Genomic DNA, 54733 nt, shown 5'->3' with positions numbered 1-54733 from the left:
CGCCATTGTCGCCGATATGGGAGCTGAGGCCGTCATCCCCTGCAACCCGACCCGAAAGATCCTGATACCCTACGACTTCGAAGCCTATAAGGCGCGCAACCTGATCGAACGCTGCTTCAACAAGCTCAAGCACTTCAGACGCATAGCCACTCGATACGACCGGCGTGCCCTATGCTTCCTCAGTTTCGTCCAACTCGCTTGCGCAATGCTATGGATGCGGTGAATGTCGATTCAGCCTAGTGCGCTCGTAGAGCAGCCAGTGCGCGATCAGATCGAGAAGCTCGCACCGTCAGTCGAGCACGACCACGGCTTCCACCTCGAACAGCATCGGGTCGATTGCAAGCTTGGGAACGGGAACCAGAGTCTGCGCCGGCAGCGCCTCACCGAACATTTCCTTGACGCTCTTGGTCAGCACCTCAAGCTTGGACATGTCGTGATCGACAACGAAGACCGTGAGCTTGGCGACCTGATTGGGTTTCGCGCCGATACCCTCGAGCGCGGCGCTCAGGTTCGCATAGGCCTGTTTCACCTGGACAGCGAAGTCGGGCGACAGGCCTCCCGTGGCGTCCTGGCCGCCCTGCCCGGAAATGTAGGCCACCCTGGCGCCGGGCGGCGTAATCACCGCCGTGCTGTAGCCATTCGGCGATGGGTCGTAGAGGGTCTTCGGATTGACGATGGTCAGCTTGTTCTCAGTCGCCGTCGCTGCTGTGGGGATTGATATGTTCATGATGATTAGCCCTCCGATAAGCAGATGCTTGCGTGACATGATTTTCTCTTGGCCTCCGGGCTGCGAGCGACCCTCGCGACCGGAATGATTGCACTTTAACCATATCAGCCATAGGGTGACTCATACGATGTACGAGTCATCGTATGGTACAACGTACTAGTCAAGTGGTCAGCATCGACATTCCTGACGGTGACTGCCAAAATCGAAGTTCGGCGAGAGAGGAAAATGATGGCAGCCAAACGCAGCGACGCCGGGAGCAAGCGGCCAAGGGCGGCGCCCCAACCCGCGCAGGAGGTGCCTGCTGAATCGCCTCTCTCCCGGGACCGTATCGTAGCGACCGCGCTGGAACTTCTGGACGCCGAAGGCCTCGACGGATTGACGATGCGCCGGCTGGCCGATCGCCTCGGCTCGGGCGCGATGAGCCTGTATTGGCACGTCGACAACAAGGAGGAGGTCTTTGATCTGGCGCTCGACTCGGTGCTCGAATATCGCGGACCACCGCAAATGGTTGAGTCTCAAGACTGGCGCGCAGATGTCGTTCATATGCTCGAAGACTGGCGCACCAGCATGCTGCGCCACCCTTGGTCGGCATCGCTGTTGCCGCGCCGGGCCCTCGGCCCGAACATCCTCGGTCGCCTGGAATTGCTGAGCAAGACCTTGTCGACAGCCGGTGTAGCGGACGCAGATCTGAACGTCGCGATATGGTCGCTCTGGAACTATGTGATGGGCGCCACCATCACTCGGGGGAGCTTCGACCTCTCGGACGACGACAGGGCCGCCGCGCAGCAGCGCCTTACCAGCGAACGCTACCCGACGATCGAACGCTCCCGCCTGCTGTTGGATGACGATTGGGACGGCGCTTTCCGGAAAGGTCTCGACTTCCTGCTCGATGGCCTCGCTCCAAGATAAGAACTTGGTTGCAACATCAGATAAGCCCTCTCCCGCAAACGACCCTATCCTGCGCCCTCAACACCGAAATTTCAGCTGAACCATCATCAAGGCCATCCAGAAATGACCGCCTCGCCTCCCTTTCTCGGCTTCCCCGATCGCCTCGCCGATGGTCGCACGCCCCGTGCGGTGATCTTTGGAGCCGGTCATGGTAGCACCTATCCCGGCAAGGACAGCAGCGGCCATGCCTTGGCCGCCGACGCCATCCGCGCTGCGAGCCAGGACGATGCCGCGCTCGTCGAGCACTGGGATTTCGATCTCGGCGGCCCGCTGTTCGAGGGCCAGCCGGTCTGTTGCGTCGACGCCGGCGACATCGCGACCACCATGCATGACAATGCCGGCAACCGGGCCCGGATCGAGGCGAACACGCGCGATATCCTGGCATTGCCGGCCGTGCCGATCCTGCTCGGCGGCGATGATTCCGTGGTCATTCCCTTCCTTGCCGGCTTTGCGGATCACGGGCCGGTCTGGATCCTGCAGGTCGACGCCCATATCGACTGGCGCGACGAGGTGCATGGCGAACGTTATGGCTATTCGAGCCCGATGCGCCGGGCGAGTGAGATGGCGCATGTCGCCGGGATCGTCCAGGTGGGCCTGCGTAGCGTCGGCAGCGCGCGCCTCGCCGAAATCGAAGCGGCGCGGCGCTATGGCAGCCGTTTCGTGACCGCCCGCGAGGTTCACGCCCAGGGCGTCGAAGCCACTCTCAAGCATATTCCGGAAGGAGCGCGGGTCGTCGTCACCCTCGACTGCGACGGCCTCGATCCCGGCATCATGCCGGGCGTGGCGGCGCGAACACCTGGCGGCCTCACCTACACGCAGGTGATCGACCTGATCGCGGGCCTCGGCAAACGGGCCAGGATCGCAGGATTCGACCTTGTCGAGCTTTATCCGCCCGCCGACATTGACGGCCTGTCGGCCCTGACCGCCGCGCGGCTTCTCGTCAATGCGATCGGCACCATCGTCCGGCAGGTTTGAAACCCGGCTTACCTCGCCTCTATGCCGCTTTGAAGCCTGCTCGAGCGTCCATGTATGCTGACGGACTGGGCTCGCTTTTCATCATCGTTTCTCGCCAGGTCTCCTGCTCGGCGTTTATCAGAGCCAATTCCCAAACACAGGCCACAACAGGTCTCGTTACCGTATCCATCGGTTCGGTGGCGGAATACAGCTTCCGATAGATATGCTGACAAAGCACCGAACCTTGTATCCACCAGTGAGCCGAGATGGAAACGCCCAGCTCGCCAGGATGAATGATCACAAAGCCCATGCCATTGTCATCGCCCTCGTCCGCCACACGCGGCAGAACGTCCTGTCGCACGAATGACTGCGCCAGGGTCGCCATGGGCCCGTCGACTTCCTTGTTGTCTGCGACGAGGCCATAGACTTTGAGCTTGAGGCCGCCAATGTCCCATTGGCCCAAATTTGAAACACCACGTGGACGGTAGATCTCGATCGTTTTGGAATTCATTGGGCTCACTCCGACCAGCCGTTGTGCGCGACGCTACAGCAGACGTACCTGGTAGCTCAGAACACGCTTCGCGGCAGGCTCGATCAGCATCACGCCGGGTTTGTCGGTGAATTCACCATCGAAATCCACCGGGCTCGCAAGGCCATGCCAGGGTTCGATGCAAAGGAACGGCGCGCCGCCGGGTTTGGACCAGATACCTAATTCCCGAAACCCTTGCCACGACATCTCGATCGCCGGCCCGCGGTCGGCGGCGTAGCGCACGCTGGTGCTGGCAGGCCGATCCAGGATGACGGCGTCGTCTTCAAACAGCCGTTCCGACAGGGCGAGGCTCTTGCCTTCGATGGGCGTGGGCTGCGGCTTTGGCAGCAGAAGGCCATCCTTCAGCCGGCGGATCGGCGCCGGCTCATTGTCGGCAAAGGCCAACTGGTAGGCTTCCTTCGACAGACCCGGCAGCAACGGCCAATTGAATGCCGGGTGCGCCCCGATCGATGCTGGCAGCGTCTCGTCGCCGGTGTTGGTGATCTCAAACGCAACGCCGACTTGCCGCTGGCCCAGGCTGTAGCTGACCGCGAGGCGAAAGGCGAACGGGTAGTGGGCACGGGTATCGGCATCGTCGGTCAAAACCAGCGTGCATGACCGAGGCCCCTGCTCCGCCCACGTGAAGCGTCTGTCGCGGGCGAATCCATGCTGTGTCATCGGATATTTGCGCCCCTGATGGCACAACCGGTCGTCCTTCAGTCGGCCGACGATCGGAAACAGAACCGGTGAATGACGCCGCCAGGCAGAACCGGCCTGCCAAAGAAGCTCGGTTCCCTCCGCATCGCGCAAGGAGACCAGTTCGGCCCCCTGCCCGACGATGGTCGCCGAGATGCCGTCACCGTGAAGCGTCACCTGTTCCATACGTCCTCGCGGGTGGCTGGTGTGGCCCGCAGGCTAGCAAAAGGCCCAGCGTGAACTCAAGAGCGGCGGGCTGCGCCGCAACTCATACATACAGCCGCGACGAGCGCTTTCACGCTACGGGCGAGATCGCGCCCGCTTCAAATGAAAAACCGTGGCCGGAGATTTCCCTCCGGCCACGGCAAGATACGCAGCGTTGCCTGCTACGGTTCCGGACTATTCGCGCTCGCCGGTGAAGTTCAGCAACAGCTGGAAGATGTTGATAAAGTTCAGATAAAGCGAGAAGGCGCCGAACACGGCGAGCTTTTGCCGCGATTCCGCGTCGAAGTTTTCCGCATACTGCTCCTTGATCGTCTGCGTGTCCCAGGCGGTCAGGCCGATGAACACGGCGATGCCGATCACCGAAATCGCGAACTGCAGCGCCGTCGAGCCGAGGAAGAGGTTCACCACGCTGGCGATCACCACGCCGATCAGGCCCATGATCAGGAAGGACGAGAACTGGGTCAGGTCGCGTTTGGTCGTGTAGCCGTAGAGGCTGGTGGCGCCGAACATGGTGGCGGCGATGAAGAAGGTGCGCGCGATGCTGGTCCCGGTGAAGACCAGGAACACGGAAGCCAGCGACAGGCCCATGACGGCGCAGAAGGCCCAGAACATGGCCTGGGCGCTTGCTGCCGACATCGTCTGCATCTTGAACGAGAACAACAGCACGAAGGCGAGCGGCGCCAGCATCACCACCCATTTCAGCGGGGTGGAGAAGATCGGCACGTAGAGAGCGGGCGTCGAGGCCACGGCGAAGGCGATGAGGCCAGTGACGACCAGGCCAAGGCCCATATAGTTGTAGACGCGCAGCATATGCTGGCGCAGGCCCTCGTCGTACACGGCGCCGGCTCGGGCGCCGGCGCCTACGCGATATCCAAGATCGGGGGTATTCATGCTGGTTCTCCTTGGCTGGATCGGATCAGTAAAGCGTCTTGGCGAGTGTCTCGGCGGCGCGGTCGAGGTCGCGGACATCGCTTCGGGCGACGATTGCGTAGGCGACATCGCCGATCTGGAAATAGGCTGACGAGATATCGCCCGAGGGTGCGACGGCAGGCCTGACCACGTCGAACGTTCCCGGCCTGATGGCAAAGAGCGAGATCAGCCCAAGCTCCCCGGCTTCGACGATCATTTCGACGCTCGGGCCGAACTGTGACGGATAGACCTGTACGTCGCGGACCTTCCATTCCTTCGGCAGCGACGGCATGACGATCGCCGTGGCGGCGCGGATCTCGTCGCTGTCGTAATTCGGCGCCTCGGTCTGGGATGCCATGGCTTCGCGCATCAGCGTCGTCCGATGCGCCCGGATCGCCTCCTCGAGATAGGCTGGCGGCTGGGTCGAGGCGACGACCTTGGTCACCGGCCCGAGCATGCCGTTCGCCAGCCAGCCCGCGGCGACGAAGACGGCGACCGCCGCCGCCCGCTGCAGCACGCCGAGCACACGGCCCCGTGCGAGTCCCCTCTCCAGCCGCCGGGCGGCATCGGCCGTTGCCGGCCGCGCCATGCCTTTTGAACCGGCAAGCGCCACCCGCAGTTCGTCGCGTGTCCTGAGGTCGGACATCACCCGCGCCGCCGTTTCGGGACGCGCGGACAGAAACGCCTCGACCTCGATGCGACGGGCAACGTCCAGCTGGTCGTCGACATAAGCGTCAAGCTCGGCGTCGGTCACGGGATCCAGCACTGTGGTCATGGCTCGCCTCTCACGATCCGGAGATGATTTTTGGCGCGCGCCGGCGCATTGTCTTCCATCTCGCGCAGCGTCGCGCGTGCCCGGCCGATGCGTGACATCAGCGTTCCCAGCGGCACGCCGCTGGCCTTGGCCGCCTGCTCGTAGGTAAGCCCCTCGATGGCGACGAGATGCAGCGCCGAGCGCTGCTCGTCCGGCAGCGTGAAAAAGGCTTCACGTATCTGCGCCAGGCGAACGGAATGCTCCTGCGGAGCCTGTGTGCTTCTGTCGGCAAGCTGCCCCGCCTGCCCGAGCCTCGCCGCTTCGGACCGGCGCGACCGCAAGCGGTCGATGAAGGCATTGTGGACGATCGACAGCAGCCACGCGCGCAAATTGCCGCCGGCGCGGAAAGTGCCGCGCCGCTCATAGGCCCGCACCAGCGCGTCATGCACCAGATCCTCGGCCTCAGTGCTGTCGCGGCTCAGCGAGTGCGCGTAGCGACGCAGGGAACCCAGCTGCCCTACGATATCGAAGCGTGGCATCGACCGTTTCATGCCCTGTTTACGGAGCACGGTAAGGTTTTAATCCCGCCTGTGTCGAATTTTTTTGCCGTCGCCTTTCGGACGGGACTACCGATGAAGCCTGCTGAAAGCGCTCAGGCTTCGCTCAAGGCCTTTCGCCGCGCCGCAGCCTGCCCTCGATCATGGCGATGACCGGCAAGAGGTCGGCGACGCCATTGACGACATAGTGCGCGCCGGCGGCGCTGAGTCTGGCGATTGCCTCGACACGTTTTTTCCTGAACACGTCCGGCGCCAGCGCCTGCGTCTCCGCCAGCGTGTGGCCGAAGACATTGCCGGTCACGGCGACGCCGACCGTCCAGGCACCGGCGTTGGTCCCTTCGGCGATGCCGACTTCGGTGTCGTCGACCTTGACACTCAGCCATGGCGGATAGACGCCAAGCTCGGTCAGCGCCTTCCACAGCATGAACGGCGTCGGCCTGCCGTCGGGCGTATCGCCGGTGCAGACCAGGCAATCGGGCGAGAACCCCTGCCCGGCCGCCACCGGCAGGATCTCGGCCATGATGTCGCGCGTATAGCCGGTGGTCGAGCCGATCTTGAGACCGCGCGCCCGCAACGCCGACACGACATCGGCAACGCCGGGGATGACATCCGAAAACCGCGCCGCGACCGCCCGGCTCTTCGGCACGAACACATCATAGACCGCATCGATGTCGGCGTCCGTCGGCGCATGGCCGCGCTGTTTCGCCCAGGCCGCCGCGACTCTGGGCAGCGCCATCAGCGCCGCGATATGCGGGCGCTTGGCCACGCCCATCGGCCCGCGTGCCTCATCGACGCTGATCGCCACGCCGAACTCTGCAAAAGCCTCGACGAACACGCCCATCGGCGCCAGCGACCCGTGGTCGACGACGGTGCCGGCCCAGTCGAACACCACGGCGCGGAGCAGGCCCTCAGTGGCCATCATACGATCTTCCCATCATGCGATCTTCATTGTCTGGGACGTGGTTGCGCCGAACAGCTCGTCGATCACCTCTTCGGCAATGGCAAAAGAGGTGCTGGCGCCTGTGCCGCTGGTGATCATCACCAGCCGCACATCCTCATGCGGCGCGTCGGCGAACATGGTACGGTCGGACGCCGAGGAATAGATGCCGGTCCAGCGCTCGAGCACGCACGGAACCGGTCCGCCGAACACGGCTCTGAACTCCTCGAGGATGATCTCGTCGACCCGCTCCGAAGCGAACGGATCGGGCGTTGTCGCATAGTGATGGGAATCGCCGACCACCAGCGTGCCGTCGGCGCCCTGCACCACGATCAGATGCACGCCATTGTCGAGCGCATCGCGCTGGTCGGCTTCCAACCGGCGCCGCAAGGCGACCGCCTCCGGCAAGGCGGCATAGCCGGCATAGCGCGCAAGCCCGAGGTCGGACATCACCGATACCGGCAGCCTGAAACCGGGATCGGCAAGCCGCATCATCTGCAGCTTGCAGCGCGTGACGGCATAGTGTGCGATGCGGTCGGGATAGAGCGTCGCCAGGTCGTCGCCCGGACAAACGATCACCTTGCCGGCCTGCACGATGCCGCGGCTGGTTTCGATATAAGGCGGCTCGACCCGGCGAACCGCCGTTTCGCGGCGGAACTCGACGCCGTGCCGTTCGGCGAGAAAGGCCGCGAGAAGCGGGATCGCCTGGCGCGATTCGACACGCACCTCGTGCGGGCTCCACAGGGCGCCGGCAAATTCCTGTCCGGCTAAACCGGGATAGTCGCGGTTGAGCGCATCGGCTTCGAGCAGCTTGCAGCCTTCGCCCATCTCTGTTTGCAGGAAGGACTCGACCACCGCTCGCGCTTCCGGACGGCGGGCAACGACGACGGCGCCGCGCTGGATGATGTCGATGCCGGCAGGTCCTGCCACCTCCAGCCAGATATCGCGGGACCGCATCGCCCGCCGCCAGACCTGGCCGCGCTCCTGGCCGCTGACGGTGATAAAACCTAAATTGCGCACCGAGGCGCCATTGGCCCGCGCGTCGCGATCGATGACGACGACCGAAAGGCCACGGCGAACGGCGGCGAGCGCATGCGCCAGGCCGACAATGCCGGCGCCGACAATGGCGAGGTCGAATTTTTGTTGCCGGCTCATCATCGTCTCACGCCGTCATTCTCGCGCTTGTCCCGGAAATGGCTATTCAAACTACGTCGATGTGACAGGAACGTGTAGGGCACGTTTCGCATCTTGGCGCCGAGGCTTTTCAGCCTGCCGCATAGGAAACCGCTGGCGAAGCCCGGCCGATTTGCGTATCACTCCGCCGCCATTGGAGCCATGTCGATGTTCGAAACCCTGCAGCCCGCCCCTGCCGACAAGATACTTGCCCTGATCGGCCTCTATCGCGCCGACCCGCGCCCGGACAAGGTCGACCTCGGCGTTGGTGTCTACAAGGACCGCGACGGCAAGACGCCGGTCATGCGCGCCGTGCGCGAGGCCGAAAAGCGGCTGCTCAACAGCCAGGACACCAAGACCTATCTCGGCCTTGCCGGCGACACCGGGTTCAACACGGCGATGGCCAGGCTGGCCTTTGGCGAGGCAGTCGACTTCTCGCGCATTCGCGCCGCGCAAGCGCCCGGCGGGTCCGGCGCGCTGCGGCTTGTGGCCGAACTTTTGAAGCGCACCCGCGCCGACGCCACCATCTGGCTGTCGGACCCGACCTGGCCGAACCACATGCCGGTGATGCGTGCCGCCGGCCTGCAGATCCGCGAATACCCCTATTTCGACGCCGCCTCGGGCGCGGTTCGCTTCGATGACATGCTGGCGGCATTGCGGACCGCCAAGAGCGGCGACGTGGTGCTGCTGCATGGCTGCTGCCACAATCCTACCGGTGCCAATCTCGATGCGGCGCAATGGGCCGGAGTGACCGAACTTGTCGTCAAGCGCGGCCTGTTGCCCTTTGTCGACATTGCCTATCAGGGCTTTGGCGAAGGGCTCGACGCCGACGCCGGCGGTCTGCGCCTGCTCGCCGCAAAAGTCCCTGAAATGGTCGTCGCCTCGAGCTGTTCGAAAAACTTTGCCGTCTACCGCGACCGCGTCGGCGCGGCGATGATCCTGGCCAAGGATGGCGCCCAGGCCGATGTGGCGATGAGCCAGATGCTGTCGGCGGCGCGCGCCATCTATTCGATGCCGCCGGACCATGGCGCCGCGGCGGTGCGGATGGTTCTGGAAGATGCCGCGCTGCGCGCCGACTGGGAAGCGGAGCTCGAGGAGATGCGCCTGCGCATGCTGAGGCTGCGCGTCGCGTTCGCCGAGGCGCTGCACCGGCAGTCCAATTCCGACCGCTTCGATTTCGTCGCCAGCCATCGCGGCATGTTTTCGCGGCTTGGCCTGACCGAGGCGCAGGTCGAGCGCCTGCGCGCCGAGTATGGCGTCTACATGGTCGGCGACAGCCGCATCAATGTCGCCGGCCTGCCGGAAGACGGCATGGACAAGCTCGCCAAGGCGATCGTCTCGGTGCTCGACTAGCCCAGTCGACCTCTCGGGATCGGCTGGTTCCGCACCGGCACCTGTGGACAATGCCCCCTTGCCGACCGACGGCATTGGCCGGCCGGCCGCATGCACGATAGCATCCGGCTGATGAAACCCTCGCAAGACATTTCCCGGCTGATCGAGATCATGGCGGCGCTCAGGGCGCCGAAAACCGGCTGCCCGTGGGATATCGAGCAGGACTTTTCGACCATTGCACCCTACACGATCGAGGAAGCCTACGAGGTGGCGGACGCCATTGCGCGCGGCGACCTGGACGATCTGCGCGAAGAGCTCGGCGATCTCCTGCTGCAGGTCGTCTATCATGCGCAAATGGCGGAAGAATCAGGCGAATTCGCCTTCGGCGACGTCGTCCAGGCCATCACCACGAAAATGATCCGCCGCCATCCGCATGTCTTCGGCGACGAAGAAGCGCGCAGCGCCGGCATGGCCAAGGGCATGTGGGAGAAGATCAAATCGCAGGAGAAAGCCGAGAAGCGAGCTGCCCTCATCGCGCGCGGCCACGATCCGGAAGACCACGGCAAGGGGTTTCTGGACAGTGTGCCGGTCGCCCTGCCCGGCTTGACGCGCGCCTTGAAGCTTCAGGAGAAAGCGGCCCGTGTCGGCTTCGACTGGAGCGAAGCGGCGCCTATCCTCGACAAGATCGAGGAGGAGATCGCCGAGCTGCGCGAGGCTCTCGCCAAGGGCGACGCGGCACCCATCAAGGACGAGTTCGGCGACATGCTGTTTGCCATCGTCAATCTGGGCCGCCACCTCAAGCTTGACGCCGAAGCGGCACTCAGCGGCACCAACGAGAAATTCCGCTCGCGCTTCCACTATGTCGAGCGGGCGCTGGAAGCCTCCGGCAACACACTGGAAAAAGCGACGCTGGAGGAAATGGAAGCGCTCTGGCAACAGGCCAAGAGCACGAAATAATCAGACTTATCCGTTGTTTTTACGGTGCAATCGGCTGTCGATCTCTTGCCGGGCGAAGTGCGTGGCTTTGAGCGAGATGGTCGCGCTGCCATCCTCATTGTCGGTCCGCGAGACGATGTCGCCATTGCGGTAGAGCCAGTCGACGAGGCCGAACTGCGCCGGCTCGATCGTCACCGTGAGCTCCTCCAGTTCGCCCGCCATCCTGGTCTCGATCAGCGCCTTCAGCGCGTCGAGGCCTTCGCCGGTGATGGCGGAAATTGCAATCGGCGGCGCCTTGCTGCCGTCATTACCATCGGCCAGCAGCCTGGCGCGGTTGCCTTCGTCGAGCAGATCGATCTTGTTCCAGACTTCGATGACGCGCTTGGCATCGCCGGCGTCGACGCCGAGGTCGGCCAGGATGCGCTCGACATCCTCGGCCTGCGCGGCCGTGTCGGGGTCGGAGATATCGCGCAGATGGATGACCAGATCGGCCTCGACCACCTCTTCCAACGTTGCCCGGAAGGCCGCGACCAGATGCGTCGGCAGGTCTGAGATGAAGCCGACCGTATCCGAAAGAATGATCGGCGTGCCGTGCGGCAGGCGCACGCGGCGCAGCGTCGGATCGAGCGTGGCGAACAGCATGTCCTCGGCCAGCACCCCTGCCCCGGTCAGCTTGTTGAATAGTGTCGATTTGCCGGCATTGGTGTAGCCGACGATCGCTACCACCGGGAACGGCACCTTCTTGCGCTTGGCGCGGTGCAGGTCGCGAGTGCGGCGCACCGTTTCCAGTTCGTGCTTCAGCTTGATGATCTTGTCCTGCAGGATGCGCCGGTCGGATTCGATCTGCGTTTCGCCGGGACCACCGAGGAAGCCGGCACCACCGCGCTGCCGTTCGAGGTGGGTCCAGCTGCGCACCAGGCGGCCCTTCTGGTAATTGAGATGGGCGAGTTCGACCTGCAGCGTGCCTTCCTTGGTCCGCGCACGCTCGCCAAAGATCTCCAGGATCAACCCGGTGCGATCCAGCACCTTGGCGTTCAGTTCCTTCTCGAGATTGCGCTGCTGCACCGGCGTCAACGGGTGGTCGACGATGACCACTTCAGCGTGACCCTCTTTGACGATCTCGGCGAACTCCTCGACCTTTCCGCTGCCCAGCAAGGTTGCCGGGCGTGGATCGTTGACGGTGGCCACCGCCGTGTGGATCAGATCGAGGTTGATGGCGCGGGCAAGCCCGACCGCTTCGTCGTGGCGGGCCTCGGCCGAACGCGTCAGCCGCGGACGGTTCGACTCATCGTCGCTGCGCTGATGGCGGGTAAGCACAGGCACGATGACAACAGCCCGGGTCGGGCCTTTGGCTTCCGTCCCCGGCTGATGTGCCAATTTTCCGCGGACGCTGCGGTCCGCGTCTTTCTCACGAGCCAATCAGGCGCCCTGGCTTTCCTCGCCATCGAACATCTGAACCGGCTGGCTCGGCATGATCGTGGAAATGGCGTGCTTGTAGACAAGCTGGGAATGGCCGTCTCGACGTAGCAACACACAAAAATTGTCGAACGAAGTGACGACGCCGGTCAGCTTCACGCCGTTGATGAGGAAGATGGTGAGTGGATTTTTGCTCTTGCGAACTGAATTCAGGAACAGGTCCTGAAGGTTTTGCGATCGTTCCGCCATTGTTCTTGTCTTTCGCCGATCCCCTTCGGTTTGCAGCCAATGCGCCAAATTACCGGGCGCATGTCAAGCGCGCAAACACCCTCTTGCCGTCAGTAACGACAAGCAGAACGAGATAAATTGATGTTCATTCCACCTGTGCGGTTATCAGGCTGGACTTTTTTCCGCAATGTCAAAAAAGGCTTGGCGCAACGAAAGTGTTATTGAGCCGGGGTGGCCGTTGGCGATGGGAGCACCGTCAATCGCCACGACCGGCATGGCGATCGTGGTGGCCGAACTAATGAAAGCCTCCCGCGCCGCCTTGGCTTCAGCCACCGAAAAGCCCCGCTCCTCGACCTTCAGGTCGAGCTTGGCGGCGACCTCGAACAGCGTCGTGCGGGTAATGCCGCGCAGGATGCCGTGCTCGGCCGGCCGCGTCACCAGCACCCCATCTCTGGTGACGATCCAGGCGTTGGACGAGCCGCCTTCCTTGACCGTGCCGTCGGTGTCGATGAACCAGGCTTCTTGGGCACCGGCCTCCTTGGCCTTCTGCTTGGCCAGCACGTTGGGCAGCAGGCCGACGGTCTTGATGTCGACCCGGTCCCAACGGTTCTCCGGCACGGTGATCACCTTGATGCCGGTCTCCGCCCTTTTTGCCGCAGCGGCCGGATCGGCTTTCCTGGCGGTCACCACCAGGGACCGCTTGGTACCCGCCGCCGGAAACAGAAAGTCGCGGCTGGCGACGCCGCGCGTCACCTGGACATAGACCAGGCCGTTGACGACTTGGTTGCGGCGCACCACCTCGCGCAGGATGAGCGGCAGCACACCGCGCGTGACGGGCCACTCGATCGACAGCTCGTTCAACGAACGGTCCAGCCGTGCCAGATGGCGCGGCATGTCGACGATGAAGCCGCGCGCCACCTCGCAAACCTCGTAGACGCCGTCGGCGAATTGATATCCGCGATCCTCGATATGCACGACAGCATCGGCATGGGCGACATAGCGCCCGTTCACATAGGCAATACGCGGCATGAGAAACCCTCGAGAAACGTCCCGGCCTTCTTAGGCGATTCCGCTGTGGCCGTAACCGGCAATTGCGTGGTCCAGACCGGCCGGTCTCACGCGTGCCCCGCGGTCAGACGCCGAGCGACTTCAACTTGCGGTGAAGTGCCGAGCGCTCCATGCCGATGAATTCGGCCGTCTTCGAGATGTTGCCGCCGAAGCGGTTGATCTGGGCGATCAGATAGTCCTTCTCGAACTGTTCGCGCGCCTCGCGCAGCGGCAGCGCCATGATGTGCTGGTCGGACTGGTTCGGCGTGCGCGGCATGACGTCGCCGATCTCGGACGGCAACAGGTCGGCGGTGATCGGCGCATCGACATTGTCGCCGCGCGCCAGGATCATCAGCCGCTCGACATTGTTGCGCAGCTGGCGCACGTTCCCCGGCCAGTTGTGCGCCTGCAGCACCGCCAGCGCGTCGTCGCCGATGCGGCGCGGCTTGATGCCGGCCTGGCGCGCGATCTGCTTCATGAAATTGTCGACCAGATAGGGAATGTCCTCGCGCCGCTCGGCCAGCCCCGGCACCATGACCGGAACCACCGCCAGGCGATGGTAAAGGTCCTCGCGGAAGCGGCCGTCGGCAATCATCGCTTCCAGATTCTGCGAGGTCGACGAGATGATGCGGACGTCGACCTTGACCCGTTTGGTGCCCCCTACCCGTTCGAACTGCTGCTCGACCAGCACGCGCAGGATCTTGTTTTGCGTCTCGCGCGGCATGTCGGCCACTTCGTCGATATAGAGGATGCCGCGATGCGCTTCCTCCAGCGCACCGACCTTGCGCTCAGTGCCGTTCGATTCGGTGCCGAACAGCTCGATCTCCATGCGCTCGGGCGTGATGTTGGCGGCGCTCAGCGTCACGAACGGCGCACCCTTGCGCGTCGACAGCGCATGAATGGCACGCGCCGCCAGTTCCTTGCCCGAACCGGAAGGGCCGATGATCATGACACGGCTGTTGGTCGGCGCGACCCGTTCGATCGTTTGGCGCAACTGACTCATCGCCGACGACATGCCGATCAGGTCGAAGGTCTCGCCGCTGCGCTGCTTGAGGTCCGAGACTTCGCGCCGCAGCTTCGAGGTTTCCAGCGCCCGTTCGGCGATGAGAATGAGCCGGTCTGCCTTGAACGGCTTCTCGATGAAATCATAGGCGCCGCGACGGATGGCCGACACCGCTGTTTCGATGTTGCCATGGCCGGAGATCATCACCACCGGGAGTGTTGGGTGCATCGTCTTGATCTCGTCCAGCAATGCGAGACCATCCAGACGCGAGCCCTGCAGCCAGATGTCGAGGAAAATCAGCCGCGGCGCTCGATCGGCGATCGCCGCCAGCGCACTGTCGGCATCGAATGCCGTGCGGGTTTCGTGACCTTCGTCGCTCAGGATACCGGCGACGAGTTCGCGGATATCTTCCTCGTCATCGACGATGAGAATGTCAGACGCCATTACCGACCTTTTCAGTTTCTCTTTCGTTTTCCGCCTTGCTCTCGCCGCGCGACGGCGCGGCAGCAGCAGAAGGCGGCAGGATGATGCTGATCATTGCACCCCGCCCGCCGTGGAAATCCGCCGGCGCGTCGTGCAGTTCAAGCCGGCCGCCATGGTCCTCCACGATCTTCTTGACGATAGCGAGGCCGAGACCGGTCCCCTTCTCGCGTGTCGTCATATAGGGCTCGAGCAGCCTTTGGCGATTCTCGCGCGGCAAACCTTTGCCATTGTCGATGACGTCGATTCTGATGGCGCCATTCTGCCGTCCGGCTTGAATCCGAATTGTGCCGTCCGAACGATCTTTTGCATCAAGTCCGTCAATGGCCTCGGCAGCGTTCTTGATGACGTTCCCGAACGCCTGCGCCATCAGGCGGCTGTCGAAGGTGCCCTTGAGCGGGTCGTTGCCGAAAATCCGCTCGAAGGTGATGTCTGAACGGCTGACCTCGACCAGGAACGAGGCCTCGCGCAGCGATTCGCGCAGATCGATGGCCTTCATCTCGGGTTTCGGCATGCGCGCGAAGGCCGAGAACTCATCGACCATGCGGCCGATATCCTCGACCTGGCGGATGATGGTGTCGGTGCATTGATCGAAGACCTCGCGATCTTCGGTGATGACCTTGCCATAGCGGCGCTTGATGCGCTCGGCCGACAGCTGGATCGGCGTCAGCGGGTTCTTGATCTCGTGCGCAATGCGCCGCGCCACGTCGGCCCAGGCCGACGAACGCTGCGCCTGGACGAGGTCGGTGATGTCGTCGACGGTCACGACATAGGATTTCTCCTCCGCCCCATCGTCGCCCGCCTCAATGGTGATCTGCACGTTGAAGGTCCGCTCCGTGCCGGCGCGGTAGAACGTCACCTGCTCGCGATAGACCGGTTTGCCCGACTTGCGGCCGATCTCGAAGACACGGCCGACATGAGGCAACACCGCCGAAAGGTTCTGCCCGAGTGCTGCGGTGGCCGAAATGGCCAGCATCGTCTCGGCCGAGCGGTTGACGATGGTGACGATGCCATAGGGGTCGACGCCGATGACGCCGGCGGTGACGCCCGCCAGCACCGCTTCCGAAAAGCGCCGCCGCTCGTCGATCAAGTCCTTGGCGGACAAGATCTCGTTGCGCTGCGATTTCAGCTCCAGCAGCATCTTGTTGAACGTGTCGCCCAGCGAGGCGACGTCGCCGTCGGAAGGCCTGACTGGCACCGCAACGTCGAGATTGCCGGTGGCGACCTCGTCGGCAGCACCGATAAGCTGGCGGATCGGCCGCACCAGCCGGTCGGCGACGGCGATGCCGGTCCAGATCGCCGACAGGATGATGATCAGTGTCAGCGACAGATAGGGCAGCGCGAAGGCCACTTGCGAGGTGCGGCGGTTGTCTTCCAGCCCGCGATATTCGTCGGTGTTGGATCGGACAATCTGACGTGCCTTGATCACTTCGGGATCGACCAGGCGGATCGTGTAGAGGTAGAGCCCTTCGATTTGGCGCAGCTTGACGATGGCGCCCATGATGTTGCGCGTCTTCGGCTCGATCAGCACCGGCTTGCCGTCGGCGGCGCTGGTCACGGCACCTTCCGGCGGCTCCGGCATGGCGAAATCCGCATCGGTCTTGGCGCTCATGACGAAGGAGCCGTCGGGCTTGATCAGCGCCGCATGCGCCAGCGACCGGCCAACCGCTTCCTTGTTCATCAGGTCGAGAAAACCGGTCCGGTCGAGGCCGTAGAGCGTACGCGACGCGTCGAGATCGTAAGCCATCGACAGCGTCGTTCCCTGAAGATTGCGGGCGTTTTCCTGGACATAGGCGTCCGCTATCGACAGCGACGAATTGACGATCGTCTTGGTGCGGATCTCGAACCAGCGGTCGAGGCCGATATCGAGCGTGATCGAGGCGATGATCGCCACCATGATGGCCGGGATGGCGGCGACCAGCGCAAACATCGCCACGATGCGCACATGCAGCCGCGACGCCGCCTTGCCGTGCCGGCGCGCCATCACGATGCGGTGAACTTCACGGCTGACCAGCGCGATCAGGAACAGGACGAAGACGGCATTGAGCGCGATCAGCGCCAGAGTCGTCCTCTCGTTCGGCACGATCGGCGTGGCGCCGACCAGGATGGCGAAGGAAATCGCCGCCGTGACCAGCGCACCGGCAATTGCCACCACCCCAGGCAGCGCCAGCAGCCGGCGCCTGTCTTCGACACCGTGCCTGCTGAAAATCGGTTCGTTCAGTGTAGGGGCCTGAGTCGCCATGTCGCCGTCGAGAGCCAGTGATTGCGTCGGATCTATGCAACGCATTGTGGCGATTATGCAACAAGTGTGGCCGGGACGGAAATCTTTCCCCGGCTCATTCGCCTAAACGCCGTCTCCAGGACCTTTTTGTCCACAGGCGCTAGAGATGATCCCGAACCGAACGTCGGGTTTGACCCGAAGGGCGGCAGACAGCGCCGGCCGTAGGCCGTCGGGAAGCCGAGTTGGGGGTCGTTCCCATGACTTCGATTCTCGCCGCCGCTCCCGAGGTCATGCTTGTCGGTCAGTTTCCGGCAGAACTCCAAAGTTACGTTGACTTCGCCATTGGCATCAGCGCCGATTCAACGGACGCGGAAGCGGCCAGGCAGTTGTCGGAATTTCTGATGTCGACAGCCGTTGATGACATCTTGGCGGCAAGGGCGTCGAGCGCCCCTAAAAGCGTTCGGGAATCCCCTTCTCAAACACGCTCTAAGCCGGCCTCGAGGACTTGTAGACGTTGACGCCGAGCTCGCGGATTTTCTTGCGCAGCGTGTTGCGGTTGAGCCCCAAAAGTTCGGCAGCCTTGATCTGATTGCCGCGCGTCGCCGTCATCGAGGCCAGAACCAGCGGATATTCGACTTCGGACAGAATGCGCTGGTAAAGACCTGCCGGCGGCAGGTCGCCGGCAAAGGATGCGAAATAGCGCTGCAGGAAATGCTCCACCGCCTGGCCGATCGAGAGGTCGTCCGGAATGAGATTGCCGCCGCCTGGGACGACGGGCCTCTCGCCAGTCTTAAGCTCGGCCTCGATGATCTCGGCGGAGATCTCGTCCTGCGAATAGAGCGCGGCCAGCCTGCGCACCAGGTTTTCCAGTTCGCGCACGTTGCCCGGCCATGGATAGCGCTTCATCAATTCGATGCCGCCGGTCGAGATACGCTTGGTCTGCAGGCCTTCGCTGGCGCCGAGCTTGAAGAAATGCCGCACCAGGTCCGGAACGTCCTCGGAGCGCTCGCGCAGTGCCGGCAGCCTCAGCGGCACGACATTCAGGCGATAGAACAGATCCTCGCGGAACAGCCCCTGGTTGATCAGCGTGCGCAGATCCTTGTTGGTGGCGGCGACGATGCGCACGTCGGTCTTGATCGGCGTGCGCCCGCCGACCGTGGTGTATTCGCCCTGTTGCAGCACGCGCAGCAGGCGCGTCTGCGCCTCCATCGGCATGTCGCCGATCTCGTCAAGGAACAGCGTGCCGCCTTCCGCCTGCTCGAAGCGGCCGGTCGAGCGGTTCTGCGCGCCGGTGAAGGCCCCCTTCTCGTGGCCGAAAAGTTCCGATTCGATCAGGTCGCGGGGGATCGCCGCCATGTTGATGGCCACGAACGGCCCGCCGCGGCGACGGCCATATTCGTGCAGCGCCCGCGCCACCAGTTCCTTGCCGGTGCCCGACTCGCCTGAAATCATCACCGTCAGGTCAGTCTGCATCATGCGCGCCAGCATGCGGTAGATGTCCTGCATGGCCGCCGAGCGGCCGACCAGCGGCATCGTCTCCGGTTGCTCGTCGGCGCGCGCGTCGATTTTCGGACGCCTGGGCTCTGCCAGCGCCCGGTTGACGATGCTGAGCAGCTCGGTCAGGTCGAACGGCTTCGGCAGATATTCATAGGCGCCGGTTTCGGAGGCCCGGATCGCGGTCATGAAGGTGTTTTGCGCACTCATGACGATGACCGGCAGCTCCGGCCGCGCTTTTTTGATGCGCGGCAGCATGTCGAAGGCGTTCTCGTCGGGCATCACCACATCGGTGATCACCAGATCGCCCTCGCCCGCCGCCACCCAGCGCCACAGTGTCGAGGCGTTGGAGGTCACCCGCACCTCATGGCCGACGCGCGACAGCGCCTGGTTGAGGACCGTGCGGATGGCCGCGTCGTCGTCGGCGACCAGAATATTGCCGCGAACGGTCATTTGCGGTCTCCTTCATTGTCATCGTCGGTGCCGAACGAGGTTTGCTTCCAGGCCGGCATCAGTATGCGGAATGTGGTTGCGCGCGGCGTTGAATCGCATTCGATGATGCCGCCATGCTCGCCGACCAACTTCGCCACCAGCGCCAGGCCGAGGCCCGAGCCGTTCGGCTTGGTGGTGATGAAGGGATCGAACAAGATCGGCAGGATATCTTCCGAGACACCGGGCCCATTGTCGCGCACGCAGAACTCCAGCGGCAACGAGACACGGTCCTGCGTTCCCGGAACAGAAACGCGGATGCCCGGCCGGAAGGCGGTGGACAGCACGATCTCGCCCTGCGGGTCGCTGCCGATCGCCTCGGCGGCGTTCTTGACCAGGTTGAGGAATATTTGGATCAGCTGGTCGCGATTGGCGAAAACCGGAGGCAACGATGGATCGTATTCCTCCAAAATCTTGATCCGCTTTGCAAAACCGTTCTTGGCAATTGCCTTCACATGGTCGAGCACGACATGGATGTTGACCGGATAGCGGTCGATCGGCCGCTCGTCGGAAAACACCTCCATGCGATCGACCAGCGATACGATGCGGTCGGTCTCGTCGGTGATCAGGCGGGTCAGCGCCCGATCCTCGTCGGAGGCGGAGAGTTCGAGCAATTGGGCAGCACCCCGAATACCCGACAGCGGGTTCTTGATCTCATGGGCAAGCATGGCGGCGAGGCCGGTGACCGAGCGCGCCGCGCCGCGATGCGTCATCTGCCGGTCGATCTTGTCGGCCATCGAGCGTTCCTGGAACATCACCACGACCGAGCCTGGAAACTCCGGCACCGGCGCGACATAGAGGTCGACGACCTTCTCGATGCCGAGACGTGGCGACGAGACATCGACGCGGTATTCGTTGACGGGCGCCAGGCGTTCGCGCACCTGGTCGACCAGCGTCAGCAGCGGACTGCCGAAAGGCACCAGCTTGGACAGCGTGTTGCGGGCCAGCATGGTGGCGCTGGAGCGAAAGAAATCCTCGGCATCGGCATTGGCGTAGGTGATGAAGCCTTCGCCATCGACCATGATCACCGGGCGGCGGATGGTGTTCAGCACGATCTGGGCGGCATCCACCATGTCCAGTCCTTGAGCGGCTGTGGCCTTCATGCCGCGCTCCGCAAGGTCACTGGCGCGCCGATGGTCGAGAACGCGTCGCGCAGTTCGGCAATGACCCTGGCTGGCTCGAAGGACGTCAGAATGGTCTTGCGCTGGTCGGCACCGACGCCGGCGGCGTGGCGGTCGAGATACCAGCCAAAATGCTTGCGCGCCTGGCGCAGCCCGCTTTCGCTGCCATGGAGCGTCAGCATGTCCTCATAATGGGCGATGATGTAGTCGGCGAGAGCCCGCGGGCTCTCCGGAATGCCTGCCGCCGCCCCGCCTGCCGCCGCGATGCTGCCGGCAATCCACGGCGCACCATAATGCGCGCGGCCGACCATGACCGCGTCGGCGCCGGACTGTTCCAGAACATCGGCCGCCTCGGCGGCCGAACCGACATCGCCATTGGCAACGACCGGGATCGACACCGCTTCCTTGACGCGGGCGATGGCGCGCCAGTCGGCCTTGCCCTGATAGAACTGGCAGCGCGTGCGACCGTGCACGGTCACCATGCGCACGCCCGCCTGCTCGGCGCGGCGCGCCAGCATCGGCGCATTCAGCGCGCCCTCGTCCCAGCCGAGCCGCATCTTGACCGTGACCGGCACTTCGACGGCGCCGATCACCGCCTCGATCAGCGACAGCGCGTGGTCGAGGTCGCGCATCAGCGCCGAACCGGCATAGCCGCCGGTCACCTTCTTGGCCGGGCAGCCCATGTTGATGTCGATGATGTCGGCGCCCTCGCCCTCGGCTATGCGCGCGCCCTCTGCCATGTGCACGGCCTCGCGGCCGGCGAGCTGAACCATATGCACAGGCAATCCGGAATGGCGGATGCGCAGATCGCACCCCGCCCTGCCCTTGGCCAGTTCACCGCTCGCCACCATTTCCGAAACGACCAGCCCGGCGCCATGCGCATGGGCGCGCTGCCGAAACGGCTCGTCGGTTATCCCGGACATCGGCGCGAGGAAGACGCGATTGCGGATCGTCACGCCGCCGACGTCGAGCGGCACAGTCAATTTGGTGAATTCAGGCATGCACAAAAACCAAGCATGTTCGATTGCTGCACATTCTCTAGCCAGAACGGCGACAATGTGCAACGCGGAATGACGCCACATTAAGGCGCATTTGGGAAAATGCTGGCCTTCGGCTTTGGCCGCGACCAAAGCGCCGCGCGTCCTTGGACGCGCAAAGGACGCTTTGGAACTTCATAATTGGCGCACGATCTTTTCCGAAAACCGATTACACTTTTCGGGATCGTGCGCTAGGACCAATCGGCATGACGAACGCAAGTGAAAATCAAGTTTCGGACAGAGTCGCGGTGGTGATCGTCGCCGCCGGCCGCGGCGCGCGGGCCGGACAGGTCGACGGTCCGAAGCAGTATCAGAGCATCGGCGGCCGCGCCGTCATAACGCGCACGCTGGACACGTTCCTGGCGCATCCGAGGATTGGCCAAATCGTCGTCGCCATCCATGCCGACGACCGCGATCTCTTCCGTAAGGCGGCCGGCGCCAATGCCGACCGGGTCATCACTATTACGGGCGGCGATTCGCGCCAGGCCTCGGTACGGCTTGGGCTTCTCGCCTTGCGGGACCACGCGCCGGGCCGGGTCCTCATCCATGATGCGGTGCGTCCCTTCGTCGACGGTGGCTTGATCGAACGCACCATCGAGGCCATCGGCGAACGCCAGGGGGCACTGCCAACGCTGCCCCTCGCCGATACGCTCAAACGCGAGTCGGCCGCCGGCATGATCGAAGAGACCGTGTCGAGGAACGGGCTTCACGCCGCCCAGACACCGCAAGGGTTTCCGTTCTGGCCAATCCTGGCAGCGCATGAAAAGGCGCATCAGCTGGGCAAGGCGGATTTCACCGACGATGCCGCGATCGCCGAATGGGCGCATATTCCGGTGAAAATCGTCCCGGGCTCGCCGGACAATGTGAAACTCACCTGGGCAAGGGATATTGCTATGGCCGATCAGCGGCTCTCCGGCGAACGGCCGCGCTTTCCGGACATCCGCACCGGCAATGGCTATGACGTCCACGCCTTCGAGCCTGGCGACCATGTCACCCTGTGCGGCGTTGCCATTCCGCACGACAAAAAACTGTCCGGCCATTCGGATGCCGATGTCGGCCTTCATGCCCTGACCGATGCGCTGCTCGCCACCTGCGGCGCCGGCGACATCGGCACGCATTTCCCGCCTTCCGATCCGCAATGGAAGGGTGCTGCCTCGCGCATCTTCGTCGAGCATGCGGCTAAGCTGGTGCGCGAACGCGGCGGACGCATCGCCAACGCAGACATCACGCTGATCTGCGAGGCGCCGCGCGTCGGCCCGCACCGCGAAGCGATGACGGCAGCCCTTGCTTCGATGCTGGGCATTGCGTCGGAACGAATCTCGATCAAGGCGACGACCAACGAAAAACTTGGCTTTGTCGGCCGCGAGGAAGGCATTGCCGCGATCGCCACCGCCAGCGTCGTGTTTCCGGGCGACGTTCCCGCATGAGCAACGGCGATCTCGCAAACGCCTTGCTCCAGGCCTGCCAGCGCCGCGGCATCATGCTGGCGACGGCCGAGAGCTGCACCGGTGGGATGATCATCGCCGCGCTGACGGACATCGCCGGCTCTTCCGCCGTGGTCGACCGCGGCTTCATCACCTACTCCAATGAGGCCAAGATGGAGATGCTCGGCGTTTCGGCTGCCACGCTCAAGGCGCATGGTGCCGTGTCACGAGAAACGGCGCTGGAGATGGCCGAAGGTGCGCTGGCCCATTCGCGTGCCGGGCTGACGCTCGCCGTCACCGGCGTTGCCGGCCCGGGCGGCGGCTCGGCGGAAAAGCCTGTCGGCCTGGTTTGGTTCGGCGTTGCCCTGGCCGGCCGCCCTGTTGTCGCCGAGCACCGGCTGTTTGCCGACAACGGCCGTGCCTTCATCCGCAGCGAGACAGTCAGGCACGCGCTGGAACTCGGCTTGCGCGCGCTTGGAGAGGATCAGGCTCTGGCGCCGTAAATCACGTTGGCACGCTTCTCGAACGCCTCGGAAAACATGCGGAAGCCACGGTCGAACATCGTGCCCATCAGCGCGCCGAGAATGCGGCTCTTGAACTCGTAGTCGATGAAGAAGTGGACCTCGCAGCCGCCGCCATCGGCCGGGTCGAAACGCCAGATATTGCTTAAGTATTTGAACGGGCCGTCGATGTATTTGACGTCGATGGTGTTCTCGTCCGGCTTCAGCAGCACCTGCGTGGTGAAGGTCTCGCGGATCGCCTTGTAGCCGATGCTCATGTCGGCGACGAGAATGGTGCGGCCATCGCGCTCCTTGCGTGAGCGCACGGTCAGCGCCTCGCAGAGCGGCAGGAACTGCGGATAAGCCTCGACATCGGCGACCAGCCTGAACATCTCTTCCGGCGTATGGGCGACGCGGCGGGTGGCTTCGAATTTCGGCATGAAGACAGGATATCAGGCGGTTTTTCTGAGCTGCGTTTCGCGCGCCGCGCGCAGCCTGGCGAAATCGTCGCCGGCATGGTGCGAGGAGCGCGTCAGCGGGCTCGACGCCATCAGCAGGAAACCCTTGGTCCGGCCGATCGTCTCGAAGGATTTGAACTCCTCCGGCGTGACGAAGCGGATCACCGGATGGTGCTTCTTCGACGGCTGCAGATACTGGCCGATGGTCATGAAGTCGACATTGGCAGAACGCAGATCGTCCATCAGCTGCAAGATTTCGTTCCGCTCTTCGCCCAGGCCCACCATGATGCCGGACTTGGTGAAGATCGACGGGTCGAGCTCCTTGACCCGCTGCAGCAGCCGGATTGAGTGGAAATAGCGCGCACCCGGACGCACCGTCAGGTAGTTCGACGGCACCGTCTCGAGGTTGTGGTTGAACACGTCGGGCTTGGCCGCCACCACGATCTCCAGCGCCCCATCCTTGCGCAGGAAGTCCGGCGTCAGGATCTCGATCGTCGTCGATGGCGTCGCCGCCCGGATCGCACGGATGACCTCGGCGAAATGCTGCGCACCGCCATCGGCGAGATCGTCGCGGTCGACCGAGGTGATGACGACGTGGCTGAGGCCCATCTGCTTGACGGCATGGGCGACGCGCGCCGGCTCGTCGGGATCGAGCGCGGTCGGTATGCCGGTGGCGACATTGCAGAAGGCGCAGGCGCGCGTGCAGATCTCGCCCATGATCATGAAGGTGGCGTGCTTCTTCTCCCAGCACTCGCCGATATTCGGGCAGCCGGCCTCTTCGCAAACCGTCACCAGCTTGTGCGACTTCACGATCTCGCGCGTCTCGGCATAGCCCTTCGAGACCGGCGCCTTGACGCGGATCCAGTCGGGCTTGCGCAGCACTTCCTGGTCCGGCTTGTGCGCCTTTTCGGGGTGCCGCAGCCGCGGCGCATTGGCGATCGTGTCGAGAACAGTGACCATCTCAAACCCGGTTCCTTGGCGAGCCCCTGTCCGGCGCTCGCGTTCCAACGTCATCTAAGGCTTTTCGGCGCAAAGAAAAAGGTCATGCCGGCGCATGACGGCAGGGCCTTTTTCGCATAGCAGATATCGATGCCGGCTAACGGCGCACCAACCGTCCTACAAAGATCAGCAGGCAGGCACCGATGAAGCCGGTGATCAGATAGGCGAACCAGCCGACGCCGAAGGGCTCGATGCTGAGGGCTCTGAGGATTGCGTTCAGCACCACCGCGCCGACGATGCCCATGATGATGTTCATGAAGATGCCGGTGTTGCTCTTCATCACAATCTCGGCCAGCCAGCCGGCCAGACCTCCGATGATGATGGCTGCAATCCAGCCCACGCCATTCACGTCCATATGCCCACTCCTCGTATGATGGGGGAAAATGCATCGGCAAACGAACTGCCTTGCCGTCGCGTTCCTCCGAGCTTTGCGCGTGAGTTCCGCACGGCCAACTTATCATGCGTTGAGCGCCCGGCCATAGGCGTCGAGCACGCTCTCCTTCATCATCTCCGACAGCGTCGGATGCGGGAAGATGGTGTGCATCAGTTCTTCCTCGGTGGTCTCGAGGTTCATCGCCACGACAAAACCCTGGATCAGTTCGGTGACTTCGGCGCCGACCATATGCGCGCCGAGCAGTTGCCCGGTCTTCTTGTCGAAGATGGTCTTGATAAAACCCTGGTCCTCGCCGAGCGCGATCGCCTTGCCGTTAGCGCCGAACTGGAAGCGGCCGACGCGGATGTCCTTGCCTTCGGCCTTCGCCTTGGCTTCGGTCAGGCCGACCGAAGCGACCTGCGGGTTGCAATAGGTGCAGCCCGGGATCTTCAGCTTGTCGGTGGCATGCACGCCGGGGAAATTGGCGATCTTCTCGATGCAAACCACGCCTTCATGCTCCGCCTTGTGGGCCAGCATCGGCGGTCCGGCGACATCGCCGATGGCGTAGATGCCAGGCACGTTGGTCTTGCCATAACCGTCGACGACGACGCAGCCGCGATCGGCCTTCACGCCAAGCGTCTCGAGACCGAGATTCTCGATATTGCCTTGCACGCCGACGGCCGAGATCATGCGGTCGGCGGTGATCTTCTCGACCTTGCCGTCCTTCATCTCGACATGCGCGGTGACCGAATTGGCTGATTTCTCGACCTTGGTCACCTTGGCCTCGAGGATGATCTTCATCCCCTGCTTCTCGAACTGCTTCTGCGCGAACTTGGAAACCTCGGCATCCTCGACCGGCATAACCGCCGGCAACAGCTCGACCACCGTCACCTCGGCGCCCATGGTGCGGTAGAAGGAAGCGAATTCGATGCCGATGGCGCCGGAGCCCATCACCAGCAACGACTTCGGCATCTCCTTCGGCACCATGGCCTCGAAATAGGTCCAGATCAGCTTGCCGTCCGGCTCGATGCCGGGCAGCGCACGCGGCCGGGCGCCGGTCGCCAGGATGATGTGCTTGGCGGTATAGGTGCCCTCGCCCTTGACGCCTTTCGGCGCCGGCGGCTGCGGCTCCATCGGCTTCTTGGCCGTCTTGGAGACGATGATCTCACCCGGCTTCGACAGCTTCGCCTCGCCCCAGATGACGTCGACCTTGTTCTTCTTCATCAGGAAGGCGACGCCGCCGTTGAGCCTGAGCGAGACCTTGCGCGAACGGTCGACGACAGCGGCCGTATCGGCGCTGACCTTGCCGCCATCGAGCTTCAGCCCATAGTCCTTGAGATGATCCGAATAATGCATGATCTCGGCCGAGCGCAGCAGCGCCTTGGTCGGGATGCAGCCCCAGTTGAGGCAGATGCCGCCGAGGTGCTCGCGCTCGACGATCGCCGTCTTGAAGCCGAGCTGGGCGGAGCGCACCGCCGTGACATAGCCGCCGGGGCCGGAGCCGATGATGATGACGTCGTAGGATTCAGCCACGGGTTTTCTCCCTGATTTTCTAGAGTTCCAGCATCACGCGCACCAGCGGTGCCAGTGCCTTGCCGATGTTTCGCGTGTTTTCGGCATCGAGATGGACGCCGTCGAGCGGCGTGGTCGTCGCCACCGTGCCGGCATCGAAGAAGCCGCAGCCTGCCTCGTCGGCAAGCGCCGAATATTGCGGCGCCAGCCGCTTCGAGGCTTCATCGCCGCCGGCAAACATTTCCTTGAATTCGGCATTGTCGGTGCGGCTGACCGCCGGCGGCGCGACGAGCAGGATCTGCGGCGCCGGCCAGTCGAACGGGTAGTCGTGGCCGCGCACGATATCGATCAGCCGCTGCATGCCTTGCTTGGCGGCGACCGGATTGCCGTGGATCCACGGCTTCATGTCGTTGGCGCCGAGCATGATGATGATCAGGTCGAGCGGCGCATGCGTCATCAGCACCGTCGGCAACAGTCTTGCGCCGTTGCGGTCGGCGCCGGCCAGGTGGTCGTCGAAGGCCGTGGTGCGACCGTTCAGGCCGTCGGCGATGACCTCGATGTTGCCGCCCAAAGTTGCGCGCAGCACGCTTGGCCAGCGGTCTTCCAGCGCATGGCGGCCGAGGCTGGCGGCGTCATAGCCCCAGGTCAGCGAATCGCCAAAGCAGAGAATTGTCTTCATGCGTTTGTCCCACCCCTGCCGAACCCCGCCGCCGAGCCTTTGAGGCGCCAGCGCACGAACAGCCATTGCACGATGATCGCCACGACGCCGGGCAGGATCAGCCCGGCAACGATGGAAAGATCGCTTGCGGTCGCACGGTTCTCGGCCGGCACGGAAAACGTCCAGCCGGCCAGCGCCAGCAGCGTCAGTGCGAAAATCCCAAGCAGCCACCGCAACATCCGGTCGACCGCTCGAACCGGCTCGGCGCGGAACTGGACCAGAAAGAAGATGACCGTCACGACGATGACGATCAGGGCCGTCGCCGCAAAGACCAGTATGTACTCTTCCGTCGCGCCGGTGAGGACGGCCAGTTCCTGCACCACCAGCCCGCCAGCCAGACCGGAAAGGATGAAGGCGAAAAGGCTGGTGAAGAATTTCCGCACCGCCTTTTCCTTTCCTAGACCAGCATACCCATCGGGTTTTCGATCATGCGCCTGAAGGCGCCGAGCAGTTCCGCACCCAGCGCGCCGTCGACGGCCCGGTGGTCGGTCGACAGTGTCACCGACATGACGGTCGCGATCTTGATTTCGCCGTTCTTCACCACCGCCCGCTCCTCGCCGGCGCCGACCGCCAGGATCGTCGCATGCGGCGGGTTGATGACGGCGGCAAAATCCTTGACGCCGAACATGCCGAGATTGGACACCGCGGTGGTGCCGCCCTGATACTCTTCCGGCTTCAGCTTGCGGCTGCGGGCGCGGCTGGCCAGATCCTTCATCTCGTTGGAGATGGTGGACAGCGTCTTTTCCTCGGCGTGGCGGATGATCGGCGTGATCAGGCCGCCGGGGATCGACACCGCGACACCGACATCGGCATGCTTGTGCTTGACCATGGCGCTGTCGGTCCACGACGCGTTGGCATCCGGCACCGCCTTCAGCGCCATGGCCATCGCCTTGATGACCATGTCGTTGACCGAGAGCTTGTAGGCCGGCGCCTCGCCCTTGTCGGTCTTCTTCACCGGTGCCGCCGCATTGAGCTGCGTGCGCAGCGCCAGCAGCGCATCGAGTTCGCAGTCGAGCGTCAGGTAGAAATGCGGGATCGTGCTCTTGGCCTCGACCAGCCGCCGCGCGATGGTCTTGCGCATATTGTCGTGCGGCATGAGTTCGTAGGAGCCTTCGGCGAACAGTTTTAGCACCTGGTCGTCCGACATCGCCTTGGGTGCTGCGGCCGCGGGTGCCGGTGCACCGGGAGCCGCCTTCGCTGCCGCGGCTGCCTTGGCGCCACCACCGGCAATCGCCGCCTCGACATCGGCCCTGACGACGCGACCATGCGGGCCGGTACCCGTCACCGCCGAGACATCGACGCCGGCATCCTTGGCGATGCGCCGGGCAAGCGGCGAAGCGAAGGTACGCTCGCCAGCCGCGTGGCCATTGGCAACCGGCGCCGCTTCTGCCTTGGGCGCCGGCGCTGCAGCGGGTTCCGGCTTCGGCGCCTCAGCCTTGGCAGCTTCAGCCTTGGGTGCCTCGGCCCTGGCAGCTTCAGCCTTGGGTGCCTCGGCCTTGGCTGGCGCGGCTGCACCACCGCTCTTGGCAGCGGCTCCTGCATCCTCGCCTTCAGCGGCAAGCACCGCGATCAGCGCGTTGACCTTGACGCCCTCGGTGCCGGCTGGAACGACCAGCTTGGCAACCGTGCCTTCATCGACGGCCTCGACCTCCATAGTCGCCTTGTCGGTCTCGATCTCGGCGATCACGTCGCCCGGCGAAACCTTGTCGCCCTCTTTCACAAGCCACTTGGAAAGATTGCCCTCTTCCATCGTGGGCGAGAGCGCCGGCATGGTGATGTTGATTGGCATAGGTATTCTTCTCCCAAGCGAAATGCGTTCACCGTATCAACGGCAAGCAGCGCTTATACAGACAGCGAAAGAGTCCTCCCCCCAATCGGTCTGCCGATCGACCAAGCGAGGAAATAGTTGAGTGCTAGGAAAGAGGCGACCAGTCCTAGAATGCCGCCACCCCACCCACTTATTTGCTGAAGAAGTTGCCGATCAACGCCGGCCATCGCTCCAATAAAACTGACGACAAATCCGAACACAAAACCACAGATAAAGCCGAGAAGAATGCCTGTCAGCCCTGCGCGCCAGAAAATAGCCCAGGCAATCCGTCGTGTCTCTTTCGCAGTCGCCACCGCAACCTCCCCCTAATCATCAGCGATACGTGACGGCTTTGACCGCTTCGACGACCTCGCCGATATTCGGCAATGCCAGCTTTTCGAGGTTCGCCGCGTAAGGCATCGGTACGTCCTTGCCGGCGACGGTGATGACCGGCGCGTCGAGGAAGTCGAAGGCGCGCTGCGACACCTGGTTGGCGATGTGGTCGCCAACCGAGCTCTGCGGGAAACCTTCCTCGACCACGATCAGGCGGTTGGTCTTCTTCACCGAGGCGATGATCGTGTCGAAATCGAGCGGACGGATCGACCTCAGATCGATGATCTCGGCATCGATGCCCATGCCGCGCAACTCGGCCTCTGCCTTGATCGCATAGGTCATGCCGATGCCGAACGAGACGATGGTGACGTCCTTGCCTTGCTTATGGATGCGCGCCTTGCCGATCGGCAGCACGAAATCGTCGAGCTTCGGCACGTCGAAGGACTGGCCGTAGAGGATTTCGTTTTCGAGGAAGATGACCGGGTTCGGATCGCGGATCGCCGCCTTGAGCAGGCCCTTGGCGTCGGCGGCCGTGTACGGCATCACCACCTTAAGGCCCGGAATATGGCTGTACCAGGCGGCATAGCACTGCGAGTGCTGTGCCGCGACGCGGGCAGCCGCACCGTTCGGTCCGCGGAAGACGATCGGCGCACCCATCTGGCCGCCGGACATATAGAGCGTCTTGGCGGCGGAGTTGATGATCTGGTCGATCGCCTGCATGGCGAAGTTGAAGGTCATGAACTCGACGATCGGCTTCAGGCCGGCCATCGCCGCTCCGACGCCGACGCCGGCGAAACCATGCTCGGTGATCGGCGTGTCGACGACGCGGCGCGGTCCGAACTCCTGCAACAGCCCTTGCGTGATCTTGTAGGCGCCCTGGTACTCGGCAACCTCCTCGCCCATGACGAAGACGTCGCCGTCGCGGCGCATTTCCTCGGCCATGGCATCGCGCAGCGCTTCGCGCACCGTGGTCGACACCATCTCGGTGCCGGCCGGGATGTCCGGATCGGCTGCGATTTCGGTCTTCGGCGCCGCAGCGACAGGCGCCGCGGCCTCGCTCTTGGCCGCAGCCGGCGCAGGCGCTGCTTCAGCCTTGGCAGGCTCCTCGCCGATTCCTTCGCCGGCCTTGTCGACGTCTTCGCCGTCGACCGCAAGCACGGCGATCACCGCGTTGACCTTGACGCCTTCGGTGCCGGCAGGAACCACGATCTTGGCAATCGTGCCTTCATCGACGGCCTCGACCTCCATCGTCGCCTTGTCGGTCTCGATCTCGGCGATTACGTCACCGGCGACAACCTTGTCGCCTTCGTTCTTCAACCACTTGGAAAGATTGCCCTCTTCCATGGTCGGCGAGAGAGCGGGCATGAGAATTTCAATCGGCATGTCCTTGCCCTCCCTTACAGTACGATGTCGGTCCAGAGCTCGGACGGATCCGGCTCTGCGTCGTTCTGGGCAAAATCGGCGGCGTCGGCGACGATGTCGCGGACTTCCTTGTCGATGGTCTTGAGCTCGTCCTCGCTTGCCCATTTCTTGTCGATCAGCCGCGCCTTGACCTGCTCGATCGGGTCATGCTCGGAGCGCATCTTCTGCACTTCTTCCTTGGAACGATACTTCGCCGGGTCGGACATCGAATGGCCGCGGTAGCGATAGGTCTGCATTTCGAGGATCAGCGGACCGTTGCCGGCACGGCACCATTCGGTGGCGACGTCGGCGGCGGCCTTCACCGCGCGCACATCCATGCCGTCGACCTGAATGCCGGGGATCTTGAACGAGGCGCCGCGATGCGAGAAGTCGGTCTCGGCCGACGAACGCGACACCGAGGTGCCCATGGCGTAGCGGTTGTTCTCGATGATGAAGATCACCGGCAGCTTCCACAGCGAGGCCATGTTGAAGCTTTCATATACCTGGCCCTGGTTGGCCGCGCCGTCGCCGAAATAGGTCAGCGCGACGTTCTTGTTTTCGCGATAGCGGTTGGCGAAGGCGAGCCCGGTGCCGAGCGACACCTGCGCGCCGACGATGCCGTGGCCGCCATAGAAATGCTTCTCCTTGGAGAACATGTGCATGGAGCCGCCCTTGCCCTTCGACAGGCCGCCGCGGCGCCCGGTCAACTCGGCCATGACGCCGCGCGGCGACAGCTCCATCGCCAGCATGTGGCCGTGGTCGCGATAGGCGGTGATCATCTGGTCGCCGTCGATCAGCGCCATCTTCATGCCGGTGACGACCGCTTCCTGGCCGATATAGAGGTGGCAGAAGCCGCCGATGAAGCCCATGCCGTAAAGCTGGCCGGCCTTTTCCTCGAAGCGGCGGATGAGCAGCATGTGCCGGTAGGCGGCAAGCTCCTCGTCCTTGGTAAAGTCGGCTGGCTTGGGGGCGGAAAGTCCCGATGATTTTACGGATTTGGCAGGCGCTTTTCTGGCGGCGGTGGCCATGCATCACTCCCTGTTGGCGTCTCTTTGCGGACATTAGAGCAGGATGAAATCTGCTCTGAGGGAGATCAGCTCTCCCCACCGATTTGAGCAAGGCTAACATGCGGGAAAGCGTTTCGCCATGCAGAAAAATGCATGGCTGTCATGCGTCTAAGCGATTAAAATCATTGAAAATAACAGCGATTAACTGAGTTTCAGTTATTTCGCTGAAGCCGGCAGCATGATGGTGATTTCGTCGGCATGGGAGACATTGAGCGCCTTGCGCGCCTGCTCGTCAAGCATGTCCTTCTCCAGCGTACCTTCATGCATCAGCTGGACACGGCGCTCGAGATCGACCCGCCGCGCCTTGATCGCGTCGAGCTTGCCCTGCAGATCGACCGCCTGGGCCGCGAGCTGGTACTTGGAGTAGATGCCGAATTCGCCGTGATAGGCGTGGAAGCCGAAATAGGCCAGGAACAGCACGCAGAGCGAGGGGATGATCAGCCGGCCGGTGTTTCTCTGCTTGTGCTGGCGTGTCCACATGGCGCTCGTCCTCTCAACGCCTCTTTCTCGCCGATTGTGCTTAATGGACGGTTACGGGCGGCCGGATTCGGCAGCCGCGAAAAACAAAAGGGCGGGAAAGTTCCCGCCCTCGTCGTCCCGGATATGGTCCCGGATCAGCTTTTCACGATCGACTTGCCGGCATAGCGCGCCTGCTTGCCGAGTTCTTCCTCGATGCGGATCAGCTGGTTGTATTTGGCCATGCGGTCGGAGCGCGACAGCGAGCCGGTCTTGATCTGCCCGCAATTGGTGGCGACCGCGAGGTCAGCGATGGTCGAGTCCTCGGTTTCGCCCGAGCGGTGCGACATGACGGCGGTGTAGGCGGCCTTGTGCGCGGTCTCGACCGCATCGAGCGTCTCGGTCAGCGAGCCGATCTGATTGACCTTGACCAGGATCGAATTGGCGACGCCCATGCGGATGCCGTCGCGCAACCGCGCCGTGTTGGTAACGAACAGATCGTCGCCGACCAGCTGGGTCTTTTTGCCGATGAGGTCGGTCAGTATCTTCCAGCCTTCCCAGTCGTCCTCGGCCAGGCCGTCCTCGATCGAGATGATCGGATAGTCGGCGGCGAGTTTGGCCAGGTACTTGGCCTGCGCCTTCGGATCGCGGGTCTTCTTCTCGCCTTCATAGACGTAGTTGCCGTCCTTGAAGAATTCGGTCGCCGCGCAGTCGAGGCCAAGCGCCACGTCCTCGCCCGGTTTGAAGCCGGCCTGCTCGATCGATTCCATGATGAAATCGAGCGCCGACGGCGCGCTCTTCAGGTTCGGGGCAAAGCCGCCCTCGTCGCCGACATTGGTATTGTGGCCGGCATCCTTCAGCTTCTTGCGCAGCGTGTGGAAGATCTCCGAACCCCAGCGCACGCCGTCGCGTAGCGTCGGCGCGCCGATCGGCAGGATCATGAATTCCTGGAAGTCGATCGGATTGTCGGCATGGGCGCCGCCATTGATGATGTTCATCATCGGCACCGGCAGCACATGCGCCTTGGCGCCGCCGACATAGCGGTAGAGCGGCAGGCCGGCCGCTTCGGCCGCAGCCTTGGCGACCGCCAGCGACACGCCGAGTATGGCGTTGGCGCCAAGCCGGCTCTTGTTGGGCGTGCCGTCGAGCTCGATCATGGTCTGGTCGATATGGATCTGGTTTTCGGCTTCCATGCCGCCGATCGCCTCGAACAGCTCGCCGTTGACGGCCTCGACCGCCTTGAGCACGCCCTTGCCGAGATAACGGGGGCCGCCGTCGCGCAACTCGACCGCCTCATGGGCGCCGGTCGAAGCGCCAGACGGCACGGCAGCGCGGCCCATCGAGCCATCTTCCAGCACCACGTCGACCTCGACGGTCGGATTTCCACGGCTGTCCAGGATTTCACGCCCGACAATGTCGATGATGGCGGTCATTTGCGATGTCCCCGATTGATCGATTGAAGCGTCGCGCCCCTCTTAGCCAAAGCGCTGCAAAAGGCAATCGGGCGGCTCGCAAATAGTGCCGCTGCGTCGATTCACGAAGCGCAAATTTCTGTCATCATAAGTCATGCGCGGCAAACCGGTTTCTGGTCTATGATTCTCCCGCGCGGGGCGAAACAGGAGGAGTTTCGCCATGTCCCAGTTGAGCGGTATCGTGAGTTTGTTCCTGATCGCGGCGGCGTTCCTGACATCGTGCGACAGTCAGAAGCCACCGCAGGGCGCGGTGCAATTGTCGACCCTCAACGCAGCGGAGTAGCTTTCTCCGCAGAAAAGGGCCCCCGCCATGCGGGGGCCCTTTCGATTCCAGCTGGGCTGACCAGCCGGTCAGTGCCAGTAGGGGGCGACCTTGTAGTAGTCGTATGACGCATCGCGCGCCAGTTCGCCGTCACTGCCCGTCAGTTCGTTGATCGAATAGGCAGGTGCGGATTTCAGCTGTTCCTTGGAGAACGGCACGACATAGCCGCCCTTGTCCTCGTCATAGTCGAGGCTTGCCCATGGGATGGCGTGATATTTCTCGCCGATGCCGAGAAATCCGCCAAAGCCGATGACCGCGAACATGATGCCGTTCGAGGTCTTGTCGAGCATGACGTCCTCAATGCTGCCGATGTTCGTGCCTTCGGTGTTGTAGACCGACGTGCCGATGACCCGCGAAGCGGCAATGGCTTCGGTGTGTCCCGTCTGGGTTGTCATGATGTGCTCCTCTTCTGTCTCTGCCACTATGCATTGACAATGAGGGGCGCTAACGAAGGTTCCAGACTTTTCTTCGGCGATGGAAGGCTAATCGGCGAGAATGAACGTGACCTTCATATTGACCCGGTAAGCGGCGATCTTGCCGTCGACGACGTCGATCTTCTGGTCCTGGATCCAGGCGCCCTCGACGTTCTTGAGGGTCTTTGCGGCGCGCGCAATCCCCATTTCGATAGCGTCCTGAAAGCTCTTCTTGGACGACGATGTGATCTCGGTAACGCGGGCGACGGACATGGCTTCCTCCTGCCAAGACGCTCAGTTGCAGGGCAAGCCTACAACTGACCCCAGCAGACGACAAGCGCGGGTGCTAGCCCTTGGCGACTCGGTCGAACGCCATCAACCTTTCGAGCAGCGCCGGCAGATCCTTGAGCGGCACCATGTTGGGGCCGTCCGACGGAGCATTGTCGGGATCCCGATGCGTCTCGATGAACACACCGGCAACACCGACCGCGACCGCCGCGCGCGCCAAGGTCTCGACGAAGCGGCGGTCGCCACCGCTGGAGCCGCCCTGCCCGCCCGGCTGCTGCACCGAATGCGTAGCGTCGAAAATCACCGGCGCGCCGATCTCGGCCATGATCGGCAAGGCGCGCATGTCGGACACCAGCGTGTTGTAGCCGAACGAGGCGCCGCGCTCGGTGACCAGCACATTGGCGTTGCCGGATCCCGTCACCTTGGCGACGACGTTCTTCATGTCCCATGGCGCCAGGAACTGGCCCTTCTTCACATTGACCACCTTGCCGGTCTTGGCTGCGGCGATCAGCAGATCGGTCTGCCGCGACAGGAAGGCCGGTATCTGCAGGATGTCGACATGCGGCGCGACTAGCGCGCACTGCTCCTCGGTATGGATGTCGGTCAGAATTGGCAGCGAGAATTCCTTGCGCAGATCGTCGAACACCGGCAGCGCAGCCTCGAGCCCAGCGCCGCGCGTGCCGCCGAGCGACGTGCGGTTGGCCTTGTCGTAGCTGGTCTTGTAGACGAGCCCGATGCCGAGCTTTTGCGTCAGTTCCTTGAGCGCCCCGGCCATGTCGAAAGCATGCTGGCGCGATTCAAGCTGGCACGGTCCGGCGATCAGCGACAGCGGCGCTGTGTTGGCGAACACGACCTTGCCGACGGTTACCGACGAATTGGGCTTGCTCATGGGGTCTCCCGGAAAATAAAGGCCGCGCCCTGCCCGGGCGCCGGCGGCACGACAATTTCATTGCCGCGTATGTTGTGTTCGACAGACCCGGCTGCAAGCAGCCTTGCCACGGTGTCGGCACTGCCGACCGAAAGGACGATCGCCGCAAACCGAAGTTGCGACGGCGCGCTGGCCGGAATTCCGAAGCGGGTGGCAAACGTGGCAGGATGCAGGATGGTCAGCGTTGCATTCGGCAACTCGAACACATCGTCATTCTTGTTCGCCGAGCCGGCGGCGATCGAGATCAGCCGGCGTTGCCCGGCGGGCCGATCGCTGACCGCCACAATCTCGACAATACCGGTGACGCCATTGGCATGGGCTTGCAGCGCAGTGCGATCGATTTTCGGCGCATTGATCCGTTCGCAGGCGAACAGGAACGCGTTCGTGGCCACGTCGCGTGCAGCGAAGGCCAGCTTGAAGGACGCGGTATCGCTCTTGCCGCTCGCATCGGTGAAGGCCCGCGAAAAGCTCAGCTCGTCTCCCGCCGACAGGCCGGCTTCGACGTAGCGTGCGTGATCCGCATCGGCGTCTGTCGTTCCGAAGACCAAGGCGCTGAACCCTTCATTGCCAAGGCTGTCGCGATAGAGACGGTCGCGCGCGACGAACACATTGCCCTCGGCGATCGCGCTCGCCGCAGTCTGTCCATTGCCGATCGCGAGCGGCTCCAGATAGGTGCCGTCGGCGAAGAAGACGCAGCAATTTTCCGTGCCGAACGGATGGATGCCGGTCGGCGCCACGACAAAGCCGAGCGAGACAAGCCGCGCCCGCGCGACATCGAGGCTTGCGGTCGGCAGCACAAGGTGATCGAGCGGGTGAGCCGCGGGCGTTTTGGTCATGCGGGTGCGGTGTGCATCATTCCCAAGGCTGGTTCAAGAGCCTCACCTTGTGCCGCCTCGGCATCGGTTGCCGTCCTTGATCGCACTTGCAGTCACCGGGAAGCAACCCTAGCTCACAACCATGAAGAGAATCGTCCTTACGGCAATGGCGGTTGCGGCGATCGTGGTTGTCGCCGCGCTGGTGCTGAGCACGAGGCCGGGCGTCGACCCGGCCGAGACTTCCGCCGTCCAGACGGAATGAAACCGTTCATCCCTTGCCCTCGAGGGCATTGCCTGCAGCCGAAATTCGCTCAGGCCGCCACGACGTCGGCCGAATAACGCAATTCGCGCAATGGTTTGACCCGGCTGGTCGTCTCGGCGTAGAGCGGATGCGCCTTGTAGGCGGCGAGTGCGGCATCATCTTCGAATTCGGCATAGACGACCACGTCGATCGCATCCGACAGCGGATCGACCTTGGTGTTGAGGGTCACTTCGAAGAGGCTGGAATGCGGGATCTTGCCCAGCGCCATCAATCCGTCGCGCACGGCTTCCACATCCTCTTTGCGCCGGGCGCTGAAGAAAACGATATGCCGGATCAACAAAACCTCCTGATCGGTATGCGCGGGTGTTTTGTGCGAGCGCAGCCGTCGCGTCAACCGGCAACGATGTCGCGCCAGATCCTTTGGAATGCGGGCGGAATTAGGCCGCGCCGGTGACGTAGCGCACGATGCGCGACATCTCCCTGACCGTATAGTCGAGGTAGGCGCCTTGATTGTAGAGGCCGTCCCAGATTAGGAAGAAGGTGAAGGTGATGATCACGATTACATAGCGCATGGCTAAAACTAACGCATATGGGTAGGCGCAACCATAGCGATTCCGATCGCCACGGACACTCTCCAGCGGATTTTCGCAACGCCGGATTCGGTTGCCTGGCACTGCGGTGCTTGCCGCTTGCCTCTTGAAGTTCCCGTTGATGACGTGGAAGATTGTCGTGGGAATTCACAGGGAAGCGCGAAAACCCTTGAGGGGCGCGTTTTCATTCGAGCCCGCCCGCTGCCGAATCGGCCAGCTGCCGAGATCGGGGAGCGGAGTTCGAGCCTGGCGAAGGAACCGCAAGAGGGTGGGAGCCGGCATATTGCGCCAGCTCTGCGGAAGTTCAGGGGCGTGACATGACCTGCAGCGAACACAAGAGCGGTGGCCTGAGCGGCATGGCTTTCGGCGAGGCGGTAAAGCTCGACGAGCTTAACTTCGCCGAGATCGTCAAGGGGCTGCCGGCCAAGGCACGCATGGTCCTGTCGGCCGCCATGAACCTGCCGCGCGGCTCGCTCAAGGTCAGGATGCCGGACGGCCGCGCTGTGCTCGTCGGCGGCAAGGCGCCCGGCCCCGACGCCGAACTGGTGCTGAAGAACTGGCGCCTGCCCGGCCGCGCCTTTTCCGGCGGCACGATCGGCGTCGCCGAATCCTACATGGACGGCGATTGGGAAAGCCCTGACGTCACCAGTTTCCTGGAACTGTTCGTGGTCAACTCGGCCATCGGCGAACGTGTCGCCGGCGGCGCCAGCTGGCTGATCAACACCGTCCAGCGCATCCGTCACTGGTTCAACGACAACACCCGCACCGGCTCGAAGCGCAACATTTCGGCGCATTACGATCTCGGCAATGCCTTTTACAAGCAATGGCTGGACCCGAGCATGACCTATTCGTCGGCGCTTTACGCGACCGGCGCCAACGATTTGGAAAGCGCGCAAGCCGCCAAATACCGCGCGCTGGCCAAGGACACCGGCATCGGCAAAAAGGACCATGTGCTCGAAATAGGCTGCGGCTGGGGCGGCTTTGCCGAATTCGCCGCGCGCGAGATCGGCTGCCGCGTCACCGGCCTGACCATCAGCCGCGAGCAGCACGATTTCGCCAGGGCGCGCATCCACAAGGCCGGGCTTGCCGACAAGGTCGACATCAAGCTGCAGGACTATCGCGACGAGATCGGCACCTATGACCGCATTGCCTCGATCGAGATGTTCGAGGCGGTCGGCGAAAAATACTGGCCGGTGTTCTTCGCCAAGATGAAGGCCTGCCTGAGACCCTGCGGCACGGCGGGCCTGCAGATCATCACCATCAACGAGGATGCCTACGACACCTATCGCGCCCGCCCGGACTTCATCCAGCGCTATGTGTTTCCGGGCGGCATGCTGCCGACGCCGTCGATCCTGAAATCGCTGGGGAGAGATCATGGCCTCGCCCATCTGCGCGAGCGCGTCTTCCCGGACGACTATGCCCGCACGCTCGCCGAATGGCGCCAGCGTTTCTGGGGATCCTGGGAAAAGATCGTCCCGCTCGGTTTCGACGACCGCTTCAAGAAGCTCTGGGAATTCTACCTGCACTATTGCGAAGCCGGCTTCCGCGCCAGCTACATCGACGTCCGCCAGGTGGTCTACAAAGCCTGATGCGGCTAGAGCAATTCCAGGAAAAGTGCGTTAGCGGTTTTCCGTCCGGAACTGCGTTAAAACAATAGGATAGAGCGGTTCTGCGTTTCCGTGAAACGGTGAACCGCTCTAGGAGGGCGGTGGTCGCATGAGCACGGATTGCTCATGCGAAGGTGATGAAACCGCGATCGGACGCCGGGCGTTTCCTGCTGTCCGCCGCTCGGCACTGCATCATGTCAAACGAGCGCGGAGCATCCTTGGCAACAGGAGGCTTCCTTGAACCGAACCCAGACCGCCGCCGGGCTGTTGCTTGCCGTGATATCGGCAACCGCAGCTCAGGCGAAATCATCCATCCCCACAGTCACCAACGACCCGTTGGGTGCGAACACGACCGCGACCCTCACACCTGGAATCAGCGACCTCATCAACAACACGCCGACATCGTCCATCCCGGCGATCCATCACCCAAAAGGGATGACGGCCTTGACCGTTCCCAACGATCCGCTGGGCGCTTCCATCGAGCCCGCGTTCCCTGGACCGGTCACCGCTCCCGCGACCGGCTCGCCCTAGACTGGCCGCCGGCTGAGCGCTGCTTCAAAGTGCGATGCGGTATTTGGCAAAACCTGCCTCGCCCTCGGCTGCGGGCTCGATCTTCAGCGACTTCACTTCAGCGATAAAATCCTTCGCCTTGGGTCCGGTCTCGAACACGACGCTGGTTCCAGTCAGCGGCGCGAACGACCAGTTGTCGTCGGCGGATGGGTTTATCGTGCCTTCGCTGATGATGTAGCGCACGATCACGTCGCGGTTGGTGTCCGGCGCCTCATAGATGATCTTCGAGGCATTGATGCCGGGGAAATTGCCACCGCCGCCGGCGCGGTAATTGTTGGTCGCAACGACGAATTTCGCTGCGGGATCAATTGGCTTGCCGTCGAACATCAGATCGACGATGCGGTTCGATCCGGCATTCGCCAGACCACCCTTGGCATCGTATTTCGGCGGCTGTGACAGGTCGATCTTGTAGCTGACGCCGTCGATCACGTCGAAATTGTAGGACGGGAAATCGGTATTGATCAGCGGCTCGTCCGCTTTGCCCGCCTCGATCCGGTTGAAGATGCCGGCCGACATCTCCAGCCATTCCTTGACTTGCGCGCCGGTGATTTCGACGGCTCGCACGGTGTTCGGGTAGAGATAGAGGTCGGCGACATTCTTGATGGCGATGTCGCCCACGGGAACGTCGGTATAGTAGTCGGCGCCGCTGCGCCCACCGGCCTTGAAGGGAGCCGCGGCCGACAGCAACGGCACGTCCTTCCACTGCGTGCTCTTCAATATGTCCTTGAGATACCAGCTCTGCGCCTGGTTGACGATCTGCACCGACGGATCGTCGGCGACTAAAGCGAAATAGGAATAGAGCGGCGCCGACGTCTTGCCGACCGGACGGCGCACATAGGCGAGCGTCGCCTCATGATCCTGCTCCAGCGCCGCGATGATGCGCTTGTCGTCGCTGACTGTCGCCTTGTTCTTGTTGTCGACCCGCTCGTAGATCGGCCGCGCCTCCGACGTCGCCGAAACGACCCGCCATTTCGAGCCGTCGCGCTCCAGCAAAAGATCGATCAGGCCCATATGCGAACCCCAGAACCCGCCCATCACGGCAGGCTTGCCCTGCAGCGTGCCCTTTTCGGTGTCGACGGCCTCGAGCGATTGAAAGTCCTTCTTGCCGGGGAAGACGAGATGCTGGTGGCCGGTGAACACGGCGTCGATACCTTCGACGCCGGCGACGAAGAAGGAAGCGTTTTCCATCATGTCGCCTTGCTTGACATCGATGCCGGAATGCGAAAGCGCAATCACGATGTCGGCGCCCTGCTCCTTGATTTCAGGCACCCAGGCCCTGGCCGCGTCGACGATATCGCGCGTCTTGACGTTGCCTTCGAGGTTTTTCAGATCCCAGACCATGATCTGCGGCGGCACGAAGCCGATGATGCCGATCTTGATCGGCTGTTCGGCGCCGGAGCCATCCTTGATCTTCCTGTCGAGGATCACGTACGGCTTGAGGTAGAGCTTGTCGTCGCGCGGATTGGTGGCGAGCTGGGTGCCGCGGATCAGGTTGGCGCAGACGAACGGGAAATTGGCGCCGGCCAGCACTTTGTCCAGGAACGACAGGCCGTAGTTGAACTCGTGGTTGCCGAGCGTCGAGCATTCGTAACCGAGCAGGTTCATGCCTTTCATGATCGGATGCAGGTCGCCGTCCTGCATGCCCTTCTCATAGGCGATGTAGTCGCCCATCGGGTTGCCCTGCAGCAGGTCGCCATTGTCGATCAGCATCGAGTTGACCGCTTCCTTGCGCACGGCATCGATCAGAGAAGCCGTGCGTGACAGGCCCATCGTGTCGTTTGCTTTGTCGGCGTAGTAATCATAGGGCAGCACGTTCACATGGATGTCGGTCGTCTCCATGATCCTGAGATGCGCCTGGTTGGCCTGAGCGCGGGCTGAGAACGGGTGCAGCATGATCAGCGCCCCGGTTGCGGCGGCGCCCGCCAACAGCGAACGGCGGGAGACAGGGTGAAGCAGTTGGGACATTGTTTTTTCCTGTTTCGACAGTGCGACAAGCCCTACCCCCGAAGCGAAAGCTTCGCCCCGAAATCCGCCTATGTCCATCTGGAATCCAGTCGATCAGCAAAAGGTGACGGGCGGATGAAACGGCCTTCCCACCAGGCAAGGTCAGCCCTTGTCGTCGTCGCCCTGGGTGATCAGCCGCGCACTGCGCTGGCCGGTCGCATAAATCCATAGCCAGCTAAGCGAAACCGCCAGCCGGTTGCGAAAGCCGATCAGGAAATAGATGTGGGCGATGCCCCACAGCCACCAGGCGGGCCGGCCGGTAAGCTTGATCCAGCCGAAATCGATCGCCGCGGCACGCTTGCCGATCGTCGCCAGATCGCCGTCATGCTTGTAGCGGAACGGCCGCGGCGTCGCGTTGCCGGCAAGCCGTGCCTTGATCGTCGCGGCGACATGCCAGCCTGCCTGCTTGGCGGCCGGCGCCACGCCCGGCACCGGCTTACCATCCGGCCGCAACACATGCGCTGCGTCGCCGATGACGAAGATCTCCGGGCTGCCCGGCACCGTCAGGTCGGGCTCGACGAGCACCCTGCCCGCCCGGTCCGCAGCCGCCCCCAGCCATTCGGCGACCGGCGAAGCGGCAACGCCTGCCGCCCACAGGATTGTCCGGGCCGGCAGGACTGTGTCGCCGAAGACGACGCCCTCGGCGTCGCAGCGTGTCACCGCGCGGCCAAGTTCCACCTCGACGCCAAGGCGCTCGAGCGCCTTCCTGGCATAGTCGGAAAGTTCAGGCGCGAAATTGGCAAGGATGCGGTCGCCGGCCTCGATCAGCACCACGCGCGTCTGGCGCGTGTCGATGTTGCGGAACTCGCCGCGCAGCGTGTCGCGCGCGAGCTCGGCAATGGTGCCGGCCAGTTCCACGCCGGTCGGCCCGCCACCGACGATCGCCAGCGTCAAAAACGCCTTGCGCTTCTCCGGATCGGTTTCCCGCTCGGCCTGCTCGAAGGCCAGAAGGATGCGCCGCCGAATGGTGGTTGCGTCCTCGAGCGTCTTCAGCCCAGGCGCAAAAGGCTCCCATTCGTCATGGCCGAAATAGGCGTGGCGGGCGCCGGTGGCGAGTACCAGCGTGTCGTAGGCGACCGCGCTGCCGTCGTCGAGCATCACGCGCTTGCCGGCGCGGTCGACGCCACTGACATTGGCGAGCAGCGTCGTCACGTCCTTGCGCTTGCGCAAGAGATGGCGGATCGGCCAGGCAACCTCCGAAGTCGCCAGCGCCGTGGTCGCCACCTGATAGAGCAAGGGCTGGAAAAGATGGTGGTTGCGCTTGTCGATCATGGTGAGGCGCACCGGCACACCTGACAGCGCGCGGGTGAATTCGAGGCCGCCGAACCCCGCGCCGACAACGACGACATGATGGCTGGCTTCGTTCATCTCATTCACCCCCATGAGCGCGTAAATTCACCGGCTTGGATATAGGGATTTTTGTGCACTGCAACAATGCCTAGCCTGCCCGGGAGCCGCCGCTCGATGTCGTGAATGCACATGCCGGCCGGCTCATGCCGGGTATAGCCTCACCGGACTGGATGACGGGGAGTGAAGTGAAGCATGGCTAACGATCGTGACGGCGAAGGTCCGGCGCAGTATTCCTCGCCGCCCTGCTTCATGCACGAACTCGATCCGGAATTCCGCGCTCCTCTCACCGACTGGACCGATGTGCGGCGCTGGCGCAAGGCCGAGCGCGAGCGGCTGATCGCGGCCCGGCTGGCGGTTTCCGCAGACACACGCATGGCGATGTCGCAGCGCATCGCCGAAGGCCTCGACGCCATGATCGGCGACATTGCCGGCCGTCTGGTCAGCCTATACTGGCCGTTTCGCGGCGAGCCGGATTTGCGCCCATGGATGGCGTCCATCAACGAGCGCGGCGGCCGCACGGCGCTGCCCGTCGTGATCGAGAAGGGACAGCCGCTGGTCTTTCGCGCCTATGTCCCTGGCGACCGGCTGGAGAAAGGTGTCTGGAACATCCCGATCCCGGCCGAAGGCGATCCGGTGCTGCCGGACATCGTCATCTCGCCGATCGTCGGCATCGATCCCCAAAACTATCGCCTGGGCTACGGCGGCGGCTTCTTCGACCGCACGCTTGCCGCGATGCCGTTCAAGCCTTTGGTCATCGGCGTCGGCTACGAACTGCAGCGCATCGCCACCATCTACCCGCAACCGCATGACATCCCGATGGACCGGGTGGTGACGGAGGCTTTCAAGGCTAGCTAGGATGTGTTGAGATTCAGGTCAGGCCGAGTCGAAAATGGTGGTTTCCGAGAACCGGAGCGGAGCGTACTTAAAGTACGTGAGCACCGGAAGCGCAGGAAACCAGCATTTGCAGGCCGGCATCACCTGAATATCAATACAGCCTAAGCCATTTCCGGTCTCAGCCCCACTGTCGTCCTGTCGACGATCTCGCGCAGGGCGAAGGATGAATTGATCTTCGTCACATGCGGCATGGCCGACAGCCATTCCTTGTGGATGCGCTCATAGTCGACGAGATCCTTGGCTGCGATGCGCAGGATGTAGTCGTACTCGCCTGACATCAGGTGGCAGGAAAGCACGTTCGGGCAGCGCTTGATCGCGGCTTCGAAATCCGACAGCGTCTTCTCGAATTGCCCCGACAGCGATATATGCACGATCGCCGTCATCTGGTGGCCCAGTGCGGCATTGGAGAGCCGCGCGTGGTAGCCGCGGATGGTTCCGGATTTCTCCAGATTGTCCAGCCGCCGCGAACAGGCCGACTGCGACAGGCCGACCTTCTCGGCAAGCGCGGCGTTGGGTATCCGGCCATCCTTCTGCAAAGTCTCCAGAATGGCGATATCAATCCTGTCGAGCGGCATTCTTCGGGATTCCTTCGAAGATCCTGATATTTAGCGCAACGATTATCGAAACGCGCAGGTCAGCGCAAGCGCATTCGCAAACACCTGCGCAACGATTCGTGGTTCACTCACTTCATACAGGGAACGCGCCCTCAAAAGGGCCGGATCAGGAGAAGAAAATGCGCGTCGGCTGCCCCAAGGAAATCAAGAACCACGAGTACCGCGTCGGCCTGACGCCGGGCTCGGTCCGCGAATATGTCGCGCATGGCCATGAAGTGCTGGTCGAGACCGGCGCCGGTGCCGGTATCGGCGCCGACGATAACGCCTACCGCGCCGCCGGCGCTACAATCGCCAAGACGGCGGCCGACGTGTTCGCCAAGTCGGACATGATCGTCAAGGTCAAGGAGCCGCAACCCAACGAGTGGGTCCAGCTGCGCGACGGCCAGATCCTCTACACCTATCTCCACCTGGCTCCGGATCCGGAGCAGACCAAGGGCCTGCTCGGCTCCGGCGTCACGGCAATCGCCTACGAGACCGTGACCGACGACCGCGGCGGCCTGCCGCTGCTGGCGCCGATGTCGGAAGTCGCCGGCCGCCTGTCGATCCAGGCCGGCGCCACAGCGCTGCAGAAGGCCAATGGCGGCCGCGGCGTGCTGCTCGGCGGCGTGCCCGGCGTTCTGCCCGGCAAGGTCACCGTGCTTGGCGGCGGCGTCGTCGGCCTGCATGCCGCCAGGATGGCGGTCGGCCTTGGCGCGGACGTCACCATCATCGACCGCTCCATCCCGCGCCTGCGCCAGCTCGACGACCTGTTCGCCGGCCGCGTCCATACCCGCTACTCGACCGTCGAGGCGCTGGAAGAAGAATGCTTCTCGGCCGACATCGTCGTCGGCGCCGTGCTGATCCCGGGTGCCGCCGCGCCCAAGCTGGTGACGCGTGAAATGCTCTCCGGCATGCAGAAGGGTTCGGTGCTGGTCGACGTCGCCATCGACCAGGGCGGCTGCTTCGAGACCTCGCACGCCACCACCCATGCCGAGCCGACCTACGAGGTCGACGGCGTCATCCATTACTGCGTCGCCAACATGCCGGGCGCGGTGCCGGTCACCTCGGCGCACGCGCTCAACAACGCCACGCTGCACTATGGCCTGCAGCTCGCCGACAAGGGCCTGAAGGCGCTGGTCGACGACCACCATCTGCGCAATGGCCTCAACGTCCACAAGGGCAAGATCACCAACCGTGCCGTCGCCGAAGCGCTCGGCTACGAACTGGTCGAGCCGAAGGCCGTGCTCGCCGCCTGATACCCGGGCAAAGAATTCCTCCTGTCGCCCGCCGGCTCATCCCGGCGGGTTTTTTCTTTGCGTGGAATTCAAATAACAAAAAAGCGGAGCCAAAGCCCCGCTTCCTCGATGTCGAGATATGCCGCCGGTTCATCCGCGGTCGGCAATCGATCGACGACTACCTTTTAGCGCTCTTATGCGACGGGAGTGCGACAGTCGTCACCATCTTTCGCCCCGCCATGATCAAATACGCCCTGTGTGAAGCACTTCACATTCGGCGTTCGAAAACTATGCCTACACAGGTGTCGTTCCCTGACGGCTCGAGCCGCTCCCAGACGCCGGCGAATACCAAGCTTGCCGGCGGCTTCGGCCACAGCTTCTGTCGCGACTATTTTTCCCAACTGCCCGCCAGACTATCGGCGGGCATCTTTTTGCGCACCGTCAGCCGCGATCGATCCGGCACTGGTAGCAATTGTTGCGCGCCGAGCGGACGTGGACGTAAGCGATGTCGTGGCGCTCGAACAGCGCCTCGGCGCGTGCCGCGATGGCGGTCGTCGGGATGACGCCGCCGCTGCCATAGCCGCGCACGATATAGTCGCTGCTTTCGAGCATATCGGGGAGTGCCTCGGCCTCGTCGGCACGCTCGCATTCCTGCGCATGCAGGAAGATCGGCCCGGTCTCGGCGTAAGGCTGCAGTTCCGGAAACGGCCGGTAGGCCAGGATCAGATAGGCATCGCCGGCGGCGACGTTCTTCAGGCAATGCCGGCACGGCACGCCGTCGCCGTCGGAGATGCTCCGCTCTGGCGTGTGGCCGTAAGCGTCAGGTCCACCGCGCTGCAGGGCTCTCACATCTTCCGTCGGCAGAGCTTTGAACTGGATGGTCATGGCAAAATCTCCGGTGTCGTTGACCGGAAATTATGCTGCCGAGAAACCGCTTCCCACCCGATTCCTGCCAAGGCGGATCAGTCCATCAGCGCATCGAGGCCACGCACCAGCCCGGTGACTTCCTGCACCCGCCGGACAGCAAGCAGCGTACCGGCGACATAGGGCGCTGCGGACGAACCCGCATCATGGCGGATGGTCAGCCGCTCGTCGGGCAGGCCGAACAGCGCCTCGCAGGACAGTATGTAGGACGGCAGACGCAGCGCATGCACCTGCACCCCCCTCGCCCACGCCGACAGCAGCACCGCGTGTTCCCGGCATGCCAGAGACCTCCGACACCGGCCGCGCGGTGGATGCCTTGCGGACATCAGCCAGCGCTTCCGCCAGTTCGCGCGCCGTGCCCGACGGCGCATCCGGCTTCCTGGCGCTGGCATAGTCGATGACCTCGACATCAGGCACATATTTCGCCGCCATCAGCGCAAAACGCTTCATCAGCGTGGCGGTGATCGAAAAATTGCCGGCCGCGATGACGCCGACCCGGTTGGCACGCGCCGCCGCATCGATGTCGGCATAGTCGGCGGCTCCGAGCCCGGACGTGCCGATCACCACATGCCGTCCCTTCTCGATGGCGAGCAGCACGTGGTCCTTCACCACATCCGGCTTGGTGTAATCGACCAGCACGTCGGATGGCGCCTGCAGCGCCTGCGCCAGCGTGGCGGACGCGATCACGCCATTGGCTGGCACGCCAACCAGCAGGCCGGAATCTTGCCCCGCACCGCTGCGCGACACCGCACCGGAGAGCACCATGTCGGCCTGCGCCGCGATCGCCGGCACCAACGCCCTACCGACCCAGCCGGTCGCGCCTGCCAAAACCACCCGTATCGCCATCATCCGATCCTTTCGCCATCACCATTGGCCCCTGGACGATCAGCGTTATGCAAAGAGCCCGGCTCGTTCAAGCCGGGCTCTTTGCAGTATTGCTCCAAAATTCTGGTCAGGCTCAGCGGATGAAATCGTCGAAGCGGCGCAGCGTCACCCGGCGATTGCGCCAGTTCTCGTTCTGCGTCGGCACCAGCAGGAACTCCTCGCCATAACCAACGGTATCCAGCGCACGACCCGGCACGCCGAATTCGCGCACCAGCGTCCGTTTCAGCGAGGCGGCACGCTGTTCGGACAGGATCTGGTTCGACTGGAAGGAACCGACAGCGTCGGTATGGCCTTCGATCAGCACCCGGGCGCGAGGATCGCGGCGCAGGATGCGCTCGAGCGCGTTGGCGATGTTTTCGATCTTGCCGTATTGCGAACTGGAAATGGCGGCCGAGCCGAAGGCGAAATTGATCGACTGGATGTCGATCGAGCGCGCCATGCGCCTGAGATCCGGCCGCCGCTTGAACTCGCGGATGGTGACGCGCTGGTTGGGGCGCAGCTTCACCTTGGGTGGCGCTTCAAGCTGGCGTTCGATCGTCGCGGCGGACGGTGTCGTCGCCTGAGCGGATGCCAGGCTCGGCATGGCAAATGCCGCAATCATCGCCACGGCAAATGTGCGTCGGGTCAGCATGTCTCTTCTCCTTCGGCGCCGCTCTGTGATGGGCGCATTGATGCTGAAGGCACCATGGCAAAGACAGTCTGAAGCGCGGATGAACGGTAGGTTCAGCTTAGGGAGAAGCTAAGGCCGCATGACACTGGCCGAACGCTCGGCGAAGGTCATCGGATGCACGATCTCCTTCTTTTGCGCCACCGGCGCAAAGCCGAGTTTCTGGTAGAGCGGCAGGGCCGCGGGATGGTCGAGCGTGCAGGTCTGCACCGTCACCCGCTTCGGCCCATGCGACCACGCAGCGGCGATCGCCGCGCCCAGGAACCAGCGGCCGATGCCTTGGCCGGTGGCGTGCTCCATCATGCCGAAATAGGCGAGCTCGACTTCTTCCGGCAGATGCGGTTTGAGGTCGAAGAAACCGGCCGGCGCACCGTCGAGATAAAGCACCCTGATGTCGCGGTCTTCGCGATGCAGGCCGGCCGAAAGCTCCTCATCGTTCAGCCTCAGCACGTTGACCCAGTGCCATTTCCGCCCCACCCGATCCATCAAATAGCGGTAGAAATGCAGCGGAATATCCTTGACCTTCAGCAGCGCGATCTGGCGGTTGTACGGCACCGGAGGCGAATAGGCCGGCGGTACATGCATTTCGAGAAACGTCACCGTGACGTCGATGTCTTCCAGCGCTCCGTTTTCCATCGCCGTCATTCCTTGCCCGTCACCACCGGCGTATCGCCAAGCCCGCCCCATTCGGTCCATGAGCCGTCGTAAAGCCTGTTGTCGGTATGGCCAAGCGTCTCCAGCGCCAGCGTGATCGCCGCCGCCGTGATGCCCGAGCCGCACGACGTGACGACCGGCTTCGACAGATCGATGCCGGCATCCTCGATCACCTTGCGCAGGCGATCCCTGGGCAGCAATTCGCCGTTCTCGGCAAGGGCTGCAACCGGGACATTGCGCGCGCCAGGCATATGGCCTGAACGGACGCCGGCACGAGGTTCAGGCTCGGTACCGGCGAAACGGCCGGCGGAGCGCGCGTCGGCGATCTGGCTTTCTCGTTTGTCGACGATGCTGCGCATCTCGGCGAGGCTGACGACACGGCTTGCGTCGAAATCGGCGTGGAAGATGCAAGCTGCGATCTTGGTCTGCTCCGCCGTCACTGGGCGACCCTCCGCCTTCCAGCGGTCGAAGCCGCCGCTCAGGACGTAGACCTGGAACACGCCCATGACCCGGAACATCCACCAGCCGCGTGGGGCCGAAAAATAGCCGGGGCCGTCATAGACCACGATCGTATCGTCGGCCGAAACGCCCATGCTGCCAACATATTGCGCGAAATTCTGCGGCGACGGCAGCGTATGCGGCAGGCCGGACTCCGGGTCCGAGATCGCATCCTGGTCGAGAAACCGTGCACCCGGAATATGCGCCGCCTCATATTCGACGCGCGGGTCGCGCTTCTGCGCTGGCAGGTACCACGAAGCATCGATGATCGTCAGGCCCGGCTCCCCGAGGCGCTGCTGCAGCCAGTCCGCGTCGACGATGAAAGGACTATCCTCGGCCATTCTTTTTCTCCTGCTCGCCTGTGGCGGCACCTGACCTTCAGATCGCCGGCATAGGCCCGAAGCGTATACGGAAGCGCCGGTTCTCGCGGCCTTTCTTTTCGATCTTGCCGATATGGATCTCGCCGACTTCGCCTGTGCTCTTCACATGCGTGCCGCCACAAGGCTGACTGTCGATCGAGGCATTCTCGCCGATGCAGACCAGGCGGATCCTGCCGGTGCCGACGGGCGGCCGCACATTCTTGGATTTCACCAGGCCGGGATTGGCCGCCAGTTCCTCGTCGGTGATCAGCCGGGTGAAGATCGGATGGTCGGCGCGCACCAACTCCATCAGCCCCGCCGTCACGTCCTCCTTGGTGAAACCGGCATCCGGAATGTCAAAGTCGACGCGGCTGTCGTCCTCGGAAACCGCGGCACCCGTGATCGGGTACGGACAGACAACGGTGAGCAAATGGCAGGCGGCATGCATGCGCATCAGAAGGTGCCGTCGCTCCCAGTCAATGGCGAGCTTCAGCCGCTCGCCGATACCGGGAACCGCCTGCTCGGGCGACGGTACATGGATGATCTCGTCCTTGGTCTCGCCGGTGATGGTGGCGGCAACGGCGATGCGGCTGCCGTCGGCGCGCTCCAGCGCACCGGTGTCGCCCGGCTGGCCGCCCGACGTCGCATAGAAGATCGTCCGGTCGAGGATGATGCCACCGCGCTCGTTGATAGCGACGACCGTGGCATCAGTCGTCTTCAGATAGGCGTCGTCGCGAAACAGCGCTTCGGTCTGGTGTGCCATCACGCGACCTTTTCGAACGGCACCGAGATCTTGCTCTGGTCGTCCATCCAGCCCGGCGCCGGCAGTCCTTTCCCGCGCAGGAACTCAGGGTTGAACAGCTTCGACTGGTAGCGCGTGCCGTAGTCGCAAAGGAGGGTGACGATGGTATGGCCGGGACCCAGTTCGCGCGCCAGCCGGATGGCGCCGGCAATGTTGATGCCGGTCGAGCCGCCGACACACAGGCCTTCTTCCTGGATCAGGTCGAAGACGATCGGCAACGCTTCCTCATCCGGAATCTGGAACGAGAAATCCGGCGTGAAGCCTTCGAGGTTGGCGGTGATACGCCCCTGGCCGATGCCTTCGGTGATCGAGCTGCCCTCGGACTTCAATTCGCCACTGGTGTAGAAACTGTAGAGTGCCGCGCCCAGCGGATCGGCGAGCGCGATCTTGACGTCGTTGCTTTTGGCCTTCAGCCCCAGGCCAACGCCGGCCAGCGTCCCGCCGGACCCGACAGCCGACACAAAGCCATCGACCTTGCCGCCGGTCTGGGCCCAGATTTCCTGCGCTGTGGTGCGGATATGGCCGTCGCGGTTGGCGACGTTGTCGAACTGGTTGGCCCAGATCGCGCCGTTCGGCTCCGAACGCGCCATCTGCTCGGCCAGGCGCCCCGAGAGCCTCACGTAATTGTTGGGGTTCTTGTAAGGCACTGCCGGCACCTCGATCAGCTCGCCACCGAGCATTTTGATCGTGTCCTTCTTCTCCTGGCTCTGCGTGTCCGGGATGACGATCACGGTGCGATAACCGAGCGCCTTGGCGACCAGCGTCAGGCCGATACCGGTGTTGCCGGCCGTTCCCTCGACGATGACGCCGCCCGGCTTCAGAAGCCCGCGCTGTTCGGCGTCGCGGATGATGAACAGGCCGGCCCGGTCCTTGACCGACTGACCCGGATTCATGAATTCGGCCTTGCCCAGGATCTCGCAACCGGTTGCTTCCGACGCCTTGTTGAGGCGGATCAGGGGCGTGTTGCCAATCGCTTCGATCACAGAACGATGCATGGAGATTCCTTGTGTAGGTGCGGCGAGACCCTAGAAACCCGAAGCTTCGGTTTCAAGGCAAGAATTTGCCTGGACTAGCGGCATTTCGGGCACCGCAATTGCCAGGATGCGTCTCAAAACGGATGTGTTGTCAAAATGTTCATTTCCACATCGCGCGAAAAGCGCTCTTTTCATTCGATTTATCCGCCGCTAGAGCACTATCGACACATTCACAGGGCGCAGCATGACTCTCTATCGGGCCAACCCGAAGCACGGTGTCGCCTGGATCACCGGCGGCAGCAGCGGCATCGGCCGCGCATTGGCCAAGGACCTCGCGGCGCAAGGCTATGCCGTTGCCGTGACCGCACTGGACTGCGATCCGGTCGACACGCTGCTCGTCGAAACGGCGCAGATGCCAGGCCGCGTCACCTCCTTTCCTTGCGACGTCACCGACGAGCAGCGCATGGCAGCGACGGTCGCGGCAATCGAAAAGGATCTCGGCCCGATCGTGCTGGCCGTATTCAACGCGGGGAACTACATCGCCACCCCTGGCGAAGACCTGATCGTACGGGATTTCCGGCGGTCCTTCGAGGTCAACTATTTCGGCATCCTCAACGGCCTGGTGCCCGTCGTCGAACACATGCGCGTGCGTTCGCGCGGCCATGTTGTCCTTGTCGGATCGGTGACGGCTTATTCCGGCTGGCCGACCACCGCCGCCTATGGCGGCACCAAGGCAGCCATCAACATCCTGGCCGAGTCGCTGAAGTACGATTTCGACAAGATGAACATTCGCGTCCAGGTGATTAACCCGGGCTTTGTCGACACGCCGCTGACGGAAAAGAACATGCTGCCGATGCCTGGTCTGATGCCTGTACATCGCGCTTCGCGCCGCATGGCGCGTGGCATCAGATCCGGCGGCTTCGAAGTCACCTTTCCCTACCACATAAGCTGGCCTCTAAAACTGCTCGGTCTGCTGCCGCGGCCGGTCGGGCGCTGGGTGATCGGCCTGACGACCGCCTGGATGGCCCGACCGCTCAATTTCGACCGCAAGCCGCCCGGCGAATAGCGATCGTCAGCGCGGCCGCGTCGTCCACAAGTGGCGGCTGGCCGTCCACTAGTGGCGACCGCGTCGTCCACAGCTCCCCGTTGCCTGTTTGCAGTCGCGCCCATAGGTTGAGAATTATTGCGTGGAGTCTGTTAATGGGGCGGCGGATCGTGCTTGCGGTGTTGGGCCTCGCCGTCGTTCTTGTCATGGCCTTCGTGCTTGGCCCGCGCGTTCCCGTCGACACCACGATCCGCTTCGATCCCAAGGGGATCGGCGACGATCCGCAGGCCTATCTGGCGCGCGAAGAGGCCGCCGTCCCCAATATCCGCGACGGGCTGGAAAAGGAGATCATCTGGGTCGACCCGATGGTTCACGCCAGGACAAAGCTGGCGATCGTCTACATCCATGGGTTTTCGGCGTCGAAGGGCGAGGTCCGTCCGCTGCCCGATGACGTGGCCGACCAGCTCGACGCCAACCTCTTCTACACCCGTCTCACCGGCCATGGTCAGGACAGCGCCGCGATGGCGCAGGGCAGCGTCAATGCCTGGATCAACGACTATGAGGAAGCGCTCGCCATCGGCCGGGCGATCGGCGACAAGGTGATCGTCATTGCCACCTCGACCGGCGGCTCGCTGGCGGCCTGGGCGGCGACGCAGCCGGATGCCTCGGACGGCGTTGCCGCGATCGCATTCATCTCGCCCAACTTTGGCGTCAAGGCTTCCGGTGCCGAGATCCTGACCATGCCGTGGGGCAAGCAGATCGCCGAACTCGTCGGCGGCAAGGAGCGCAGTTTCCCGACGCGCAATGCGTTGCACGAAAAATTCTGGACCTACAAATATCCGATGGCGGCGACGCTGCCGATGGAGGCGCTGGTGGAGCTTGCCTACGGCGCGCCGGTGGAGAAGGCGGCCATCCCGGCTTTGTTCATCTTTTCGGACTCGGACAAAGTGGTGCGGCCCGACCGCACGCGCGAGATCGCCGGACGCTGGGGCGCCGCCCACGAACTGGTGCCGGTCGACGACACCGGCGACCAGGACAACCACGTCATTGCCGGCGACGCGCTGTCGCCATCGACCACGACCTTCCTGGCACAACGCATCGTCGTCTGGGTCAAGGCGCTCACGGAATAGACCCGAAACGAAAAGGGCGACCGAAGCATCGCTTCGATCGCCCTTGTTTTCAATCAGCGGCGATCGGGCCCAGGCTCGACCGCGTCGCCGGTTCAGGCGGCGCGGGTAGCCGGCCGCTTGCCGCCGAAACGGCGCTTGTTGTTGCCCTTGAACGGCTTGCGGCCCTCCGGGCGCTCGCCTTGCGGCTTGGCCACGAAGGGACGATCGCCGGCCGGCTTGTCGCCGAACCGCTTCTTGCCGAAACCGCTGTTGCCGCCCGGCCGCCTGCCGTCGCGACGGCCATTGTGGTCGGCGCGGTCCTTGGCCGGCTCGAAGCGCTCGTTCTTTTCAGCAGGATTGCGCTGCGGATCGGGGCTGCCGAGATGGTCGGCAACGATCGGCAGCTTGCTGCGGATGATGCGCTCGACTTGGCGAAGCTTGCTGTTCTCTGACGGATCGCAAAGCGTGATGGCAATGCCGTCCATGCCGTTGCGGCCGGTGCGGCCGATGCGATGGACATAGCTTTCCGCTTCATCAGGCAGGTCGAAATTCACCACATGGCTGATGCCTGGCACGTCGATGCCGCGCGCGGCGATATCGGTCGCCACCAGAATGCGTACCGAGCCCTCGCGGAAGTCGTTGAGCGCCTTCTGGCGGGCGTTCTGCGACTTGTTGCCGTGGATGACGGCGGCCTTGAAGCCGTCGCGCTCGAGATCCTTGGTCACCCTGTCGGCGCCATGCTTGGTGCGCGAAAAGATGATGACGGACTTCATCGCCTCGTCGGCGAGCATCTTGGACAGCACCTGCCGCTTCTGCTTGGTGCGGGCAAAGACGACGCCCTGCACGATCTCAGCTGCCGCGGTGCTCTGCGGCGAGACCTCGATGCGAACCGGGTTCTTCAATAGGCCCTTGGCCAGTTCGGCGATTTCGTCCGGCATGGTGGCCGAAAACAGCGCCGTCTGGCGATCCGGCGCGGTCGCCTTGGCGATGCGCTTGACGTCGTTGATGAAGCCCATGTCGAGCATGCGGTCGCCTTCGTCGAGCACCAGCCATTTGGTGTCGGACAAAATGAGGTCACCCTCGCGCACCAGGTCGGTCAGACGGCCGGGCGTGGCGATCAGGATGTCGACGCCGGGAGCAACCTTCTTCACCTGGCTGAAGCGGGAGACGCCGCCGAGCACCAGCGCGGTCGAAACATGCGCGCCCTTGGCA

59 protein-coding genes and 2 pseudogenes (1 of these 61 cut by a window edge) are annotated in these 54733 nt (G+C 63.4%); 15 read left to right on the top strand and 46 right to left on the bottom strand.

Features of this window, described 5'->3' with window-relative positions; all coding sequences use genetic code 11:
• Window positions 1–223 (top strand): annotated as a pseudogene (locus tag ACFX5Q_RS26150) (IS5/IS1182 family transposase); the annotation flags it as partial.
• A gap of 66 nt (window positions 224–289) precedes the next feature.
• Here the strand turns inward: ACFX5Q_RS26150 and ACFX5Q_RS26145 are convergent.
• Entirely contained in the window at window positions 290–766 is a 477-nt protein-coding gene (locus tag ACFX5Q_RS26145) for a RidA family protein (RefSeq protein WP_404282704.1), read from the bottom strand.
• A 189-nt stretch (window positions 767–955) separates the two neighbouring features.
• Here ACFX5Q_RS26145 and ACFX5Q_RS26140 point away from each other — a divergent pair, with 189 nt between their 5' ends.
• Window positions 956–1636, top strand: a complete 681-nt coding sequence (locus ACFX5Q_RS26140; protein WP_404282707.1) for a TetR/AcrR family transcriptional regulator — start codon at window positions 956–958, stop codon at window positions 1634–1636.
• Between the two features lie 102 nt (window positions 1637–1738).
• Window positions 1739–2650, top strand: coding sequence for an agmatinase (locus ACFX5Q_RS26135; RefSeq protein ID WP_404282703.1), 912 nt, complete (start codon window positions 1739–1741; stop codon window positions 2648–2650).
• A 19-nt stretch (window positions 2651–2669) separates the two neighbouring features.
• On the opposite strand, the gene ACFX5Q_RS26130 is transcribed toward ACFX5Q_RS26135, so the two are convergent.
• From ACFX5Q_RS26130 to ACFX5Q_RS26100, 7 genes are all read right to left on the bottom strand, one after another.
• The gene (locus tag ACFX5Q_RS26130; RefSeq protein ID WP_404282702.1) at window positions 2670–3140 is read right to left on the bottom strand and encodes a hypothetical protein; all 471 of its coding nucleotides are present in this window, start codon (window positions 3138–3140) and stop codon (window positions 2670–2672) included.
• 33 nt (window positions 3141–3173) lie between these two features.
• A complete protein-coding gene (locus ACFX5Q_RS26125) occupies window positions 3174–4040 on the bottom strand; it encodes an aldose 1-epimerase family protein (protein WP_404282701.1) in 867 nt (288 codons plus the stop codon).
• A 213-nt stretch (window positions 4041–4253) separates the two neighbouring features.
• Window positions 4254–4970 (bottom strand): Bax inhibitor-1/YccA family protein, encoded by a 717-nt coding sequence (locus ACFX5Q_RS26120; protein WP_404282700.1) that lies wholly within the window; start codon window positions 4968–4970, stop codon window positions 4254–4256.
• 25 nt (window positions 4971–4995) lie between these two features.
• Window positions 4996–5763: an anti-sigma factor family protein gene (locus tag ACFX5Q_RS26115; RefSeq protein ID WP_404282699.1), complete on the bottom strand. Its 768-nt coding sequence runs from the start codon at window positions 5761–5763 to the stop codon at window positions 4996–4998.
• Window positions 5760–6293 carry a sigma-70 family RNA polymerase sigma factor gene (locus ACFX5Q_RS26110; RefSeq protein WP_404282698.1) on the bottom strand — a complete coding sequence of 178 codons (534 nt, stop codon included), beginning with the start codon at window positions 6291–6293 and terminating at the stop codon, window positions 5760–5762. The genes ACFX5Q_RS26115 and ACFX5Q_RS26110 overlap by 4 nt, the downstream gene beginning before the upstream one ends.
• A 112-nt stretch (window positions 6294–6405) precedes the next feature.
• Window positions 6406–7221, bottom strand: coding sequence for a phosphonoacetaldehyde hydrolase (phnX, locus tag ACFX5Q_RS26105; RefSeq protein ID WP_404282697.1), 816 nt, complete (start codon window positions 7219–7221; stop codon window positions 6406–6408).
• A 12-nt stretch (window positions 7222–7233) separates the two neighbouring features.
• Window positions 7234–8394: a TIGR03364 family FAD-dependent oxidoreductase gene (locus ACFX5Q_RS26100; RefSeq protein ID WP_404282696.1), complete on the bottom strand. Its 1161-nt coding sequence runs from the start codon at window positions 8392–8394 to the stop codon at window positions 7234–7236.
• A 183-nt stretch (window positions 8395–8577) separates the two neighbouring features.
• Between ACFX5Q_RS26100 and ACFX5Q_RS26095 the strand changes: the two genes are divergently transcribed.
• Together ACFX5Q_RS26095 and mazG are read left to right on the top strand one after the other, a co-directional pair.
• Window positions 8578–9762, top strand: coding sequence for an aromatic amino acid transaminase (locus ACFX5Q_RS26095; RefSeq protein WP_404282695.1), 1185 nt, complete (start codon window positions 8578–8580; stop codon window positions 9760–9762).
• Window positions 9763–9873: 111 nt separating this feature from the next.
• Entirely contained in the window at window positions 9874–10698 is an 825-nt protein-coding gene (mazG, locus tag ACFX5Q_RS26090) for a nucleoside triphosphate pyrophosphohydrolase (RefSeq protein ID WP_404282706.1), read from the top strand.
• A 6-nt stretch (window positions 10699–10704) separates the two neighbouring features.
• Here the strand turns inward: mazG and hflX are convergent, their stop codons facing one another.
• The 5 genes from hflX to ACFX5Q_RS26065 all read right to left on the bottom strand — a co-directional run bounded on the left by hflX (window position 10705) and on the right by ACFX5Q_RS26065 (window position 17138).
• Entirely contained in the window at window positions 10705–12096 is a 1392-nt protein-coding gene (gene hflX / locus ACFX5Q_RS26085) for a GTPase HflX (RefSeq protein WP_404282694.1), read from the bottom strand.
• The gene (gene hfq, locus ACFX5Q_RS26080; protein WP_006202172.1) at window positions 12097–12342 is read right to left on the bottom strand and encodes an RNA chaperone Hfq; all 246 of its coding nucleotides are present in this window, start codon (window positions 12340–12342) and stop codon (window positions 12097–12099) included.
• A gap of 144 nt (window positions 12343–12486) precedes the next feature.
• Window positions 12487–13350 (bottom strand): D-amino-acid transaminase, encoded by an 864-nt coding sequence (locus ACFX5Q_RS26075; RefSeq protein ID WP_404282693.1) that lies wholly within the window; start codon window positions 13348–13350, stop codon window positions 12487–12489.
• A gap of 103 nt (window positions 13351–13453) precedes the next feature.
• Window positions 13454–14815 (bottom strand): sigma-54 dependent transcriptional regulator, encoded by a 1362-nt coding sequence (locus ACFX5Q_RS26070; protein WP_006202174.1) that lies wholly within the window; start codon window positions 14813–14815, stop codon window positions 13454–13456.
• On the bottom strand, window positions 14805–17138 hold the full coding sequence (locus ACFX5Q_RS26065) for an ATP-binding protein (RefSeq protein WP_404282692.1): 2334 nt from the start codon (window positions 17136–17138) through the stop codon (window positions 14805–14807). Before ACFX5Q_RS26065 ends, ACFX5Q_RS26070 begins: the two co-directional genes overlap by 11 nt.
• 134 nt (window positions 17139–17272) lie before the next feature.
• On the opposite strand from ACFX5Q_RS26065, the pseudogene ACFX5Q_RS26060 reads away from it, so the two are divergent.
• Window positions 17273–17590 (top strand): annotated as a pseudogene (locus tag ACFX5Q_RS26060) (molybdate ABC transporter substrate-binding protein); the annotation flags it as partial.
• Here ACFX5Q_RS26060 and ntrC read toward each other — a convergent pair.
• Genes ntrC through dusB form a run of 3 tightly spaced genes read right to left on the bottom strand, consistent with a single transcriptional unit; the run spans window position 17559 to window position 21177 of the window.
• Window positions 17559–19019 carry a nitrogen regulation protein NR(I) gene (gene ntrC / locus ACFX5Q_RS26055; RefSeq protein ID WP_192181160.1) on the bottom strand — a complete coding sequence of 487 codons (1461 nt, stop codon included), beginning with the start codon at window positions 19017–19019 and terminating at the stop codon, window positions 17559–17561. The pseudogene ACFX5Q_RS26060 and the gene ntrC sit on opposite strands and share 32 nt — an antisense overlap.
• On the bottom strand, window positions 19016–20158 hold the full coding sequence (locus ACFX5Q_RS26050) for a nitrogen regulation protein NR(II) (protein WP_404282690.1): 1143 nt from the start codon (window positions 20156–20158) through the stop codon (window positions 19016–19018). The genes ntrC and ACFX5Q_RS26050 overlap by 4 nt, the downstream gene beginning before the upstream one ends.
• Window positions 20155–21177, bottom strand: coding sequence for a tRNA dihydrouridine synthase DusB (gene dusB, locus ACFX5Q_RS26045; protein ID WP_404282688.1), 1023 nt, complete (start codon window positions 21175–21177; stop codon window positions 20155–20157). Before dusB ends, ACFX5Q_RS26050 begins: the two co-directional genes overlap by 4 nt.
• A 242-nt stretch (window positions 21178–21419) precedes the next feature.
• On the opposite strand from dusB, the gene ACFX5Q_RS26040 reads away from it, so the two are divergent.
• Together ACFX5Q_RS26040 and ACFX5Q_RS26035 are read left to right on the top strand one after the other, a co-directional pair.
• Entirely contained in the window at window positions 21420–22640 is a 1221-nt protein-coding gene (locus tag ACFX5Q_RS26040; RefSeq protein ID WP_404282686.1) for a bifunctional 2-C-methyl-D-erythritol 4-phosphate cytidylyltransferase/2-C-methyl-D-erythritol 2,4-cyclodiphosphate synthase, read from the top strand.
• Window positions 22637–23140, top strand: a complete 504-nt coding sequence (locus ACFX5Q_RS26035) for a CinA family protein (protein WP_404282685.1) — start codon at window positions 22637–22639, stop codon at window positions 23138–23140. Before ACFX5Q_RS26040 ends, ACFX5Q_RS26035 begins: the two co-directional genes overlap by 4 nt.
• On the opposite strand, the gene ACFX5Q_RS26030 is transcribed toward ACFX5Q_RS26035, so the two are convergent.
• The 12 genes from ACFX5Q_RS26030 to eno form a co-directional block, all read right to left on the bottom strand.
• Entirely contained in the window at window positions 23122–23577 is a 456-nt protein-coding gene (locus ACFX5Q_RS26030) for a type II toxin-antitoxin system RatA family toxin (protein WP_404282683.1), read from the bottom strand. The two genes, ACFX5Q_RS26035 and ACFX5Q_RS26030, sit on opposite strands and share 19 nt — an antisense overlap.
• 12 nt (window positions 23578–23589) lie before the next feature.
• Complete coding sequence (gene lipA, locus ACFX5Q_RS26025; RefSeq protein WP_404282681.1) at window positions 23590–24555, bottom strand: lipoyl synthase; 966 nt, start codon at window positions 24553–24555, stop codon at window positions 23590–23592.
• A gap of 136 nt (window positions 24556–24691) precedes the next feature.
• Window positions 24692–24949 carry a GlsB/YeaQ/YmgE family stress response membrane protein gene (locus tag ACFX5Q_RS26020; protein WP_404282679.1) on the bottom strand — a complete coding sequence of 86 codons (258 nt, stop codon included), beginning with the start codon at window positions 24947–24949 and terminating at the stop codon, window positions 24692–24694.
• A gap of 102 nt (window positions 24950–25051) precedes the next feature.
• The gene (gene lpdA, locus ACFX5Q_RS26015) at window positions 25052–26500 is read right to left on the bottom strand and encodes a dihydrolipoyl dehydrogenase (protein WP_404282677.1); all 1449 of its coding nucleotides are present in this window, start codon (window positions 26498–26500) and stop codon (window positions 25052–25054) included.
• A 19-nt stretch (window positions 26501–26519) separates the two neighbouring features.
• Window positions 26520–27158 (bottom strand): SGNH/GDSL hydrolase family protein, encoded by a 639-nt coding sequence (locus ACFX5Q_RS26010; RefSeq protein ID WP_120015286.1) that lies wholly within the window; start codon window positions 27156–27158, stop codon window positions 26520–26522.
• Entirely contained in the window at window positions 27155–27580 is a 426-nt protein-coding gene (locus ACFX5Q_RS26005) for a hypothetical protein (RefSeq protein WP_404282676.1), read from the bottom strand. The genes ACFX5Q_RS26010 and ACFX5Q_RS26005 overlap by 4 nt, the downstream gene beginning before the upstream one ends.
• Before the next feature lie 14 nt (window positions 27581–27594).
• Window positions 27595–28986 carry a pyruvate dehydrogenase complex dihydrolipoamide acetyltransferase gene (locus ACFX5Q_RS26000; RefSeq protein ID WP_404282674.1) on the bottom strand — a complete coding sequence of 464 codons (1392 nt, stop codon included), beginning with the start codon at window positions 28984–28986 and terminating at the stop codon, window positions 27595–27597.
• A 53-nt stretch (window positions 28987–29039) separates the two neighbouring features.
• A complete protein-coding gene (locus tag ACFX5Q_RS25995) occupies window positions 29040–29318 on the bottom strand; it encodes a hypothetical protein (protein ID WP_404282673.1) in 279 nt (92 codons plus the stop codon).
• Between the two features lie 19 nt (window positions 29319–29337).
• Window positions 29338–30720 (bottom strand): pyruvate dehydrogenase complex E1 component subunit beta, encoded by a 1383-nt coding sequence (locus ACFX5Q_RS25990; RefSeq protein WP_404282671.1) that lies wholly within the window; start codon window positions 30718–30720, stop codon window positions 29338–29340.
• A gap of 14 nt (window positions 30721–30734) precedes the next feature.
• A complete protein-coding gene (gene pdhA / locus ACFX5Q_RS25985) occupies window positions 30735–31766 on the bottom strand; it encodes a pyruvate dehydrogenase (acetyl-transferring) E1 component subunit alpha (protein WP_404282669.1) in 1032 nt (343 codons plus the stop codon).
• A 195-nt stretch (window positions 31767–31961) separates the two neighbouring features.
• Window positions 31962–32285, bottom strand: a complete 324-nt coding sequence (locus ACFX5Q_RS25980; protein WP_006205398.1) for a septum formation initiator family protein — start codon at window positions 32283–32285, stop codon at window positions 31962–31964.
• A gap of 134 nt (window positions 32286–32419) precedes the next feature.
• On the bottom strand, window positions 32420–33694 hold the full coding sequence (eno, locus tag ACFX5Q_RS25975; protein WP_404282667.1) for a phosphopyruvate hydratase: 1275 nt from the start codon (window positions 33692–33694) through the stop codon (window positions 32420–32422).
• A 199-nt stretch (window positions 33695–33893) separates the two neighbouring features.
• On the opposite strand from eno, the gene ACFX5Q_RS25970 reads away from it, so the two are divergent.
• Window positions 33894–34016 carry a hypothetical protein gene (locus ACFX5Q_RS25970; RefSeq protein ID WP_281034914.1) on the top strand — a complete coding sequence of 41 codons (123 nt, stop codon included), beginning with the start codon at window positions 33894–33896 and terminating at the stop codon, window positions 34014–34016.
• A gap of 68 nt (window positions 34017–34084) precedes the next feature.
• Here ACFX5Q_RS25970 and ACFX5Q_RS25965 read toward each other — a convergent pair whose 3' ends face one another.
• The 6 genes from ACFX5Q_RS25965 to ACFX5Q_RS25940 all read right to left on the bottom strand — a co-directional run bounded on the left by ACFX5Q_RS25965 (window position 34085) and on the right by ACFX5Q_RS25940 (window position 37333).
• On the bottom strand, window positions 34085–34450 hold the full coding sequence (locus ACFX5Q_RS25965; RefSeq protein ID WP_404282665.1) for a PRC-barrel domain-containing protein: 366 nt from the start codon (window positions 34448–34450) through the stop codon (window positions 34085–34087).
• Between the two features lie 87 nt (window positions 34451–34537).
• Window positions 34538–34741 (bottom strand): dodecin family protein, encoded by a 204-nt coding sequence (locus ACFX5Q_RS25960; protein WP_404282663.1) that lies wholly within the window; start codon window positions 34739–34741, stop codon window positions 34538–34540.
• A gap of 73 nt (window positions 34742–34814) precedes the next feature.
• Entirely contained in the window at window positions 34815–35645 is an 831-nt protein-coding gene (gene kdsA, locus ACFX5Q_RS25955; RefSeq protein WP_404282661.1) for a 3-deoxy-8-phosphooctulonate synthase, read from the bottom strand.
• On the bottom strand, window positions 35642–36520 hold the full coding sequence (locus tag ACFX5Q_RS25950; protein ID WP_404282659.1) for a VOC family protein: 879 nt from the start codon (window positions 36518–36520) through the stop codon (window positions 35642–35644). The genes kdsA and ACFX5Q_RS25950 overlap by 4 nt, the downstream gene beginning before the upstream one ends.
• 290 nt (window positions 36521–36810) lie before the next feature.
• Window positions 36811–37098 carry a Dabb family protein gene (locus tag ACFX5Q_RS25945; RefSeq protein ID WP_404282657.1) on the bottom strand — a complete coding sequence of 96 codons (288 nt, stop codon included), beginning with the start codon at window positions 37096–37098 and terminating at the stop codon, window positions 36811–36813.
• A 100-nt stretch (window positions 37099–37198) separates the two neighbouring features.
• Window positions 37199–37333 (bottom strand): hypothetical protein, encoded by a 135-nt coding sequence (locus ACFX5Q_RS25940; RefSeq protein ID WP_404282655.1) that lies wholly within the window; start codon window positions 37331–37333, stop codon window positions 37199–37201.
• 335 nt (window positions 37334–37668) lie between these two features.
• Here ACFX5Q_RS25940 and ACFX5Q_RS25935 point away from each other — a divergent pair, with 335 nt between their 5' ends.
• A complete protein-coding gene (locus ACFX5Q_RS25935; RefSeq protein ID WP_404282653.1) occupies window positions 37669–38940 on the top strand; it encodes a class I SAM-dependent methyltransferase in 1272 nt (423 codons plus the stop codon).
• Between the two features lie 255 nt (window positions 38941–39195).
• Window positions 39196–39489, top strand: coding sequence for a hypothetical protein (locus ACFX5Q_RS25930; RefSeq protein ID WP_404282651.1), 294 nt, complete (start codon window positions 39196–39198; stop codon window positions 39487–39489).
• Between the two features lie 24 nt (window positions 39490–39513).
• On the opposite strand, the gene ACFX5Q_RS25925 is transcribed toward ACFX5Q_RS25930, so the two are convergent.
• Window positions 39514–41493, bottom strand: coding sequence for a bifunctional 2',3'-cyclic-nucleotide 2'-phosphodiesterase/3'-nucleotidase (locus ACFX5Q_RS25925; protein ID WP_404282649.1), 1980 nt, complete (start codon window positions 41491–41493; stop codon window positions 39514–39516).
• 141 nt (window positions 41494–41634) lie between these two features.
• A complete protein-coding gene (locus tag ACFX5Q_RS25920; RefSeq protein WP_404282647.1) occupies window positions 41635–42900 on the bottom strand; it encodes an NAD(P)/FAD-dependent oxidoreductase in 1266 nt (421 codons plus the stop codon).
• Window positions 42901–43074: 174 nt separating this feature from the next.
• Here ACFX5Q_RS25920 and ACFX5Q_RS25915 point away from each other — a divergent pair, with 174 nt between their 5' ends.
• The gene (locus tag ACFX5Q_RS25915) at window positions 43075–43737 is read left to right on the top strand and encodes a 5-formyltetrahydrofolate cyclo-ligase (RefSeq protein WP_404282644.1); all 663 of its coding nucleotides are present in this window, start codon (window positions 43075–43077) and stop codon (window positions 43735–43737) included.
• Window positions 43738–43877: 140 nt separating this feature from the next.
• Here the strand turns inward: ACFX5Q_RS25915 and ACFX5Q_RS25910 are convergent, their stop codons facing one another.
• Window positions 43878–44351 carry an Lrp/AsnC family transcriptional regulator gene (locus ACFX5Q_RS25910; RefSeq protein WP_006205413.1) on the bottom strand — a complete coding sequence of 158 codons (474 nt, stop codon included), beginning with the start codon at window positions 44349–44351 and terminating at the stop codon, window positions 43878–43880.
• Window positions 44352–44509: 158 nt separating this feature from the next.
• On the opposite strand from ACFX5Q_RS25910, the gene ald reads away from it, so the two are divergent.
• Window positions 44510–45625 carry an alanine dehydrogenase gene (gene ald, locus ACFX5Q_RS25905; RefSeq protein WP_404282641.1) on the top strand — a complete coding sequence of 372 codons (1116 nt, stop codon included), beginning with the start codon at window positions 44510–44512 and terminating at the stop codon, window positions 45623–45625.
• Between the two features lie 420 nt (window positions 45626–46045).
• On the opposite strand, the gene ACFX5Q_RS25900 is transcribed toward ald, so the two are convergent.
• The 8 genes from ACFX5Q_RS25900 to ACFX5Q_RS25865 all read right to left on the bottom strand — a co-directional run bounded on the left by ACFX5Q_RS25900 (window position 46046) and on the right by ACFX5Q_RS25865 (window position 51388).
• Window positions 46046–46489 carry a DUF1203 domain-containing protein gene (locus ACFX5Q_RS25900; RefSeq protein WP_404282639.1) on the bottom strand — a complete coding sequence of 148 codons (444 nt, stop codon included), beginning with the start codon at window positions 46487–46489 and terminating at the stop codon, window positions 46046–46048.
• Between the two features lie 77 nt (window positions 46490–46566).
• A complete protein-coding gene (locus ACFX5Q_RS25895; protein WP_404282638.1) occupies window positions 46567–46758 on the bottom strand; it encodes a dihydrodipicolinate reductase C-terminal domain-containing protein in 192 nt (63 codons plus the stop codon).
• Complete coding sequence (gene dapB / locus ACFX5Q_RS25890) at window positions 46673–47374, bottom strand: 4-hydroxy-tetrahydrodipicolinate reductase (protein ID WP_404282636.1); 702 nt, start codon at window positions 47372–47374, stop codon at window positions 46673–46675. The genes ACFX5Q_RS25895 and dapB overlap by 86 nt, the downstream gene beginning before the upstream one ends.
• A gap of 112 nt (window positions 47375–47486) precedes the next feature.
• Complete coding sequence (locus tag ACFX5Q_RS25885; protein ID WP_404282634.1) at window positions 47487–48044, bottom strand: OmpA family protein; 558 nt, start codon at window positions 48042–48044, stop codon at window positions 47487–47489.
• 108 nt (window positions 48045–48152) lie between these two features.
• Entirely contained in the window at window positions 48153–48716 is a 564-nt protein-coding gene (locus tag ACFX5Q_RS25880; RefSeq protein ID WP_404282632.1) for a GNAT family N-acetyltransferase, read from the bottom strand.
• A 5-nt stretch (window positions 48717–48721) separates the two neighbouring features.
• On the bottom strand, window positions 48722–49573 hold the full coding sequence (sseA, locus tag ACFX5Q_RS25875; RefSeq protein ID WP_404282630.1) for a 3-mercaptopyruvate sulfurtransferase: 852 nt from the start codon (window positions 49571–49573) through the stop codon (window positions 48722–48724).
• A 37-nt stretch (window positions 49574–49610) separates the two neighbouring features.
• Entirely contained in the window at window positions 49611–50354 is a 744-nt protein-coding gene (locus tag ACFX5Q_RS25870; protein WP_404282629.1) for an alanyl-tRNA editing protein, read from the bottom strand.
• Window positions 50354–51388, bottom strand: a complete 1035-nt coding sequence (locus ACFX5Q_RS25865) for a cysteine synthase A (RefSeq protein WP_404282628.1) — start codon at window positions 51386–51388, stop codon at window positions 50354–50356. Before ACFX5Q_RS25865 ends, ACFX5Q_RS25870 begins: the two co-directional genes overlap by 1 nt.
• A gap of 223 nt (window positions 51389–51611) precedes the next feature.
• Between ACFX5Q_RS25865 and ACFX5Q_RS25860 the strand changes: the two genes are divergently transcribed.
• Window positions 51612–52433 (top strand): SDR family oxidoreductase, encoded by an 822-nt coding sequence (locus ACFX5Q_RS25860; protein ID WP_192181192.1) that lies wholly within the window; start codon window positions 51612–51614, stop codon window positions 52431–52433.
• A gap of 134 nt (window positions 52434–52567) precedes the next feature.
• Complete coding sequence (locus ACFX5Q_RS25855; RefSeq protein ID WP_404282626.1) at window positions 52568–53542, top strand: alpha/beta hydrolase; 975 nt, start codon at window positions 52568–52570, stop codon at window positions 53540–53542.
• A gap of 92 nt (window positions 53543–53634) precedes the next feature.
• On the opposite strand, the gene ACFX5Q_RS25850 is transcribed toward ACFX5Q_RS25855, so the two are convergent.
• A protein-coding gene (locus tag ACFX5Q_RS25850; protein ID WP_404282624.1) for a DEAD/DEAH box helicase crosses the window boundary here: on the bottom strand, window positions 53635–54733 show its 3' portion. Its footprint extends 317 nt past the window's final position; the window shows 1099 of its 1416 coding nt (coding positions 318–1416); its start codon lies beyond the right edge, outside the window; its stop codon occupies window positions 53635–53637.

The sequence above is a fragment of the Mesorhizobium sp. IMUNJ 23033 genome, assembly GCF_044778005.1.
GTDB lineage: Bacteria > Pseudomonadota > Alphaproteobacteria > Rhizobiales > Rhizobiaceae > Mesorhizobium > Mesorhizobium amorphae_A.
This window is presented reverse-complemented; position numbering and strand designations above follow the sequence as displayed.

Coding starts and splice junctions, on each gene's coding strand:
- ACFX5Q_RS26075 (WP_404282693.1), bottom strand. CDS start 13,350: ATGCCGCGTATTGCCTATGTGAACGGGCGCTATGTCGCCCATGCCGAT.
- ACFX5Q_RS26095 (WP_404282695.1), top strand. CDS start 8,578: ATGTTCGAAACCCTGCAGCCCGCCCCTGCCGACAAGATACTTGCCCTG.
- ACFX5Q_RS25880 (WP_404282632.1), bottom strand. CDS start 48,716: ATGGAAAACGGAGCGCTGGAAGACATCGACGTCACGGTGACGTTTCTC.
- ACFX5Q_RS25920 (WP_404282647.1), bottom strand. CDS start 42,900: ATGAACGAAGCCAGCCATCATGTCGTCGTTGTCGGCGCGGGGTTCGGC.
- ACFX5Q_RS26130 (WP_404282702.1), bottom strand. CDS start 3,140: ATGAATTCCAAAACGATCGAGATCTACCGTCCACGTGGTGTTTCAAAT.
- ACFX5Q_RS26110 (WP_404282698.1), bottom strand. CDS start 6,293: ATGAAACGGTCGATGCCACGCTTCGATATCGTAGGGCAGCTGGGTTCC.
- ACFX5Q_RS26035 (WP_404282685.1), top strand. CDS start 22,637: ATGAGCAACGGCGATCTCGCAAACGCCTTGCTCCAGGCCTGCCAGCGC.
- ACFX5Q_RS26125 (WP_404282701.1), bottom strand. CDS start 4,040: ATGGAACAGGTGACGCTTCACGGTGACGGCATCTCGGCGACCATCGTC.
- ACFX5Q_RS26070 (WP_006202174.1), bottom strand. CDS start 14,815: ATGGCGTCTGACATTCTCATCGTCGATGACGAGGAAGATATCCGCGAA.
- ACFX5Q_RS25980 (WP_006205398.1), bottom strand. CDS start 32,285: ATGTGGACACGCCAGCACAAGCAGAGAAACACCGGCCGGCTGATCATC.
- ACFX5Q_RS26135 (WP_404282703.1), top strand. CDS start 1,739: ATGACCGCCTCGCCTCCCTTTCTCGGCTTCCCCGATCGCCTCGCCGAT.
- eno (WP_404282667.1), bottom strand. CDS start 33,694: ATGACCGCCATCATCGACATTGTCGGGCGTGAAATCCTGGACAGCCGT.
- ACFX5Q_RS25925 (WP_404282649.1), bottom strand. CDS start 41,493: ATGTCCCAACTGCTTCACCCTGTCTCCCGCCGTTCGCTGTTGGCGGGC.
- ntrC (WP_192181160.1), bottom strand. CDS start 19,019: ATGACCGTTCGCGGCAATATTCTGGTCGCCGACGACGACGCGGCCATC.
- ACFX5Q_RS26145 (WP_404282704.1), bottom strand. CDS start 766: ATGTCACGCAAGCATCTGCTTATCGGAGGGCTAATCATCATGAACATA.
- hfq (WP_006202172.1), bottom strand. CDS start 12,342: ATGGCGGAACGATCGCAAAACCTTCAGGACCTGTTCCTGAATTCAGTT.
- ACFX5Q_RS25870 (WP_404282629.1), bottom strand. CDS start 50,354: ATGGCACACCAGACCGAAGCGCTGTTTCGCGACGACGCCTATCTGAAG.
- lipA (WP_404282681.1), bottom strand. CDS start 24,555: ATGGTCACTGTTCTCGACACGATCGCCAATGCGCCGCGGCTGCGGCAC.
- ACFX5Q_RS26100 (WP_404282696.1), bottom strand. CDS start 8,394: ATGATGAGCCGGCAACAAAAATTCGACCTCGCCATTGTCGGCGCCGGC.
- ACFX5Q_RS25855 (WP_404282626.1), top strand. CDS start 52,568: ATGGGGCGGCGGATCGTGCTTGCGGTGTTGGGCCTCGCCGTCGTTCTT.
- ACFX5Q_RS25960 (WP_404282663.1), bottom strand. CDS start 34,741: ATGTCCGTCGCCCGCGTTACCGAGATCACATCGTCGTCCAAGAAGAGC.
- ACFX5Q_RS25935 (WP_404282653.1), top strand. CDS start 37,669: ATGACCTGCAGCGAACACAAGAGCGGTGGCCTGAGCGGCATGGCTTTC.
- ACFX5Q_RS25990 (WP_404282671.1), bottom strand. CDS start 30,720: ATGCCGATTGAAATTCTCATGCCCGCTCTCTCGCCGACCATGGAAGAG.
- ACFX5Q_RS26010 (WP_120015286.1), bottom strand. CDS start 27,158: ATGAAGACAATTCTCTGCTTTGGCGATTCGCTGACCTGGGGCTATGAC.
- ACFX5Q_RS26020 (WP_404282679.1), bottom strand. CDS start 24,949: ATGGACGTGAATGGCGTGGGCTGGATTGCAGCCATCATCATCGGAGGT.
- ACFX5Q_RS25900 (WP_404282639.1), bottom strand. CDS start 46,489: ATGACCATCCAGTTCAAAGCTCTGCCGACGGAAGATGTGAGAGCCCTG.
- ACFX5Q_RS26030 (WP_404282683.1), bottom strand. CDS start 23,577: ATGCCGAAATTCGAAGCCACCCGCCGCGTCGCCCATACGCCGGAAGAG.
- ACFX5Q_RS26115 (WP_404282699.1), bottom strand. CDS start 5,763: ATGACCACAGTGCTGGATCCCGTGACCGACGCCGAGCTTGACGCTTAT.
- pdhA (WP_404282669.1), bottom strand. CDS start 31,766: ATGGCCACCGCCGCCAGAAAAGCGCCTGCCAAATCCGTAAAATCATCG.
- ACFX5Q_RS25965 (WP_404282665.1), bottom strand. CDS start 34,450: ATGACAACCCAGACGGGACACACCGAAGCCATTGCCGCTTCGCGGGTC.
- ACFX5Q_RS26040 (WP_404282686.1), top strand. CDS start 21,420: ATGACGAACGCAAGTGAAAATCAAGTTTCGGACAGAGTCGCGGTGGTG.
- ald (WP_404282641.1), top strand. CDS start 44,510: ATGCGCGTCGGCTGCCCCAAGGAAATCAAGAACCACGAGTACCGCGTC.
- sseA (WP_404282630.1), bottom strand. CDS start 49,573: ATGGCCGAGGATAGTCCTTTCATCGTCGACGCGGACTGGCTGCAGCAG.
- ACFX5Q_RS25865 (WP_404282628.1), bottom strand. CDS start 51,388: ATGCATCGTTCTGTGATCGAAGCGATTGGCAACACGCCCCTGATCCGC.
- ACFX5Q_RS26000 (WP_404282674.1), bottom strand. CDS start 28,986: ATGCCAATCAACATCACCATGCCGGCGCTCTCGCCCACGATGGAAGAG.
- kdsA (WP_404282661.1), bottom strand. CDS start 35,645: ATGAGCAAGCCCAATTCGTCGGTAACCGTCGGCAAGGTCGTGTTCGCC.
- mazG (WP_404282706.1), top strand. CDS start 9,874: ATGAAACCCTCGCAAGACATTTCCCGGCTGATCGAGATCATGGCGGCG.
- ACFX5Q_RS25910 (WP_006205413.1), bottom strand. CDS start 44,351: ATGCCGCTCGACAGGATTGATATCGCCATTCTGGAGACTTTGCAGAAG.
- ACFX5Q_RS25860 (WP_192181192.1), top strand. CDS start 51,612: ATGACTCTCTATCGGGCCAACCCGAAGCACGGTGTCGCCTGGATCACC.
- ACFX5Q_RS26120 (WP_404282700.1), bottom strand. CDS start 4,970: ATGAATACCCCCGATCTTGGATATCGCGTAGGCGCCGGCGCCCGAGCC.
- ACFX5Q_RS25950 (WP_404282659.1), bottom strand. CDS start 36,520: ATGACCAAAACGCCCGCGGCTCACCCGCTCGATCACCTTGTGCTGCCG.
- ACFX5Q_RS26050 (WP_404282690.1), bottom strand. CDS start 20,158: ATGAAGGCCACAGCCGCTCAAGGACTGGACATGGTGGATGCCGCCCAG.
- ACFX5Q_RS25915 (WP_404282644.1), top strand. CDS start 43,075: ATGGCTAACGATCGTGACGGCGAAGGTCCGGCGCAGTATTCCTCGCCG.
- dapB (WP_404282636.1), bottom strand. CDS start 47,374: ATGGCGATACGGGTGGTTTTGGCAGGCGCGACCGGCTGGGTCGGTAGG.
- ACFX5Q_RS25970 (WP_281034914.1), top strand. CDS start 33,894: ATGTCCCAGTTGAGCGGTATCGTGAGTTTGTTCCTGATCGCGGCGGCG.
- ACFX5Q_RS26140 (WP_404282707.1), top strand. CDS start 956: ATGGCAGCCAAACGCAGCGACGCCGGGAGCAAGCGGCCAAGGGCGGCG.
- ACFX5Q_RS25940 (WP_404282655.1), bottom strand. CDS start 37,333: ATGCGCTATGTAATCGTGATCATCACCTTCACCTTCTTCCTAATCTGG.
- phnX (WP_404282697.1), bottom strand. CDS start 7,221: ATGATGGCCACTGAGGGCCTGCTCCGCGCCGTGGTGTTCGACTGGGCC.
- ACFX5Q_RS26065 (WP_404282692.1), bottom strand. CDS start 17,138: ATGCGTTGCATAGATCCGACGCAATCACTGGCTCTCGACGGCGACATG.
- ACFX5Q_RS25885 (WP_404282634.1), bottom strand. CDS start 48,044: ATGCTGACCCGACGCACATTTGCCGTGGCGATGATTGCGGCATTTGCC.
- dusB (WP_404282688.1), bottom strand. CDS start 21,177: ATGCCTGAATTCACCAAATTGACTGTGCCGCTCGACGTCGGCGGCGTG.